This is a genomic window from Streptomyces sp. 2A115, assembly GCF_052245575.1.
Classification (GTDB): domain Bacteria; phylum Actinomycetota; class Actinomycetes; order Streptomycetales; family Streptomycetaceae; genus Streptomyces.
Genome location: NZ_JBQQCG010000007.1, coordinates 1 through 55,887, shown reverse-complemented (window position 1 = coordinate 55,887; position 55,887 = coordinate 1). Strand labels below are relative to the sequence as shown.

The 55,887-nt window shown below is 71.2% G+C and carries 51 protein-coding genes, 1 pseudogene and 1 riboswitch; of the genes and pseudogenes, 33 read left to right on the top strand and 19 right to left on the bottom strand.

Annotated elements, in window-relative coordinates:
• Window positions 1-214 precede the first annotated feature (214 nt).
• Both ACTWQR_RS08755 and ACTWQR_RS08750 read left to right on the top strand, forming a co-directional pair.
• Window positions 215-1,003: a carbon-nitrogen hydrolase family protein gene (locus tag ACTWQR_RS08755; protein WP_443226365.1), complete on the top strand. Its 789-nt coding sequence runs from the start codon at window positions 215-217 to the stop codon at window positions 1,001-1,003.
• A 48-nt stretch (window positions 1,004-1,051) separates the two neighbouring features.
• Entirely contained in the window at window positions 1,052-2,743 is a 1,692-nt protein-coding gene (locus ACTWQR_RS08750) for a flavin monoamine oxidase family protein (RefSeq protein ID WP_443226364.1), read from the top strand.
• A 49-nt stretch (window positions 2,744-2,792) separates the two neighbouring features.
• Here the strand turns inward: ACTWQR_RS08750 and ACTWQR_RS08745 are convergent, their stop codons facing one another.
• Both ACTWQR_RS08745 and ACTWQR_RS08740 read right to left on the bottom strand, forming a co-directional pair.
• The gene (locus ACTWQR_RS08745) at window positions 2,793-3,722 is read right to left on the bottom strand and encodes an LLM class F420-dependent oxidoreductase (RefSeq protein ID WP_443226363.1); all 930 of its coding nucleotides are present in this window, start codon (window positions 3,720-3,722) and stop codon (window positions 2,793-2,795) included.
• Window positions 3,723-3,884: 162 nt separating this feature from the next.
• Window positions 3,885-4,583, bottom strand: coding sequence for a DUF5995 family protein (locus tag ACTWQR_RS08740; protein ID WP_443226362.1), 699 nt, complete (start codon window positions 4,581-4,583; stop codon window positions 3,885-3,887).
• Between the two features lie 170 nt (window positions 4,584-4,753).
• On the opposite strand from ACTWQR_RS08740, the gene ACTWQR_RS08735 reads away from it, so the two are divergent.
• Entirely contained in the window at window positions 4,754-5,890 is a 1,137-nt protein-coding gene (locus tag ACTWQR_RS08735) for a glycoside hydrolase family 6 protein (protein ID WP_443226502.1), read from the top strand.
• Between the two features lie 10 nt (window positions 5,891-5,900).
• Here ACTWQR_RS08735 and ACTWQR_RS08730 read toward each other — a convergent pair whose 3' ends face one another.
• Window positions 5,901-7,112, bottom strand: coding sequence for an MFS transporter (locus ACTWQR_RS08730; protein ID WP_443226361.1), 1,212 nt, complete (start codon window positions 7,110-7,112; stop codon window positions 5,901-5,903).
• 120 nt (window positions 7,113-7,232) lie between these two features.
• On the opposite strand from ACTWQR_RS08730, the gene ACTWQR_RS08725 reads away from it, so the two are divergent.
• From ACTWQR_RS08725 to ACTWQR_RS08680, 10 genes are all read left to right on the top strand, one after another.
• Window positions 7,233-8,519, top strand: a complete 1,287-nt coding sequence (locus ACTWQR_RS08725) for an ROK family transcriptional regulator (protein WP_443226360.1) — start codon at window positions 7,233-7,235, stop codon at window positions 8,517-8,519.
• Window positions 8,520-9,037: 518 nt separating this feature from the next.
• Window positions 9,038-9,168, top strand: a riboswitch (FMN riboswitch).
• A 152-nt stretch (window positions 9,169-9,320) separates the two neighbouring features.
• Window positions 9,321-9,956: a riboflavin synthase gene (locus ACTWQR_RS08720; protein WP_443226359.1), complete on the top strand. Its 636-nt coding sequence runs from the start codon at window positions 9,321-9,323 to the stop codon at window positions 9,954-9,956.
• Window positions 9,953-10,594, top strand: coding sequence for a nicotinamide mononucleotide transporter family protein (locus tag ACTWQR_RS08715; protein WP_443226358.1), 642 nt, complete (start codon window positions 9,953-9,955; stop codon window positions 10,592-10,594). The genes ACTWQR_RS08720 and ACTWQR_RS08715 overlap by 4 nt, the downstream gene beginning before the upstream one ends.
• Window positions 10,591-11,883, top strand: coding sequence for a bifunctional 3,4-dihydroxy-2-butanone-4-phosphate synthase/GTP cyclohydrolase II (locus ACTWQR_RS08710; protein ID WP_443226357.1), 1,293 nt, complete (start codon window positions 10,591-10,593; stop codon window positions 11,881-11,883). The genes ACTWQR_RS08715 and ACTWQR_RS08710 overlap by 4 nt, the downstream gene beginning before the upstream one ends.
• 20 nt (window positions 11,884-11,903) lie before the next feature.
• Window positions 11,904-12,398: a 6,7-dimethyl-8-ribityllumazine synthase gene (gene ribH / locus ACTWQR_RS08705; protein ID WP_443226356.1), complete on the top strand. Its 495-nt coding sequence runs from the start codon at window positions 11,904-11,906 to the stop codon at window positions 12,396-12,398.
• Between the two features lie 25 nt (window positions 12,399-12,423).
• On the top strand, window positions 12,424-12,696 hold the full coding sequence (locus ACTWQR_RS08700; RefSeq protein WP_031486114.1) for a phosphoribosyl-ATP diphosphatase: 273 nt from the start codon (window positions 12,424-12,426) through the stop codon (window positions 12,694-12,696).
• A gap of 50 nt (window positions 12,697-12,746) precedes the next feature.
• A complete protein-coding gene (gene hisG, locus ACTWQR_RS08695; RefSeq protein ID WP_443226355.1) occupies window positions 12,747-13,604 on the top strand; it encodes an ATP phosphoribosyltransferase in 858 nt (285 codons plus the stop codon).
• 13 nt (window positions 13,605-13,617) lie between these two features.
• Window positions 13,618-14,130, top strand: a complete 513-nt coding sequence (locus ACTWQR_RS08690) for a PH domain-containing protein (protein ID WP_443226354.1) — start codon at window positions 13,618-13,620, stop codon at window positions 14,128-14,130.
• Between the two features lie 199 nt (window positions 14,131-14,329).
• Complete coding sequence (locus ACTWQR_RS08685; protein ID WP_443226353.1) at window positions 14,330-15,664, top strand: hemolysin family protein; 1,335 nt, start codon at window positions 14,330-14,332, stop codon at window positions 15,662-15,664.
• Window positions 15,661-16,743: a hemolysin family protein gene (locus tag ACTWQR_RS08680; protein ID WP_443226352.1), complete on the top strand. Its 1,083-nt coding sequence runs from the start codon at window positions 15,661-15,663 to the stop codon at window positions 16,741-16,743. The genes ACTWQR_RS08685 and ACTWQR_RS08680 overlap by 4 nt, the downstream gene beginning before the upstream one ends.
• A gap of 93 nt (window positions 16,744-16,836) precedes the next feature.
• Here the strand turns inward: ACTWQR_RS08680 and ACTWQR_RS08675 are convergent, their stop codons facing one another.
• Window positions 16,837-18,705: an AAA family ATPase gene (locus ACTWQR_RS08675; RefSeq protein WP_443226351.1), complete on the bottom strand. Its 1,869-nt coding sequence runs from the start codon at window positions 18,703-18,705 to the stop codon at window positions 16,837-16,839.
• Between the two features lie 434 nt (window positions 18,706-19,139).
• On the bottom strand, window positions 19,140-19,799 hold the full coding sequence (locus tag ACTWQR_RS08670) for a uridine kinase family protein (protein WP_443226501.1): 660 nt from the start codon (window positions 19,797-19,799) through the stop codon (window positions 19,140-19,142).
• A 312-nt stretch (window positions 19,800-20,111) separates the two neighbouring features.
• Here ACTWQR_RS08670 and ACTWQR_RS08665 point away from each other — a divergent pair, with 312 nt between their 5' ends.
• The 3 genes from ACTWQR_RS08665 (at window position 20,112) to ACTWQR_RS08655 (ending at window position 22,620) form a co-directional block, all read left to right on the top strand.
• Window positions 20,112-21,494 (top strand): peptidase C39 family protein, encoded by a 1,383-nt coding sequence (locus tag ACTWQR_RS08665; protein ID WP_443226350.1) that lies wholly within the window; start codon window positions 20,112-20,114, stop codon window positions 21,492-21,494.
• Between the two features lie 173 nt (window positions 21,495-21,667).
• Window positions 21,668-21,814: an SCO1431 family membrane protein gene (locus tag ACTWQR_RS08660; protein WP_443226349.1), complete on the top strand. Its 147-nt coding sequence runs from the start codon at window positions 21,668-21,670 to the stop codon at window positions 21,812-21,814.
• 86 nt (window positions 21,815-21,900) lie between these two features.
• Window positions 21,901-22,620 carry a TetR/AcrR family transcriptional regulator gene (locus ACTWQR_RS08655; protein WP_443226348.1) on the top strand — a complete coding sequence of 240 codons (720 nt, stop codon included), beginning with the start codon at window positions 21,901-21,903 and terminating at the stop codon, window positions 22,618-22,620.
• Here ACTWQR_RS08655 and ACTWQR_RS08650 read toward each other — a convergent pair.
• Window positions 22,617-23,870, bottom strand: coding sequence for a glycoside hydrolase family 18 protein (locus ACTWQR_RS08650; protein ID WP_443226347.1), 1,254 nt, complete (start codon window positions 23,868-23,870; stop codon window positions 22,617-22,619). The two genes, ACTWQR_RS08655 and ACTWQR_RS08650, sit on opposite strands and share 4 nt — an antisense overlap.
• Before the next feature lie 343 nt (window positions 23,871-24,213).
• Between ACTWQR_RS08650 and ACTWQR_RS08645 the strand changes: the two genes are divergently transcribed.
• Entirely contained in the window at window positions 24,214-25,386 is a 1,173-nt protein-coding gene (locus ACTWQR_RS08645) for an acyl-CoA dehydrogenase family protein (protein WP_443226346.1), read from the top strand.
• Here ACTWQR_RS08645 and ACTWQR_RS08640 read toward each other — a convergent pair.
• The gene (locus tag ACTWQR_RS08640; RefSeq protein WP_443226345.1) at window positions 25,349-25,612 is read right to left on the bottom strand and encodes a hypothetical protein; all 264 of its coding nucleotides are present in this window, start codon (window positions 25,610-25,612) and stop codon (window positions 25,349-25,351) included. The genes ACTWQR_RS08645 and ACTWQR_RS08640 overlap by 38 nt on opposite strands.
• 189 nt (window positions 25,613-25,801) lie before the next feature.
• Between ACTWQR_RS08640 and ACTWQR_RS08635 the strand changes: the two genes are divergently transcribed.
• Both ACTWQR_RS08635 and ACTWQR_RS08630 read left to right on the top strand, forming a co-directional pair.
• Window positions 25,802-26,929 (top strand): hypothetical protein, encoded by a 1,128-nt coding sequence (locus ACTWQR_RS08635; protein WP_443226344.1) that lies wholly within the window; start codon window positions 25,802-25,804, stop codon window positions 26,927-26,929.
• Window positions 26,930-26,960: 31 nt separating this feature from the next.
• Window positions 26,961-28,055 carry a phosphotransferase family protein gene (locus ACTWQR_RS08630; protein WP_443226343.1) on the top strand — a complete coding sequence of 365 codons (1,095 nt, stop codon included), beginning with the start codon at window positions 26,961-26,963 and terminating at the stop codon, window positions 28,053-28,055.
• Between the two features lie 44 nt (window positions 28,056-28,099).
• Here ACTWQR_RS08630 and ACTWQR_RS08625 read toward each other — a convergent pair whose 3' ends face one another.
• Window positions 28,100-28,537: a hypothetical protein gene (locus tag ACTWQR_RS08625; RefSeq protein WP_443226342.1), complete on the bottom strand. Its 438-nt coding sequence runs from the start codon at window positions 28,535-28,537 to the stop codon at window positions 28,100-28,102.
• Window positions 28,538-28,803: 266 nt separating this feature from the next.
• Between ACTWQR_RS08625 and ACTWQR_RS08620 the strand changes: the two genes are divergently transcribed.
• The 4 genes from ACTWQR_RS08620 (at window position 28,804) to fxsA (ending at window position 32,914) form a co-directional block, all read left to right on the top strand.
• Complete coding sequence (locus ACTWQR_RS08620) at window positions 28,804-29,244, top strand: Lrp/AsnC family transcriptional regulator (protein WP_443226341.1); 441 nt, start codon at window positions 28,804-28,806, stop codon at window positions 29,242-29,244.
• A gap of 46 nt (window positions 29,245-29,290) precedes the next feature.
• Entirely contained in the window at window positions 29,291-30,907 is a 1,617-nt protein-coding gene (locus ACTWQR_RS08615; RefSeq protein ID WP_443226340.1) for an amidohydrolase, read from the top strand.
• A gap of 554 nt (window positions 30,908-31,461) precedes the next feature.
• A complete protein-coding gene (locus ACTWQR_RS08610) occupies window positions 31,462-32,229 on the top strand; it encodes a polyprenol monophosphomannose synthase (protein WP_443226339.1) in 768 nt (255 codons plus the stop codon).
• Window positions 32,230-32,326: 97 nt separating this feature from the next.
• Complete coding sequence (gene fxsA / locus ACTWQR_RS08605) at window positions 32,327-32,914, top strand: FxsA family membrane protein (RefSeq protein WP_443226338.1); 588 nt, start codon at window positions 32,327-32,329, stop codon at window positions 32,912-32,914.
• Between the two features lie 273 nt (window positions 32,915-33,187).
• Here the strand turns inward: fxsA and ACTWQR_RS08600 are convergent, their stop codons facing one another.
• The 4 genes from ACTWQR_RS08600 to yczE all read right to left on the bottom strand — a co-directional run bounded on the left by ACTWQR_RS08600 (window position 33,188) and on the right by yczE (window position 36,686).
• The gene (locus tag ACTWQR_RS08600) at window positions 33,188-33,562 is read right to left on the bottom strand and encodes an RNA polymerase-binding protein RbpA (RefSeq protein ID WP_003977404.1); all 375 of its coding nucleotides are present in this window, start codon (window positions 33,560-33,562) and stop codon (window positions 33,188-33,190) included.
• Window positions 33,563-33,816: 254 nt separating this feature from the next.
• Window positions 33,817-35,172, bottom strand: a complete 1,356-nt coding sequence (locus ACTWQR_RS08595) for an MFS transporter (RefSeq protein ID WP_443226337.1) — start codon at window positions 35,170-35,172, stop codon at window positions 33,817-33,819.
• 60 nt (window positions 35,173-35,232) lie between these two features.
• Complete coding sequence (locus ACTWQR_RS08590; protein ID WP_443226336.1) at window positions 35,233-36,000, bottom strand: glycerophosphodiester phosphodiesterase; 768 nt, start codon at window positions 35,998-36,000, stop codon at window positions 35,233-35,235.
• Window positions 35,997-36,686, bottom strand: coding sequence for a membrane protein YczE (yczE, locus tag ACTWQR_RS08585; RefSeq protein ID WP_443226335.1), 690 nt, complete (start codon window positions 36,684-36,686; stop codon window positions 35,997-35,999). Before yczE ends, ACTWQR_RS08590 begins: the two co-directional genes overlap by 4 nt.
• A gap of 100 nt (window positions 36,687-36,786) precedes the next feature.
• On the opposite strand from yczE, the gene ACTWQR_RS08580 reads away from it, so the two are divergent.
• Window positions 36,787-38,286 (top strand): SCO1417 family MocR-like transcription factor, encoded by a 1,500-nt coding sequence (locus ACTWQR_RS08580; RefSeq protein ID WP_443226334.1) that lies wholly within the window; start codon window positions 36,787-36,789, stop codon window positions 38,284-38,286.
• 135 nt (window positions 38,287-38,421) lie between these two features.
• Here ACTWQR_RS08580 and ACTWQR_RS08575 read toward each other — a convergent pair whose 3' ends face one another.
• Together ACTWQR_RS08575 and ACTWQR_RS08570 are read right to left on the bottom strand one after the other, a co-directional pair.
• Window positions 38,422-40,143 carry a hypothetical protein gene (locus ACTWQR_RS08575; RefSeq protein WP_443226333.1) on the bottom strand — a complete coding sequence of 574 codons (1,722 nt, stop codon included), beginning with the start codon at window positions 40,141-40,143 and terminating at the stop codon, window positions 38,422-38,424.
• A gap of 38 nt (window positions 40,144-40,181) precedes the next feature.
• Window positions 40,182-40,376, bottom strand: a complete 195-nt coding sequence (locus tag ACTWQR_RS08570; protein WP_217456975.1) for a hypothetical protein — start codon at window positions 40,374-40,376, stop codon at window positions 40,182-40,184.
• A 303-nt stretch (window positions 40,377-40,679) separates the two neighbouring features.
• On the opposite strand from ACTWQR_RS08570, the gene ACTWQR_RS08565 reads away from it, so the two are divergent.
• The 5 genes from ACTWQR_RS08565 (at window position 40,680) to ACTWQR_RS08545 (ending at window position 46,193) form a co-directional block, all read left to right on the top strand.
• Window positions 40,680-41,072 (top strand): ankyrin repeat domain-containing protein, encoded by a 393-nt coding sequence (locus tag ACTWQR_RS08565; protein ID WP_443226332.1) that lies wholly within the window; start codon window positions 40,680-40,682, stop codon window positions 41,070-41,072.
• Between the two features lie 301 nt (window positions 41,073-41,373).
• Window positions 41,374-42,792: a HEAT repeat domain-containing protein gene (locus tag ACTWQR_RS08560; protein ID WP_443226331.1), complete on the top strand. Its 1,419-nt coding sequence runs from the start codon at window positions 41,374-41,376 to the stop codon at window positions 42,790-42,792.
• A 196-nt stretch (window positions 42,793-42,988) separates the two neighbouring features.
• Window positions 42,989-44,152, top strand: coding sequence for a glycosyltransferase family 4 protein (locus ACTWQR_RS08555; protein ID WP_443226330.1), 1,164 nt, complete (start codon window positions 42,989-42,991; stop codon window positions 44,150-44,152).
• Window positions 44,149-45,342 carry a glycosyltransferase gene (locus tag ACTWQR_RS08550; RefSeq protein WP_443226329.1) on the top strand — a complete coding sequence of 398 codons (1,194 nt, stop codon included), beginning with the start codon at window positions 44,149-44,151 and terminating at the stop codon, window positions 45,340-45,342. Before ACTWQR_RS08555 ends, ACTWQR_RS08550 begins: the two co-directional genes overlap by 4 nt.
• Window positions 45,339-46,193 carry an SGNH/GDSL hydrolase family protein gene (locus ACTWQR_RS08545; RefSeq protein ID WP_443226328.1) on the top strand — a complete coding sequence of 285 codons (855 nt, stop codon included), beginning with the start codon at window positions 45,339-45,341 and terminating at the stop codon, window positions 46,191-46,193. The genes ACTWQR_RS08550 and ACTWQR_RS08545 overlap by 4 nt, the downstream gene beginning before the upstream one ends.
• Window positions 46,194-46,232: 39 nt before the next feature.
• On the opposite strand, the gene ACTWQR_RS08540 is transcribed toward ACTWQR_RS08545, so the two are convergent.
• From ACTWQR_RS08540 to ACTWQR_RS08520, 5 genes are read right to left on the bottom strand one after another with little or no spacing between them, the layout of a single operon-like run.
• The gene (locus ACTWQR_RS08540; protein ID WP_443226327.1) at window positions 46,233-47,102 is read right to left on the bottom strand and encodes a biotin-dependent carboxyltransferase family protein; all 870 of its coding nucleotides are present in this window, start codon (window positions 47,100-47,102) and stop codon (window positions 46,233-46,235) included.
• A complete protein-coding gene (locus ACTWQR_RS08535) occupies window positions 47,102-47,716 on the bottom strand; it encodes a 5-oxoprolinase subunit B family protein (RefSeq protein ID WP_443226326.1) in 615 nt (204 codons plus the stop codon). The genes ACTWQR_RS08540 and ACTWQR_RS08535 overlap by 1 nt, the downstream gene beginning before the upstream one ends.
• Entirely contained in the window at window positions 47,713-48,471 is a 759-nt protein-coding gene (locus ACTWQR_RS08530) for a LamB/YcsF family protein (RefSeq protein WP_443226325.1), read from the bottom strand. Before ACTWQR_RS08530 ends, ACTWQR_RS08535 begins: the two co-directional genes overlap by 4 nt.
• Before the next feature lie 19 nt (window positions 48,472-48,490).
• Window positions 48,491-49,312, bottom strand: coding sequence for a putative hydro-lyase (locus ACTWQR_RS08525; protein WP_443226324.1), 822 nt, complete (start codon window positions 49,310-49,312; stop codon window positions 48,491-48,493).
• Entirely contained in the window at window positions 49,309-50,628 is a 1,320-nt protein-coding gene (locus ACTWQR_RS08520) for an MFS transporter (RefSeq protein WP_443226323.1), read from the bottom strand. The genes ACTWQR_RS08525 and ACTWQR_RS08520 overlap by 4 nt, the downstream gene beginning before the upstream one ends.
• Before the next feature lie 217 nt (window positions 50,629-50,845).
• Between ACTWQR_RS08520 and ACTWQR_RS08515 the strand changes: the two genes are divergently transcribed.
• The 4 genes and pseudogenes from ACTWQR_RS08515 to ACTWQR_RS08500 form a co-directional block, all read left to right on the top strand.
• Complete coding sequence (locus ACTWQR_RS08515) at window positions 50,846-51,547, top strand: GntR family transcriptional regulator (RefSeq protein WP_443226322.1); 702 nt, start codon at window positions 50,846-50,848, stop codon at window positions 51,545-51,547.
• Window positions 51,548-51,661: 114 nt separating this feature from the next.
• Window positions 51,662-53,188: a hypothetical protein gene (locus ACTWQR_RS08510; RefSeq protein WP_443226321.1), complete on the top strand. Its 1,527-nt coding sequence runs from the start codon at window positions 51,662-51,664 to the stop codon at window positions 53,186-53,188.
• A gap of 136 nt (window positions 53,189-53,324) precedes the next feature.
• Window positions 53,325-54,203 (top strand): hypothetical protein, encoded by an 879-nt coding sequence (locus ACTWQR_RS08505; protein ID WP_443226320.1) that lies wholly within the window; start codon window positions 53,325-53,327, stop codon window positions 54,201-54,203.
• A 120-nt stretch (window positions 54,204-54,323) separates the two neighbouring features.
• A pseudogene (locus ACTWQR_RS08500) lies at window positions 54,324-55,887 on the top strand (hypothetical protein); the annotation flags it as partial.

Below are 55,887 nucleotides of genomic sequence, written 5' to 3'. Positions count from 1 at the left end.
CCGGGCGGACACGCACCTCCCTGATGCGCCCCTGGGATGACAGGCCGTCATACCCGGGGAGCGCAACGAATCGCCGCCGAAGCCGCGACGGACGCAACGATTCGTCCACCGGCGCGCAACGGCTCCTCCTTGTCCGGCCGAGCCCGCCGCCCGTACCGTCTCTCTGGGCCCCCTGTCCGGCCCGCGGCCCCTTCCGTACCGGTGAGGAACACGCATGCGCACCGCCCTGCTCCAAAGCTCCGGCCGTCCCGGCTCCGTCGTCGAGAACCTCAAGGTTCTGGACGAGGCCGCGGGCCGTGCCGCCGCCGCGGGCGCCGGGCTGCTGGTCGCCCCGGAGATGTTCCTGACCGGGTACGCGATCGGCGCCGACGTGCACCGGCTCGCCGAGCCCGCCGACGGCGACTCCGCGGACGCGGTCGCCGAGATCGCCGCCCGGCACGGGGTGGCGATCGTCTACGGCTACCCGGAACGCGTCGGCGAGACCGTCTTCAACTCGGCCCAGCTGGTCCACTCCGACGGCACCCGCCTCGCCGACTACCGCAAGACCCACCTCTTCGGCCGTTTCGAGCAGGAGTGGTTCACCCCGGGCGACGAGCCCGTCGTCCAGGCCGAGCTGGGCGGTCTCCGCATCGGCCTCATGATCTGCTACGACGTCGAGTTCCCGGAGAACGTCCGCGCCCACGCACTCGCCGGCACCGACCTGCTCGTGGTGCCCACGGCCCAGATGCACCCGTTCCAGTTCGTCGCCGAGTCCGTCGTCCCGGTGCGCGCCTTCGAGAACCAGATGTACGTCGCCTACGTCAACCGGGTCGGCGCGGAAGGGGAGTTCGAGTTCGTCGGGCTCTCCACGCTGGCAGGCCCCGACGGAGGCGCCCGGGCCCGCGCGGGCCGCGGCGAGGAACTCGTCCTCGGTGACGTGGATCCCGCGTTCCTCGCCGCCTCACGCGAGGAGAACCCGTACCTGAAGGACCGGCGCCCCGGTCTCTACGGGTCCCTGATCTGAACACCGCCACCCCCTGAACAAGCTTTTCGCGCAAGGAGTCCGTACCCCATGACGTCCACGGTGCCCACCGCCGTCCCGCACACCGACGCGCAGCCACCGATCACCATGTTCGGCCCGGACTTCCCGTACGCGTACGACGACTTCCTCGCGCACCCCGCGGGCCTGGGCCGGATACCGGCGACCGAGCTCGGCACCGAGGTCGCGGTCATCGGCGGCGGGCTGTCCGGCATCGTGGCCGCGTACGAGCTGATGAAGATGGGCCTCAAGCCGGTCGTGTACGAGGCCGACCGGATCGGCGGCCGGCTCCGGACCGTGGGCTTCGACGGCTGCGATCCCTCCCTCACCGCCGAGATGGGCGCGATGCGCTTTCCGCCGTCCTCGACCGCGCTCCAGCACTACATCGACCTGGTGGGGCTGCGGACCGAACCGTTCCCCAACCCCCTCGCGGAGGCCACGCCGTCGACCGTCGTCGACCTCAAGGGCGAGTCGCACTACGCCGAGACCATCGAGGATCTGCCCGACGTCTACCGGCAGGTGGCGGCGGCCTGGAACGCCTGTCTCGAAGACGGCGCCGACTTCTCCGACATGAACCGGGCCATGCGCGAGCGCGACGTCCCGCGCATCCGCGAGATCTGGGCCAAGCTCGTCGAGAAGTTCGACAACCAGACCTTCTACGGCTTCCTCTGCGACTCGGAGGCCTTCAAGTCCTTCCGACACCGCGAGATCTTCGGCCAGGTCGGCTTCGGCACGGGCGGCTGGGACACGGACTTCCCGAACTCGATCCTCGAGATCCTGCGCGTCGTCTACACCGAGGCGGACGACCACCACCGCGGCATCGTCGGCGGCTCCCAGCAGCTCCCGCTGCGCCTCTGGGAGCGCGAGCCGGAGAAGATCGTGCACTGGGCGTACGGCACCTCGCTCGCGAAGCTGCACGACGGGACCCCGCGGCCCGCCGTGACCCGCCTCAACCGCACCGCGGGCAACCGGATCACGGTCAGCGACGCCTCCGGCGACATCCGTACGTACCAGGCGGCGATCTTCACCGCCCAGTCCTGGATGCTGCTGTCCAAGGTCGCCTGTGACGACGCGCTCTTCCCGATCGACCACTGGACGGCGATCGAGCGGACCCACTACATGGAGTCGAGCAAGCTCTTCGTGCCCGTCGACCGGCCGTTCTGGCTGGACAAGGACGAGCAGACCGGCCGCGACGTGATGTCGATGACGCTCACCGACCGTATGACGCGCGGGACTTACCTCCTCGACAACGGCCCGGACGAGCCCGCCGTCATCTGCCTCTCCTACACCTGGTGCGACGACAGCCTGAAGTGGCTGCCGCTGTCGGCGAACGAGCGGATGGAGGTGATGCTGAAGTCGCTCGGAGAGATCTACCCGAAGGTCGACATCAGGAAGCACGTCATCGGCAACCCGGTGACCGTGTCCTGGGAGAACGAGCCCTACTTCATGGGCGCGTTCAAGGCCAACCTGCCCGGCCACTACCGTTACCAGCGGCGCCTGTTCACGCACTTCATGCAGGACCGGCTGCCCGGGGACAAGCGGGGCGTCTTCCTCGCGGGCGACGACATCTCCTGGACGGCCGGCTGGGCCGAGGGAGCCGTGCAGACCGCGCTGAACGCCGTGTGGGGCGTCATGCACCACTTCGGTGGCGAGACCGACCCGGCCAACCCCGGGCCCGGCGACGTCTACGACGAGATCGCGCCGGTGGAGTTGCCCGAGGACTGAGGCCGGGTCGGGTCATGGGTCGGGTCGGTCGTTCAGAACGGCGCCGGGGTCAGACTCCGGCCGCTCGCGCCGCCGTGTACACCTCGGCAGCCAGGTCCTTGAGCTCCTGAGCGTCCCGCGGGACATCCTGGAACTCCAGGATGAACTCCTCGATGCCGACCTCGGCGTGCGCCGCGAGGTCCGCCACGATCTGCTCGACGTTGCCCTGGAACGGGGCGCGGTCCGAGCCGTCGTACGCCTTGGCCACGTACTGGAGGTTCGCCCGCGCCACCGTCTGGAGCTGCTCCGTGCGCCCGCCCTCGGCCCAGGCGTCCCGCACCTGCCGTGCCTGCGCGGCGAGTTGCTCGACACCCATGGCGATCGGCATCCAGCCGTCGGCGCGGTCGACCATCCGGGCCAGCGCCTTCTTGCTGTTGGCGGGCAGCAGGATGGGGATCGGCCGGGCGGGCTTGGGAGCGACCACGGCCGACGCGATCTTGGTGAGGCGGCCCTCGTACACCACCGGGTCCGGGCCCCACACGGCGCGGCACACGTCGATGACCTCGTCCAGGACCCGGCCGCGCTCCTCGAAGGGCGCGACCCCGGCGGCCGCGTACTCGTCGAGCGACCAGCCCGTGCCGAGGCCCACCACGACCCGGCCGCCGCTCGCCGCGTCCAGCGTGCCGAGGGTCCGGGCCAGCTGGAACGGGCCGTGCAGCGGGGCGACCAGCACGCTCGTGCCGAGCCGCGCCCGCCGGGTGGCCGAGACGGCCAGCGTCAGCGTCACCAGCGGCTCGGCGAGGCCGCGGTACGCCTCGGGCCAGGGGAGGCCCGGAATGCCGTACACGCCCTGGGTCGCGGGCTCCGGGAACAGGGCGCGTTCGAGCACCCACAGGCTCTCGTAGCCGATCTCCTCGGCTGCGCGCGCCACGTCCGGCACGTCCCGTCCGAGGTCGTACTGGTGCGTCTGCGGAAGACTCAGTCCCAATCGCGTGGCCATGGACACTCCTCATCCGTGTTCGATCCATGTCTGTCCCCCCGTCGTCCTACCACGCCGACCGGCCGGTGCGACGGAGCGCGGGGCCGATGGAGTTCCTCGACGGTCCACGGCGTGCCGCCGGGAAGACGGAGGATCCGGCAGACGCGTCCACGAGCCACCGGGTCAGCGGCACGCCAGCGGAGTGAGCAGGCAGCGGCCGACCAGGCCCACGCCCGTGTCGAGACGTTCGACGAACTCCTCGGCCAACTCCGGGAGTCCGCGCAGGGCCCACACGGCGCGGGCTGCGGACCATGCCGCGTCGCGGGCCCGCTCCAGACTCCACGCGCCGAGCAGATGGGTCAGCGGGTCGGCGATCTGGAGGAGGTCGGGACCCGGCATCAGATCTTCGCGGATGCGCTCCTCCAGCGTGATGAGGACGTCGCCCACGCGCTCGAACTCATCCTCCAGTTCGGCCGGTTCGCAGTCGAGCGTACGACAGGTGTCTACAACCGCCAGCGCAAGATCGTGGCCGATGTGCGCATTGATGCCCGCGAGCGCGAACTGCAACGGACGTACGCCGGGATGACGCCGGAACTGGAACAGCGGTCGCCAGGAGGCGGGCGGACGCCGTTCGTTCGCGACCGCCTCGACCGCCGCCAGGTAGCGCTCCGCGAAACGCACGTCCAGGGTGATCGCGGCGCGTGCGTCGGTGAAGTGCCCAGTGTCCAGGCGCCGGTCGACCTCCTCCGTGACGGCCAGGTAGACGCGGTTGAAGACCGCGACACCGTCCCGCTCCGGCCAGGCCGCGCCGAGCACGCGCATCCGGTGTGCCACCGCGTCGACGCCGTGCTCGGGAGCTGTGATCTGTTCGAACCGCACCATGGGGGCAGCGTCCCAGGCCTAGGCTGTCCCGAGGGCCGCCGGGCCGAGCGCTTCCCCAGAACGGGGGAACAAGCCGGCGGTGGAGGGGGGAGCACCACGTGTCAGGCCTACGTGCCCAGCGCCTGGCCGACCGCAGGGCCGAGCACAGGCGCGCCGCCCGGCGCGGCGCCATGCTGGCGGTGGCCTCCACCGTCGTCGCGGTCGGCACCGCGACGGGGATGATGTCCGCGCTCGACGACGGGCGCGGCACCGACGAGGCGCGCCCCGACGTGTCCAGTTCACCGTTCCTGGCGCCGCTGCCCGCCGTGCCCACGCCGTCCGCCTCGAAGACGTCCGCCTCGCCGTCGCCATCGCCGTCGCTCTCCCCGTCCAAGGCGAAACCGAGCCCGAAGCCCTCGAAGACCGCGAAGACCGAGACGAGGAAGCCGAGGACCGAGCCTGTGTCCGGGCAGATGTACCGCTACCCCGAGTCCCGGGTCGTCGAGTGGGTCCGCGCCAACCGCGACGACCCGCGCCGCCCGGTCATAGAGTCCCGGATAGCGGACCGTCCGCAGGCGGTGTGGTTCGCGGACTACACCCCGTCGAACATCACCTCCCGCGTCAGGGCGGTCACTTCGGCCGGTTCGGACACGGACACGGTTCCGCTCGTCGTGCCGTACGCGATACCCAACCGCGACTGCGGCGGCGCCTCGCAGGGCGGGGCGCCGGACCTCGGCGCGTACGACGGGTGGATCGACAAGTTCGCGGCGGGCCTCGGTTCCGACGAGGTCATCGTGGTCCTGGAGCCCGACGCGCTCGCCCAGTCCGACTGCCTCTCCGAGGGCGACCGGAGCGCCCGCTTCGCCTCGTTGGCCCGCGCGGGCCGCGTCCTCAAGGCGGCGAACCCGAATGCACGGGTCTACTACGACGCGGGCCACTCCGACTGGAACACGCCGGAGAAACAGGCCGGGCTGCTGCGGCAGGCCGGTGCCGCGTCCGCCGCCTCCTCGGACGGCATCTTCAGCAACGTCGCCAACTTCAACCGGACGGGCGACGAGATCGGCTACGTCCGCCGGACCCTCGACGCACTCGGTGGCCCCGCCGGCCTGGGCGCCGTGATCGACACCAGCCGCAACGGGAACGGCGCCCCGCCCCCCGGCGTGTGGTGCGACCCGGACGGCCGGAAACTTGGGCAGGCGCCGACCCTGCGTACCGGAGAGGCACGGATCGACGCCTACCTGTGGGTGAAGCTGCCGGGGGAGTCCGACGGCTGCAAGGGCGCACCGGGGACGTTCGCACCCGATTACGCCTACGACTTGGCGCGCTGACCGCTCAGGGTCAGGGGCGTAGGTCGGGGACCACCGTGCTCGGCGGGCTGACCTTCGGGCGGTCGCGGTCGGCCGTGCGCAGGACGCCCGCGAAGGCGACGAGTCCGCAGGTCAGGACCGTCACCAGACCGAACGACACCATCAGGCTCGTCGCCTGGGCCAGCCCGCCGATCGCGCTGGGGGCGATCAGCCCCGAGGTGTACGTGATGGTGGCGACGCCGGCGATGGCCAGGCTCGGGTTGGGACCGCTGCGCCCGGCCGCCGCGAAGCACAGCGGTACGACGACGGCGATGCCCAGGCCCAGCAGCGCGAAGCCCGCCATGGCCGCCGCGGGATGGTCCGCGACGACGATGAGCAGCCCGCCGAGCACGGCCAGGACACCGCCGATGCGCACGGTCCGCACCGAGCCGAAGCGGTTCACGACCGCGTCGCCCACGAGCCGGGCCACCGCCATGGTCAGCATGAACCCGGTCGTCGACGCCGCCGCGAGACCGTCCGAGGTGCCCAGCTGGTCCCGGAGGTAGACCGCCGACCAGTCCAGGCTCGCGCCCTCCGCGAACACCGCGCAGAAGCCGACCGCGCCGATCAGCAGCGCCGACCTGGGCGGCAGCGCGAACCTCGGGGGCGGCTCCTCGTCCTCGGTGGGCACCAGGTCGAGCACCCAGTGACAGGCGGCCACGCCGAGGAGTGTGAGGGCCGCTGCCGCCAGCGTGTGGTGGAGGCGCGCGTCCGAGCCCAGGTGCGCGGCGAGCGTACCGGCGGCCGAGCCGATCAGCGCGCCCGCGCTCCACATGCCGTGCAGCCCGGACATGATCGACTTGCCGAGCCGGTGCTCGAGTTCGACGCCCAGCGCGTTCATGGCGACATCGGCCATGCCCGCCGTGGCGCCGTACGTGAACATCGCCAGGCAGAGGGTGAGCAGGTTCGGCGCGAGGGCCGGGAGGGTCAGGGAGAGCGTCCAGAGGGCGATCAGGCCCCGCAGGGCCGTACGGCTGCCGAAGCGGTGGCTGATCCGGCCGGCGAGCGGCATCGCGACGGAGGCGCCGAACGCCGTGAAGGCGAGCGCGAAACCGAGCTGGCCCGTGCTCACCGAGGCGTGGTCCTGGATCCACGGGACGCGGGTCGCGAAGGACCCGGTGACGGCACCGTGCACGGCGAACACCGCCGACACGGCGTACCGGGCGCGCTTCGCTTCGCGCTGGTCGTAGACCACTTCACTCATGCTCCGGCCCCTCCGCTGCCTTCTTCCCGCTCTGCCGCCGTAAACTATCAGGGAGCCTGCCTGATAGATAGACATTATCGGGCCGCCGCCATGGCGCCACTGATCTGGAAGGATCCCGGCATGCCGCCCGCATCCCCGAGCACCGCCCGGGCCATCAACGACCGGCTCGCCCTGCGGCTGCTGCAGCAGGAAGGCCCTTTGACGGCCGGGCAGTTGAAGCAGCTCACCGGCCTCTCCCGGCCCTCGGTCGCCGACCTCGTCGAACGCCTCACCGAGGCCGGGCTGATAGGCGTGGTGGGGGAGACGGGTGCCCAGCGGCGCGGCCCGAACGCCCGCCTGTACGGGATCGTCGCCGACCGGGCCCACCTGGCGGCCCTCGACGTACGCACCGAGGGCGTCGCCGTGGTCGTCGCGGACCTGCTGGGCTCGGTGCTGGCCGAGGCGTCGGTGCCGATCGGCGACGAGACGGACACCGGGCCCGCCGTCGAGCAGGCGGTCACGCTGGTCGAACGCACGGCCAAGGAGGCGGGCGTCGAGCGGCTGCACACCGTCGGCATCGGAGCCCCGGGCCTGATCGACCCCGCCACCGGCGAACTCCGCGACTCCACCGGTCTGCCCGAATGGCACCGCCGCCTCGCCACCGTCCTCGAGGAACGGTTCCCGGCCCGCGTCCTCGTCGAGAACGAGACCAACCTCGCGGCGCTGGCCGAGCAACGGGACGGCGCCGCCCGTGACCGCGACACGTTCGTCCTGCTGTGGCTCGGCCACGGCATCGGTGCCGCCGTGGTCCTCGACGGCACCCTGCGCCGCGGCGCCTCCGGCGGAACGGGGGAGATCGGCTTTCTTCCGGTCCCGGGCACGGGCGCGCTCCCGTCGGCGACGGGCTGCGAGGGAGGCTTCCACTCCCTCGCGGGGGCCGCGGCGATCGCCCGACTCGCGGCGGAGTACGGGATCGTGGCACCGGTGGCGCCGCACGAGCCCCATGCGGCGGCCCTGGTACGCGCGGCGGTGGCCCGGGCCGTCCCGTACCCGGACCCGGATGCCGCAGTGCCCTACGCGGGTAAGGCCAACTCCCCGGCAGGGCACGCCGCCCCCCTGGCGAACTCGTCCACCACCACTCCCGACTCCGCCTCCCGTTTCCTCGACGCGCTCGCCGATCGCGTGGCCCTCGGTGCCGCGTCCGTGGTTGCCGTGCTCGATCCCGGGTGTGTGGTGCTCGCGGGCGAGATCGGGCGGGCGGGCGGTGAGGGGCTCGCCGCACGCGTCCAGGAGCGCCTCGCCCGGATGTCACCGCTGCCCACCGAGGTACGGGCCGGCGCACTCGGTGGCGGCGCGGTCCTCCGTGGCGCGCTGCTCATGGCGCGGGACGGAGCTCAGGACGAGCTGTTCGCGCCTCCGGAGCGATAGGCGGCCGGTCGGCGACCGGCGCGAGATCGGCGTCCGGTATCTGCCTCGCGCCCGGCGTGACGGCCGCGTCAGGGGGTGCGGTTCGCGTCCGGTGTGCGGTCGGTGAACGCCACCGGGTTCGCCGCCGGCCACAGCGACGCCGCAGGCAGCAGCACCCTCACTCCGCCAGGGCCACCAACCCGGCCCCGGCCTCGATGCTCGCCTCGTCGCCGGTCGTCACGCCTCCAGCCTCACAGGACGGGGCGCGACAGAACCGGGAGGGGAGACCCGGCGGCGGGGCAAGGGCCTCCGTCACCGCCGCCGGGTCGCTCTTGGGGCGGGCCGGTGAACGCAGACCCTAAAGAGGACTAGACCACAGCGTCAATAGGTATGGACCATTAGTAAGCCGCTGTGTCCGCACGCCAGTTGACCTGTCACGAGTGTCCAGTGAAGTCCATCGGCACACCCTGTGAGCCACCCCACAGCATCCACCCGCATGGGTGCGGATCAGGCGTGGCACACTGAGTCTGTACCAGAAGCAGCGCACTCCGGGGTCGGTGAAAGTCCGAACCGGCGGTTACAGTCCGCGACCCGGTCGCTTCCAGCGGCCGGTTGACCAGGTGAAATTCCTGGACCGACGGTTAAAGTCCGGATGGGAGGCAGTGCGCGGCGGGCGGGCATTCGTGCGCGCCGCCGTTTGTTTCGACGTGTCCCACGGGACACGTCCCACACGGCGTCGCCCCCGGTGTTCTCGCTCGTTCATATCTGTCGTCATCGACAGGCCCCGGAGTCCGTGCCCGAAGAGGCAGGAGGACCCGGGAAGTGTTCACCGGAATCGTCGAAGAGCTGGGTGAGGTCACCGCCGTCGAGAATCTCGACGACGCCTCCCGTTTCCGGCTTCGTGGCCCCGTGGTCACCGAAGGCGCGCGCCACGGCGACTCCATCGCCGTCAACGGCGTCTGTCTGACGGTCGTCGACCACGAAGGCGACGAGTTCACCGCCGACGTGATGGCGGAGACCCTGAACCGCTCCAGCCTCGGCGCCCTCGCCGTCGGCTCCCGCGTCAACCTGGAACGCCCCATGGCCGTGGGCGAGCGCCTCGGCGGGCACATCGTGCAGGGCCATGTGGACGGCACGGGCACGCTCATCGAGCGCAAGCCGTCCGACAACTGGGAGATCCTGAAGATCTCGCTCCCCGCGGACCTCACGCGCTACGTCGTCGAGAAGGGCTCCGTCACCGTCGACGGCATCAGCCTGACCGTCGTCGACGCCGGCCCCGACTACTTCACCGTCAGCCTCATCCCGACGACTCTCGCCCTGACCACGCTCGGACTCAAGCAGCCCGGCGACCCGGTCAACCTCGAGGTCGACGTGATCGCCAAGTACGTCGAGCGGCTGCTCGGCGCGCGGGCCGAGCAGCCGGCCGGGCTGCCCGGAGCCCAGGGGGCCGGGCAGTGAACTGGCTGAACTCCGAGGCGTTCGTCCTCTTCGACCAGCACATCATCTGGTCGGACATGGTCGGCAACCTCTTCGGCCTGGCCGCCCTCGCCCTCGGCTGGCGGCGCTCCATATGGACCTGGCCCGTGCAGTTCCTCTCCGGCCTCATCCTCTTCGGCGCCTTCTTCGGCCACCTGACCGGCAGCGCCGGCAAGCAGGTCGTCGTGATCGTCGTCGCGCTGTACGGCTGGTGGCAGTGGAACCGCAGCAGGAGCCAGTCCAAGGACGGCCACATCGCCCCACGCTTCGCCACCTGGCGCGAGCGCGCGGCGATGGTCGGCGCCGCCGCCGTCGGCACGGTCGCGGTGGCCTTGCTCTTCAAGGCGTATCCGCACCTGTCATGGGACCCCTGGCCGGACGCGTACATCTTCGTCGGGACGGTCGTCGCCATGTACGCCCAGGCGCGCGGCATGGTCGAGTTCTGGTTCGCCTGGCTGCTCGTCGACCTGGTGGGCGTGCCGCTCAACTTCGCCAACGGCTTCGCCTTCTCCGGCTTCGTCTACGTCATCTACGGCGCGCTCGTCCTGTGGGGCATGCGCGACTGGTGGCTGCGCTCACGCAGGAGCTCGCAGCCCGTTCTGGAAGGAGCTCCGGCATGACAACCACGCCGGTTTGGTACAGCACGGGCCACGACGAAGACGCTTCGGACTTCGCGCTCGATCCGGTCGAGCAGGCCATCGCCGACATCGCGGCGGGCCGCCCGGTGGTGGTCGTCGACGACGAGGACCGCGAGAACGAGGGCGACCTCATCTTCGCCGCCTCAGCGGCGACCCCCGAGCTGATGGCCTTCATGGTCCGCTACACCTCGGGCGTGGTCTGCGTCCCGATGACCGGCCCCGAGCTGGACCGGCTGAACCTGCCCCCGATGACCGCCATCAACGAGGACCGCAAGGGCACCGCGTACGCCGTGTCGGTGGACGCCAAGGAAGGGGTCGACACCGGTATCTCGGCCGCCGACCGCGCCCACACCGTACGGGTGCTCGCCGATCCGGTCACCCAGCCGACCGATCTCACCCGCCCCGGTCACATCTTCCCGCTGCGTGCCGTCGAGGGCGGCGTCCTCGCCCGGCCCGGCCACACCGAGGCCGCCGTCGACCTGGCCCGGCTCGCCGGGCTCGCGCCCGCCGGGGCGATCGCGGAGATCGTCAACGACGACGGCACGATGGCCCGGCTGCCCCAGCTCGTGGTCTTCGCCCGCACGCACGGCCTGTCGATCATCTCCATCGAGGACCTGATCGCCTACCGCCAGAGCTCCGAGCCCACGGTGCGCCGTGAGGCCGAGACCCAGCTCCCCACCCGCTTCGGCGAGTTCACGGCCTACGGCTACCGCTCCACCGTCGACGGCGTCGAGCACGTCGCCCTCGTCCACGGCGAGATCGGCGAGGGCGAAGACGTCCTCGTCCGCGTCCACTCCGAATGCCTCACCGGCGACGTCTTCCACTCCCTGCGCTGCGACTGCGGCCCCCAGCTCGAAGCCTCCCTGCAGCGCATCCAGGCCGAGGGCCGCGGCATCGTGGTCTACCTGCGCGGCCACGAGGGCCGCGGCATCGGCCTGCTGTCCAAGCTGCGCGCGTACGAACTCCAGGAGCGCGGCCGCGACACGCTCGACGCCAACCTGGAGCTCGGCCTGCCCGCCGACGCCCGGGACTACGCCGCCGGCGCGCAGATCCTCGAGGACCTCGGCGTCCGCAGCCTGCGCCTGATGACCAACAACCCCGACAAGACCGACGCGCTCGTCCGCCACGGCCTCAAGGTCACCGACCGCGAGCCGATGCCCGTACAGGCGGGCGAGCACAACCTCCGTTACCTGCGCACCAAGCGGGACCGGATGGGGCACGACCTGCCCTGGCTGGACACGGCCACCGTGTCCGCCTGCGGCAACCAGTAAGCAAGTCACTTAGGAGAAACGTGAGCGGCAAGGGTGCACCTGAACTGTCCGTACGCAACTGCGGCGACCTGCGCGTCGCGGTCGTCGCGGCACAGTGGCACGAAAAGGTGATGGACGGTCTCGTCGACGGCGCCCTGCGCGCCCTGCGCGAGCTGGGGATCGACGAGCCGACCCTCCTGCGGGTCCCGGGCAGCTTCGAGCTCCCGGTCGTCGCGAAGGTCCTCGCGGGCCGCGGCTACGACGCGATCGTCGCGCTCGGCGTCGTCATCCGCGGCGGCACCCCCCACTTCGAGTACGTGTGCCAGGGCGTCACCCAGGGCCTCACCCAGGTCTCCATCGACACGGGTGTGCCCATCGGGTTCGGCGTGCTGACCTGCGACACCGAGGAACAGGCCCTCGACCGGGCGGGCATCGCGGGCTCCAACGAGGACAAGGGACATGAGGCGGTGACAGCGGCTGTGGCGACCGCGGCCACCCTCCGCTCAGTATCCGAGCCGTGGCGTCAGGTCGGCTGACGCAACGCGTAAAGTGGGCGCCACCATGTCCAAGAAGACTTTTGAGGAGCTCTTCACCGAGCTCCAGCACAAGGCCGCCAACGGCGACCCCGCCACTTCCCGCACCGCAGAGCTGGTCGGCAAGGGGGTCCATGCCATCGGCAAGAAGGTCGTCGAAGAGGCCGCCGAAGTCTGGATGGCCGCCGAGTACGAGGGCAAGGAAGCCGCCGCCGAGGAGATCTCGCAGCTGCTCTACCACGTCCAGGTGATGATGGTTGCCCGCGGCATCTCCCTGGACGACGTGTACGCCCACCTCTGAGCCGTAACCCACAACCCCGCACGTACGAACGAACGAAGGAAGCCGACCTCATGCTGCGCATCGCCGTCCCCAACAAGGGTTCCCTGTCCGGCCCTGCGGCGGAGATGCTGCATGAGGCCGGCTATCAGCAGCGCCGGGAGTCCAAGGAGCTGCGGATCGTCGACCCGGAGAACGACGTCGAGTTCTTCTATCTCCGCCCCCGCGACATCGCGATCTACGTCTCGTCCGGCCGCCTCGACATCGGCGTCACCGGCCGCGACCTTCTCATCGACTCCGGGGCCAACGCGGAGGAGATCCTCCCGCTCGGCTTCGCCCGCTCCACCTTCCGCTTCGCCACCAAGCCGGGCACGGCCACGCGCGTCGACGACCTCGGCGGCATGACCGTCGCCACCTCGTACGAGGGCATCGTCGCCAAGTACCTCGCGGACAAAGGCGTCGACGCCTCCGTCGTCCACCTCGACGGCGCCGTCGAGACGGCCATAGAGCTGGGCGTCGCCGAGGTCATCGCGGACGTCGTCGAGACCGGCACCTCACTGCGCAACGCGGGCCTCGAGGTGTTCGGCGACCCGATCATGAAGTCCGAGGCCATCGTCATCCGCCGCACCGGCGCGGAGGCCGACGAGGACGCCGAGCCGAAGGTTCAGCAGTTCCTGCGCCGCCTCCAGGGCGTCCTGGTCGCGCGGACGTACGTGATGATGGACTACGACTGCCGCGTCGAGCAGTTGGAGAAGGCCGTCGCGCTCACCCCGGGCCTGGAGTCGCCGACCGTATCGCCGCTGCACAACGAGGGCTGGGTCGCCGTGCGTGCCATGGTCCCGGCCAAGGAAGCCCAGCGGATCATGGACGACCTGTACGACCTGGGCGCGCGGGCCATCCTGACCACGGCCATCCACGCCTGCCGCCTCTGAGGACCCGCTCGCCATGTCGGACGCACCAGAGACGTCACACCAGACGTCACAAGAGATTCCCACGCTGCCCGTCACTTTCCGGCCGGGCCGGACGCGTGCCGTCCTGTTGACCGCCGGTGTCGCGATCCTCGTGGTCATCACCACGGTCGCGATGCTCCTCGAAAAGCTCAGCCCGGGGGAGCGCCTCAGCTTCGTCTTCACCGGGGCACTGCTCTTCGGGGTGCTCGTACTGCTCTCGCGGCCAAAAGTCGTCGCCGACGAGTCCGGTGTCACCGTGGTCAACATCGCCAGCCGACACCGACTGGCCTGGGCGCAGATCGTGCAGGTCAACCTGCGTCCGGGCGACCCGTGGGTGTTCATCGACCTCAGCGACGGCACCAGCCTTCCCGCGCTCGGCATCCAGCCGGGCATCGCCAAGCAGCGCGCGATCAGTGACGCCCGTACGCTGCGGGCACTCGCCGAGGCCCGCTCCATCGGCGACCCCGGGGAGCACCCTGACGAGCACCACGACGAACATCACCGCTGACTCGCAACCTTCCACCCTGCCGCACGGGCCCATGTCTTGATTAATCTGTTGGCGGAGGCGTTTTCGTTGCGCCTCCGCCTCTGACATTCCACCCGGGATTCAGAGGCCCCCTGCTATTCGAGGAGTGACTCCCTCCAGCGATGGACGGATCCCCCTGTAGTACATGCGCCGCCCCCTCCCGACATATCGAGGCGGCGGCATGACCATCCCTCTGCTGCTCCTCGGGGCGGCGTTTCTGTTGATTCTCGCCAACGGCTTCTTCGTGGCGGCCGAGTTCGGCCTGGTCACGGTGGAGCGCCCCGATGCCGAGAAGGCCGCCGCCGAGGGCGACCGACGGGCCCGTACGGTCGTCAACTCACTCAAGGAGCTGTCCTTCCAGCTCTCCGGCACCCAGCTCGGCATCACCATCACCTCGCTCGTCGTCGGCATGCTCGCCGAGCCGGCGCTCGCCGAGCTGCTGCACGGCCCCATCACCTCGATCGGCATCCCCGAAGGCGCCGTATCCGGTGTCTCCGTGGTCGTCGGCATGCTGCTGGCCTCGGCCGTGCAGATGGTGATCGGCGAACTCGTGCCCAAGAACTGGGCGGTGTCCAAGCCGCTCCAGGTGGCACGCTTCGTCGCAGGCCCGCAGCACGTTTTCTCCACCCTGTTCCGGCCGGTGATCGCCGCGCTCAACGCCGTCGCCAACCGGCTCGTCCGTGCCCTGGGCGTCGAGCCCACCGCGGAGCTGGCCTCCGCCCGCACCCCCGGCGAACTCGTCTCCCTGGCTCGGCACTCGGCCCAGGCCGGCGCTCTGGAACAGGACACCGCCGACCTCTTCGTCCGCACCCTCTCGCTCGCCGACCTCACCGCGCAGCACGTCATGACCCCCCGCGTGAAGGTCAGCGCCCTCCAGTCCTCCGCGACCGCCGAGGACGTCGTCAACCTCACCCGCGCCACCGGCCTCTCCCGCTTCCCCGTCTACCGGGAGCGGATCGACGAGATCGTCGGCATGGCGCACCTCAAGGACGCCCTCGCGGTGCCCTCGCAGGACCGGCTGCGCACCCCTGTCACCCGGATCGCCCAGGCCCCGCTGCTCGTCCCGGAGACGCTGCCCGTGAAGCCCCTCCTGGAGCAGCTGCGCAACGAGCAGCCCATCGCCGTCGTCGTCGACGAGTACGGCGGCACGGCCGGCGTCGTCACTCTGGAGGACATCGTCGAGGAGCTCGTCGGCGAGGTCCGCGACGAGCACGACGGACACGACGTGCCCGAACTCGCCGCCGCGCCGCCCGAGGACGGCAGGCCCGCCTGGGACGCCGACGGCAGCTGCCGCGTCGACATCCTCCGGCGCATAGGCCTGGACGTTCCCGAGGGTCCGTACGAGACGGTCGCAGGCCTCGTCGCCGATCTGCTCGGCCGCATCCCCGCACCCGGCGACAAGGCCGAGCTGCCGGGCTGGCGCCTCTCGGTGCGCCAGGTCGGGCACTACCGGGCCGAGCGGGTCCGTCTCGTCAGGACCGCCGATGCCGCCGCCGCGGTGGAGGCCGTCCGATGAGCGTGCTCCAACTCCTGTTCGCCGCTCTGCTCGTACTCGCCAACGGGTTCTTCGTCGGCGCCGAGTTCGCGCTCGTGTCCGTGCGGCGCAGCCAGATCGAACCGCTCGGCACCGCGCGGGCCCGACAGGTCATGTACGGCCTGGAGAACCTGCCGCAGATGATGGCCGCCGCGCAGTTCGGCATCACCGTCTGCTCACTCACGCTCGGCGCCGTCGCCGAGCCCACCGTGGCGCACCTCCTGGAACCGGTCTTCCATGCCGTGCACCTTCCCGAGGGCATGATCCACCCGCTCGGGTACGTCATCGCCCTCGCCGCGGTCGTCTTCCTGCACCTCGTCGTCGGCGAGATGCTGCCGAAGAACCTGGCGATGGCCGCGCCCGAGAAGACCGCGCTGTGGCTCAGCCCCGGCCTGGTCGCCTTCGCCCGGCTGTGCAAGCCGGTCACCGCGGGCCTCGGCGCCTGCGCCCGCCTCATCCTCAAGCTCTTCCGTGTGGAGCCCAAGGACGAGGTCGAGGCGGTCTTCACCAGTGAGCAGCTCAACCGGCTCGTCGAGGACGCCGGCCAGGCGGGCCTCCTCGACCCGGAGGAGCAGGAGCGCCTGGAGGACGCCCTGGAGCTGGGCTCCCGCCCGGTCACGGACGTGCTCCTGGACGGCGAGTCCCTGGTGACCGTCAACCCCTCGGTCACCCCGGGCCAGGTTGTCGCGCTCACCGCCCGCACCGGGTACTCCCGTTTTCCGGTGGCCGCGGAGAACGGCGCCTTCATGGGCTACCTGCACGTGAAGGACGTACTCGACGTGGAGGAGTCCGAGCGGGCCGTGCCGCAGCAGGTCTGGCGCCCCATGACGACCCTCCGGTCCGAGCTCCCGCTCGACGACGCCCTGACCGTGATGCGCCGCGCCGCGACGCACCTCGCCCAGGTCGTCGACGCGTCAGGGCGGGTGCTCGGCCTGGTCGCACTGGAGGACGTACTGGAACTGCTGGTCGGTGAGGTACGCGACCCCGCGCACCGCGGAGCTCCGGCGGTACAGGTCAGCGAGCCGCGCTCGGAGAGTCCGGAGCAGGCGCTGGCGAGCTGAGGGCTTGCAGCGAGCCCTGAGGCCGATGCCTCGACGCCGGGCCCCGGGAACCGTCTGGTTTCCGGGGCCCGGCGTCGTCACAGGTCAGCGCCGTCACATCGGTGACGGATCCTGGGGCCCCCGCCCGGACAGCACCTCTCCGTACGCCTGCATCAGATCCGGCAGCCGGAGCGTGGACAGGTCGTCGCGGGTCAGGCTGGCCGCGTAGCCGGACAGCCGCAGATCGCGGTAGGCGCAGCTCTTCTCGTACAGGGTGCGCAGGAAGCGGCCGTTGCCCAGCTCGTCGATCCAGCCCTGGTCGACGACGTGTCCGCTGATGGAGCGCAGCTCGTCGAGGGCCTCCTCGTCCCACGCGTCGCCGTTCTCGGCGGCCAGTACCTCGCCGATCGAGGTGAGTTCGAGGGGACGGTACGAGGGGAAGTCGACTCGGGTCGTGAAGCGGGACGACAGCCCGGGGTTTGCCGCGAGGAGGCGGTCCATGCCCTCCGGGTAGCCGGCGAGGATCACCACGAGGTGGTCGCGGTTGTCCTCTGCACGCTTCAGCAGGACCTGCAGCGCCTCATCGCCGTACGCGTCGCCCTTGCCGTAGCCCGAGTTCGAGAGCGAGTAGGCCTCGTCGACGAAGAGGACGCCGCCGATCGCGGAGTCGATCAGCTCGTTGGCCTTCACGGCGGTCTGGCCGAGGTACTCGCCCACCAGGTCCGCGCGCTGGGCCTCGACGAGATGGTCGCCGCCGAGCAGGCCGAGCGCGTAGAAGACCCGGCCGAGGATGCGGGCCACGGTGGTCTTGCCGGTGCCGGAGGGCCCGGAGAACACGAAGTGGCGCTTCGGCGGCTGGACCGGGAGGCCCTGCCCGGCGCGCAGCCGCGCCATGTTCAACTGCGCGGACAGCGCCTTCACCTGGCGCTTCACGGGTTCGAGGCCGACCATGCGCTCCAGCGCGGCGAGCGCCTCGTCGAGCAGGGCGGGGTCGGTGGGCCCGGTCGGCAGATGCGGCGGCCGCACCGGCACGATGGCCTTCTCGCGGACCCGGTCGGACTCCGAGGCGAGCGAGCCCTGCGGCGGCAGCTCGGGCTCCGACAGCTTGAGGTCCCGGCCCTCGGTGCCGAACAGCGGGTCGATGCCGTCCGGGCCGTCCATCACGTCCTGTCCGACGCCGGTGAGCGTGATCGCCGCGAGGTCGGCCGTGTCGTCGTACCCGTCGCCCTCGGAGATCGCGGCGAGCCGCGCCGAGGTGTCCATGAAGGCCGGGTCGACCCGGTGCACCGCCCGGTACAGGGGCAGTGCCGCCGCCGACCGGCCCGTGCCCTCGTGCGCCCGCGCCAGCCAGTACCGTAGCTCCTTGCGCTGCGGCTGCTCGCTGCGACAGCGCATCAGGGCCGACGACAGGAGCGGCTCGGCCTGCCCGAACATCTCCAGCCGCACCCGCGCCATGCCGCCGAAGAGGCCCGCCTCGATGCCCAGCATCGGATCGTCGATCAGCGGATCCGTGTGCCGGACCAACTGTTCCCAGTCCTTGACCAGGTAGGCCCGGCAGGCGTGCAGGAACCGCACCTGCGGATCGGTGTCCACCGGCGGCAGACTCGCCAACGCCCGGTCCAGCTCCGGGACATGACGTCCGTCGAGCCAGTGCGAGGCGTGCGCGAGCAGCAGATCGCGCGGCGACTCGAGCACCGGCTGTACCCACCAGCCCAGCCAGTACCAGGAGTTGAGCGTGCGCCGATGGCGGGTGCGCTGTTCGCCGAAACGTTCGCGGTGCCGGAACATTCGCAGCAGCGCGGTCGTCGTCTCGATGCGCAGCGCGTGCAGCCCGAGCCAGCCGTCGGCCATCCCCGGGTCCATCCGGACCGCGGCGCGGAACTCCTCCTCCGCCTGCGGATAGGCCCCCATCGTGTACGCGTCCACACCTCGCAGCCAGGCGAGGTCGGCCGGGGCCTCGGGGCCCTGCGTGCCGAAGTCCATCACGTCCCCCACAAACCGTGCCCCCGTTGATCGCCGGGCGGGCCGGTGCCCGTCGGCAGTCTTCGTCGAACCGCTGTGCCGCGGACGGGAGTTGCGTTCGGTGCGGAGAGCAGCCGTCCGAAGGTCGCACCGAGAGGCATCGTACCTGCGGGGGAGCACCGGGCCGAAGGGTGCGTCACGCCGGGTTCTTCGAGGTGGGAGCAGATGGGGCGCACTCCGCTTGGTTACCGAGGGTGAGCGAATCGCGCCTCGGAGCGTCCGGAAAAAGGTTGAGGACAGAACGAAGCCCCCGATCACGGGGGAACAACCGGGGGCTTCGCGTCTGTGGGGCGGCCTCGAAAGGCCGCACATTGAGAACGTAAGACCTGTACGGCCCCCCGGTCAAGCCGAGTTGAGGGACTCGGAGAACTTCTCGGGCGTGGGCCTTCACGAGTTCAGCACACAGACGCTGGGCCGTCACGGTGTGTGATGGATCGGCTCGCTGTCTGGGTCGCAGTAGGTCCCGGAAACATCTCATATCCCTCTGGACACTGGCGTACCAGAAGGTCTGCGAAGGGTCGTGAAGGGTCTTCGGTGAAGTGTCGGCGCTCAGCGCGAACCCACCCTTCCCAGAACTCGCTCTGGGCCGATCCGTCCCGTTGCTGCCCACGTGCCCATGCGTCTTCGTGGGGCAACTCCATCCACAGCAGTCGCGCCAGCCACGGCCGCAGCGCGCGGCGGCCGGCGCCGACTCCTTCGACGAGGATCACGGGCGCGGGCGGCAGGACGCGGGCCGGCCCGAAATCGCGCGCGTGCCAGTCGTACGGCCGGTAGCGCGCGCTCTCCCCGCGGCCCAGCGGCTCGACGACCTCTCGGAGCAGCCGCCCGGTCCACGCGAAGAGCTCCTCGTGCGAGGCGATGTCGTCCAGGTGCAGCACGGGCGCGCCGCCCAGTGCCTCGGCCAGCAGCCCCGCGAACGTGCTCTTACCGGAGCCCGCGTGCCCGTCGACACCGATGAGTCGGACGCCACCGCAGGACGGCGGCAGCCGGTGCAGCTGGGAGACGAGGGTGTGGAGGTGAATGGGAGGTCCCTGGGTGCCGTGCGACGCGTACATATTCCGGAGGAACACTCTACCGAGGCTGAAATCGGGGTGAATGGGGAGACGGCGTCGCCACTGGGGAAGGGACCGGAGGGCATACGCCCCAGAGCCCCGCGTCCTCGATCCTCCGTCCCCGATCCTCCGGCCCTGGTCCTCCCCGCCGCCGCACCCCTGCTCATGCCGGCGGTTCCGACCAACATCCGTGGGCGCCGCGAAGCCCGAAGTGCTGGCAGAAGCCGTGGGCGGCATTCATAGTTGGCGCACACGCGCGCATCGGACTCACTCGTTGGACTCGCCCGTTCCGGACACCTGGGGGTCACCCAACCCATGACCAGAGCTGAAGAGCCGTCCCGCAGAATCCTTCTGACCGCGGTGGTGGCCGCGGCGGCGGGTGCCGCGAGTCCGGCGGCCGCATCCGCGGCCGACTCGACCGCCCGCCCCGCGAAAGTCTTGACGACAGCCCCGTCGAAAGCTCCTTCAGGCCTCGTGGACAACCGTTTCTGGACCTCGTACAGCGACTGGTGCAGTGGCACCGCGGAGGGTACCCGGGCCGTCTCGGGGGACCGCCCGGGCATGGTGATCGCGACCCCTGTCGGCCGTACCGACTACCCGGACCCGCACACCGGTAAGACCGCCGCCTGGGAGTACGCACGCTGGACCTCGCCGGTCCACCGCCTCGCTGTCCCCTCGGCGGAGGTCATCGCCTCGTGGAATGCGCGGACTCCGGCGGGCACCTGGCTCCAGGTCGAGCTGGGGGGCACCTACTCCGACGGTACGGACTCGCCCTGGTACGTGATGGGCCGCTGGGCCGCCGGTGACCAGGACATCAAGCGGACCTCCGTGGACGACCAGAGCGACGGCAGGAGCAGCGTCTGGACGGACACCTTCTCCATCGACGACGCCGCCTCGGGCCTGCGCCTGGTGTCGTACCGGCTGCGGATGACCCTGTACCGCAAGCCCGGGACCAAGAGCACGCCGACCGTGTGGCGGCTCGGGGCGATGGGCTCGGACGTCCCGGACCGCTTCACCGTCCCGGCCTCGACGCCCGGTCTCGCGCGGGAGCTGGCGGTGCCGCGCTACTCGCAGGAGATCCACGCGGGCCAGTACCCCGAGTACGACAACGGGGGCGAGGCCTGGTGCAGCCCCACCTCCTCCCAGATGATCATCGAGTACTGGGGGCGGAAGCCCACGGCCGAGGACCTGGCGTGGGTGAAGCCTGAGTACGTGGATCCGCAGGTGTGCCATGCCGCCCGCTTCACCTACGACTACCAGTACGCCGGCTGCGGCAACTGGCCCTTCAACGCTGCCTACGCGGCGACGTACGAGGACCTCCAGGGCGTGGTGACGCGGCTCCGTTCGCTCACCGACCTGGAGACGCTGATCGCGGCCGGTATTCCGGCCATAACGTCCCAGTCGTTTCTCGAGTCCGAGCTGACGGGGGCGGGTTACGGCACCGCGGGACATCTGATGACCGTCATCGGGTTCACCGCCGACGGTGACGTGATCGCCAACGATCCGTTCTCGCCGAGCAACGACGCGGTGCGGCGCGTCTACCAGCGGCGCGAGTGGGAGAACATCTGGCTCCGCACCAAGAGGTACAACGCCTCCGGGAACGTCGTCTCCGGTACCGGCGGGGTCTGCTATCTCTACTTCCCGGCGCATCCCACAGCGGGCCAGCTGGAGGCGCTGGCGGAGGTGGGCATTCGCTGAGCGGCGGCTGAGTACGGCGGGAAGAGCGGCCACTGCGGACCTCCGGAGTGGCCGCCCTTGCGTGCCCTCGCGCCGTGACGAAGCTCTCCCCCGCAAAATCCTGATCCGGTGGCAAGGTGGACAGATCGGTGGGGGGAGTCCACTGCAAGCAAGACGAGCGTGAGCGAGCTGCCATGACCACGACCTCTGCCGCCGCCGGACGCGTCCGGGCCCGCACCGGCGGCCCCAAGGGCGACGGTCCGAAGATCGTCGAGCACATCGCGGGCTGGACGTTCGTGGTGGTGCTGGCGATGCTCGTGACGCGGCTCGGCCTGGTCTGAGGCTCTCGAAGAGAGTCGAACAGGCTGGTGGCGCAGGTCTGCAATACTGCGGATGTCCCGCTCGCAGTTGGAGACCAGGTCCGGAATTGAATAATAGTCAACAGAGCGGCGTCGACCGCCCCGGAGCGCGCGGCACCGACCGCTCCTTGGCACGCCGTGCCGAACTCATCGCCATCGGGCGGAAGTTATTCGCCGACACGTCGTACGACGCCCTGTCGATGGATGACATCGCGAAGCAGGCGCACGTCGCCAAGGGATTGATCTACTACTACTTCAGATCCAAGCGCGGCTACTACCTGGCGATCGTCCAGGACTCGGTGGCCGATCTGATCTCCCGGGCGGCCGGCGGTCTCGAACTGCCCCCCGAGGAACGAGTGCACCGCACCATCGACGGCTATCTGTGCTACGCCGAGCACAACCAGGCCGCGTACCGCACGATCATCAGCGGCGGTGTCGGTTTCGACGCCGAGGTGCACGCGATCCGGGAGAACGTGCGGGAAGCCATCGTCGAGACCATCGCCGAAGGGGCGTACGGGAGACGGAAGATCGCCCCGCTGCCCCGCACGGCGCTGCTCGGCTGGCTGTGCGGCGTCGAGGGCGCCACCCTCGACTGGATCGACCACTACGGCCTCTCGCGCGACCTCATGCGCGAACTGCTGGTGAAGATGCTCGGCGGCACGCTGCGCGCCATCGAGGAGCTCGACGCCGCCTACCCGGCCCCGCGGCCCGCCCGCCGCGACGCCGTGAGCGAGGGGCGGGAGTCCGGCGACAGACTCCCGCCTCAAGTGCCGTACGAACGCGGCTAGTTGATCGCCTTGATCAGCTCGCCGTTCGAGGTGTCACCGCTCAGCTCCCAGAAGAACGTGCCGCCCAGGCCCTGCGCGTTCTTGTAGGTCATCTTCCCGGCGATGGTCGACGGGGTGTCGTAACTCCACCAGTTGGTCCCGCACTTGGCGTACGCCGTGCCGCCGACCGTGCCGGTCGCCGGGCACTTCGTCTTGAGCACCTTGTAGTCGTCGATGCCCTGCTCGTACGTCCCCGCCGCCGGGCCGGTGGCGGTGCCGCCGGGCGCCGCCTGGGTGACCCCGGTCCAGCCGCGTCCGTAGAAGCCGATGCCGAGCAGCAGCTTCGAGGCCGGGATGCCCAGACCCTTCAGCTTGGTGATCGTCGCGGAGGTGTGGTAACTCGCCTTCGGGATCCCGGAGTAGGAGTTCAGCGGCGAGTGCGGAGCCGTCGGACCGGTCGCGTCCCAGGCGCCGAAGAAGTCGTACGTCATCGGGTTGTACCAGTTGACGTACTGGGCGGCGCCCGCGTAGTCCGCAGCGTCGAGCTTGCCGCCGCTCGTCGCGTCGGCCGGGATCGCAGAGGTGACCAGCGCGGAGCCGCCGAACTTCGCGCGCACCGCCGACATCAGGTTCTTGTACGCCGCCCTCCCGCTCGTGTCACAGGTGGCACCGCACGCGTTCGGGTACTCCCAGTCGATGTCGATCCCGTCGAAGACGTCCGCCCACTTCGAGTTCTCGACCAGGTCGTAGCAGGACTGGGCGAACGCCGCCGGGTTCCTGGCGGCCTCGGTGAAGCCCGCCGACCAGGTCCAGCCGCCGAAGGACCACAGGACCTTGAGGTTCGGGTGGAGCTTCTTGAGCTCGCGCAGCTGGCTGAAGGTGCCGCGCAGGGGCTGGTCCCAGGTGTCGGCGACCCCGTCCACGGACTCGGCCGCGGTGTAGGTCCGCTCGGTCGCCGCGTAGGCGTCGCCCATCGCGCACTTGCCGCCGGTGACATTGCCGAAGGCGTAGTTGATGTGCGTCAGCTTGGCCGCGGAGCCGGACGTCTGGATGTTCTTGACGAGGTACTTGCGGTCGTAGGTGCCCCATTCGGTGAAGTAGCCGACGACCTTGGAGCCGGCTGCCGTGGGCGCGGCGGCCTGCTCGGCCGTGCCGACCGCGGTGGCGGAGCCCGCGCCGGCGAGCAGCCCCGCGCCGAGAACGGCACAACACGCGGCGGAGAGGAGCGCCCGGAAACGGAAGCGGGCGCGGGGGCGGTGCGGTCTGAGCATCGTGTCTCCTCGTGGGGGAGGGGAGCGTGGGGGAAGTGGTGCCGGACCTGCTGCGTCCTTTTGGCATGAACGCGTTAGATGCTGGGGGAACAGTAGGAGGACTAGACCAGTGCGTCAATGGTTCGGACCAATTTGAATCTCCGTGGCCGCGCCTGCGAATGTGGCGTAATTAACGGTCGTTAACACGTGACGCACTGCCCCGGATCGGGCATACTCACAGCGCCACAGCCGCTGGTCAGTAGCTTCCGTGACCCGGAGCCGCACCATCGACTGGGTCACGCAAGACCCGGCGGAGCCACCTCACCCCGTGTGTCCGTCGGCCGACAGGGAGGAGAGCGTCGCCATGCCTGACCGCGCCCCGCAGCCGGTGGACCGGCAACTGCCCACGGACGAGGCCCGGGACCTGATCTCGCTCGTCCGCGACATCGCGCAGCGCGAGATCGCCTCGAAGGCGGCCGCCGAGGAGGACGCTGGACGCTTCCCGCGCGACGTCTTCACGCTGCTCTCGGAGTCGGGACTGCTCGGCCTTCCGTACGACTCCGAGTACGGCGGCGGAGACCAGCCGTACGAGGTCTACCTCCAGGTCCTCGAAGAGCTCGCCGCGGCCCGTCTCACCGTCGGCCTCGGCGTGAGCGTGCACTCGCTGTCCTGTCACGCCCTCGCCAACTACGGCACCAAGGAGCAGCAGGTCGAGCACCTGCCGGAGATGCTCGGCGGCGGCCTCCTGGGCGCCTACTGCCTCTCCGAGCCGTCATCCGGATCCGATGCCGCCAGCCTGCGTACGAAAGCGGTCCGGGATGGCGACGACTGGGTGATCACGGGCACCAAAGCCTGGATCACGCACGGCGGAGTCGCCGACTTCTACACCGTGCTCGCGCGCACCGGCGGGGAGGGGGCGCGCGGCATCACGGCGTTCCTGGTGCCCGGCGACGCCGAGGGGCTGAGCGCCGCGATGCCGGAGAAGAAGATGGGTATGAAGGGCTCGCCCACGGCTCAGGTCCACTTCGACGGGGTGCGGGTCCCCGACGACCGGCGTATCGGCGACGAGGGCCAGGGCTTCGCGATCGCCCTCTCCGCGCTCGACTCCGGGCGGCTCGGCATCGCGGCCTGCGCGATCGGCGTGGCGCAGGCGGCGCTCGACGAGGCGGTCGCGTACGCCACCGGGCGCCGGCAGTTCGGCCGGCCGATCGCCGATTTCCAGGGCCTGCGCTTCATGCTCGCGGACATGGCGACGCAGATCGAGGCGGGCCGGGCGCTCTACCTCGCCGCCGCCCGGCTGCGCGACGCCGGGCGGCCCTTCGCCAAGCAGGCGGCCATGGCGAAGCTGCTGTGTACCGACGCGGCGATGAAGGTCACCACCGACGCCGTCCAGGTGCTCGGGGGGTACGGCTACACGGCCGACTTCCCCGTCGAGCGCTTCATGCGCGAGGCCAAGGTGCTGCAGATCGTCGAGGGCACCAATCAGATCCAGCGGATGGTCATCGCCCGTCACCTCGCGGGTCCCGAATCGCGCTGAACTGCCCGTACCCGTACATGGCCGAGGGTGCCGCGAGCCGGGCCCACTCCGGGTCGTGGCGCCCCGGCAGGGTGCGGCCCCGGTCGGCCCAACTGCGGATCAGGGCGCGGTAGATGGGGGGATCCAGGGGCTGCTGAGGCTGCTGGGGGCCATGCGGAACCGATTCTCCCGGCAACGGGACGAGGATGCGGCGGCGACGGCCCGTCTCGGCGTATGTGGGGGTCATACCGAGACCAACGCGGCCAAGGGAGGACAGGTCACCGGCGCACGGATTCGCCCGTCAGTTCGCGCGGGGCCCGTACGAGGGCACCCGGAACCCTGGCCCCGGCGGTACTCCTGACGTACCGTCAACTTCGCCGCCGGGGGCCGCACCCCTCCGGGCGACGTCACCCTCTGCCGCGCCCAGGGAGAGCCGATGGCCGACGACGACCGCCCCGTAGCGCTCGACGAGTACCCCGTCCACCAGGTCCCCCTCTCGATGAAGCACGTGGCGACGGGGGACCGGAACGCGTACGACCGGTGCATCTTCCACGTCTTCGACCACCAGGGGCGCGCACTGCTCATCCTGGGGCTCGGCGTGTATCCGAACCTCGGAGTGATCGACGCCTACGCGACCCTCCGGATCGGGGACACCCTGCACGCCGTCCGCGCCTCGGACGCGCTGGACGACGACACCCGGATGAAGATGGCCGTCGGCCCGTTCCGGATCCTTGTCGAGCGCCCGCTGAAGGACTTCGTCCTGAGCTGCGCGGCCGACCCCGACGACCCGGACGGGCTGTCGTACGAGATCAACTGGTCGGCGGACTTTCCGGCGCTGTGGGAGCCGCATCACCTCCAACGCCGGGGCCCCCGCCTCACCTTGGAGGGCAGACGCTTCGCCCAGGCGGGCCGGTGCGACGGCTGGATCCGGGTCGCGGGGGAGGAGATACGGCTCTCGGCCGGCGACTGGACCGGCACCCGGGACCGCAGCTGGGGCACACGCCCCATCCCCGGCGAGGAAGGCGGCCGCCTCGCCGAGGAACACCGGACCGAGGGCTTCCACTGGATCTGGTCTCCCGTCCGTTTCGAGGACCGCTTCCTGATGGTCATCACCCAGGAGGACGCCGACGGATACCGGACCCTCAACGACGCGACGCTCGTGCGCCAGGGAGAGCGCGACCGCCAACTCGGCTGGCCCCAGGCGGAGATCAAATACCGCAGCGGCACCCGGCACCCGGAACGCGCGGTCGTTCATCTGGGCGATCTCCGCAAGCCGATGGAACTCGGCGTCGAGGTTCTCGCCTCCTCCCCGCTCGCCGTCGGCGCCGGCTATCCGCCGGCCGACGACTGGCAGCACGGCACCTGGCGCGGCCGCGGCTGGACCGACCGCCGAACGTACGACCTGTCCGATCCGGCCGCGCATCGGCTCGCCGCGTACGGGGTCACCGATCACGCCGCCCGCTTCACCCTCGACGGGCAGATCGGGCACGGGATCTTCGAGCACGGCTCGTTCGGGCGGCACGACCCGAGCGGGTTCACCGGCTTCGACTCGGGCGCGCCTTGAGGGAGTTGAAGAGAGAGGGAGGGATCGGGACATGGCAACGGCACCCCGTCCGCGTACCACCACCCGCGACCCGGAGGAACTCGCCCAGCGGCTGACCGCATGGCTCGGCACGCGACTGCCCGGCGCCAAGGCGGTCGACGTCCGAGTTCCCGAGTCCAACGGACTGTCCAGCGAGACCCTGCTCTTCGACATCGAGCACCCCGAACCACCGGCCCACGCCTGCGCGTTGAGGCTCGCGGCGGACCCGGCGGCGTACACCGTCTTCCCGGTCTACGACCTGCCGCGCCAGTACCGCACCATGCGCCTGGTCGGCGACCGCTCGGACCTCCCGGTGCCGCGTGTGCTGTGGCTGGAGGAGGATCCAGGGCCGCTCGGGGCGCCCTTCTTCGTCATGGAGCGCGTCGAGGGCCGCGTACCGCCCGACGTCATGCCCTACACGTACGAGGGGAACTGGCTGCACGGGGCGAGCGACGCCGAGCGCGAGCGGCTGGAAGCCGCCTCGGTCGGACTCCTCGCGAGGCTGCATGACCAAGTCCCGGTGCACGATGCCGGCTTCCTGTCCGCGCCGGGCGACGGCAGCCCGCTGCGGAATCACGTGGAGGCCCAACGCGCCTACTACGAATGGGTGATTGACGGGCTGTCACGCTCACCCCTCATCGAAGACGCCTTCCACCGGCTCGACGCGCTCTGGCCGAGCGACGAGGGCGAGGCGGTGCTCAGCTGGGGCGACGCGCGCATCGGGAACGTCATCTACGACGGCTTCGAACCCGCCGCTGTCCTCGACTGGGAGATGGCGGCCCTGGCCCCGCGCGAGGTCGACCTCGGCTGGATGATCTACCTGCACCGCTTCTTCCAGGACCTCACCGTGAGCTTCGGGCAGCGCGGACTGCCCGACTTCCTGCGCCGCGACCGCGTGGAGCGACGCTACGCCCGACTCACCGGCCACACACCGCGGGACATGGATTTCCACATCCTGTACGCGGCCCTGCGGCACGCCGTCGTCATGCTGCGCGTGGCCTACCGTCAGGTGCACTTCGGTGAAGCCGCCGTCCCGGCGGACCCGGACACACTGATCCTGCACCACGACAGCCTGCGAGCCATGGTGCAGGGCAGCTACGGGGACTGAGGACCGCTCAGCGGGGACCGGGCTGAGTACGGGCTATGTACCGCTCAGGCGGCCTGGCGGCGCATCACCGGCACCCGCATGGGGCGCGAGCCGGGGCCACCGACGTGCGAGAAGGGCTGGGTCCGCCAGTCGAGCCCCTGAGGGAGCGTCAACAGCAGGGCGGTCTCCTGCTCCTGGGCCTCCATCGTCTCGTCGGCGGGCCGGGAGTCGGCCGCCGCGCGGCCCGTACCGGCGCAGACCGTGAGCCCGAACGGGTTCCACGGTGAGGCGCACAGCGCGTGCTCCGGCAGGACCTCCTCGTCGGCCAGCAGCGCGATGGGCTGCGCGCAGTCCGGGCAGATCACCCGGTACATCTCGAAGGTGTCGTACGCGTCGAACTCCTCGCCGTCCACGGCGTCCGGTTCGACGCCCTCCGGCTCGGGCTCGACAACAGGCTGCTGCCGCTTGGGTGCGGTGCGACCAGGGCGCTTCAGACTCTGCATGGGCTACTCCCCCTCAGGTGGGCCGACAAGGCGCTGCGACCTCGACCACAGCAAGCACTTCCCGTCCCGTCTCGGCGGTAATCACGACAACATCACGGAACCGATCGGCATCATGTGGCGTTCGTCACATGCCAGCCGCAGGTGCCCGACCCGGCGGATTTGTCCGCCACGCGCCCCGCCGGCTGCCCCCGGGCAGGTCACAAGCCGGGTATGACCTGCGCCGCTGAGGTATCCGAGGGGATCAAGGGACCTGTAGGTTCTCCGCCATGGAGGAGCTGGACCGCCACATCGTGCAGCTGCTCGTCGAAGACGGGCGGATGAGCTACACCGACCTGGGCAAGGCCACGGGCCTGTCCACGTCTGCCGTGCACCAGCGGGTGCGCCGACTGGAGCAGCGGGGCGTCATCCGCGGCTATGCCGCGGTCGTCGACCCGGAGGCCGTCGGGCTGCCGCTGACGGCCTTCATCTCGGTGAAACCGTTCGATCCCAGCGCCCCGGACGACATCGCGGAGCGCCTGGCGGGGGTCCCGGAGCTCGAGGCGTGCCACAGCGTCGCGGGCGACGAGAACTACATCCTCAAGGTCCGCGTCGCGACGCCGCACGAGCTGGAGGAGCTCCTCGCGCGCGTGCGCACACTGGCGGGCGTATCGACGCGTACGACGGTGGTTCTCTCCACGCCGTACGAGGCTCGGCCGCCGAAGATCTGAGGCCCCGTGCGCGGGGCGTGCGCGCCGAGGGGCGAGACTGTTCTCCATGAGTGAGAGCACCGCCACCGTCCGAACCGTTCTGCTGCGCGGCGGGGAGGTCCACAGTCCCGCCGACCCGTTCGCCACCGCGATGGTCGTGGAACGCGGGCAGGTCGCCTGGGTCGGTTCCGAAGGCGCGGCCGACGCGTTCGCGGACGGCGTCGACGAGGTGGTGGACCTCCAGGGGGCGCTCGTCACCCCGGCGTTCACCGACGCACACGTGCACACCACGTCCACCGGCCTCGCTCTCACCGGCCTCGACCTCTCCGGCGCCCGCACGCTCGACGAGGCGATGGCTCTCGTCCGGGACTTCGCGGCCGGCCGCCCCGCCGACCGGGTGCTGCTCGGCCATGGCTGGGACGCGTCCCGCTGGCCCGAACAGCGGGCGCCGCGGCGGGACGAACTCGACGAGGTCGTCGGCGGCCGCCCGCTCTACCTCAGCCGGATCGACGTCCACTCGGCCGTCGTCACCACGGCCCTGCTGGACCTGGCGCCGGGCGTGCGCCGGGCGGCCGGCTTCCAGGACCGCGCTCCGCTCACCCGCGACGCCCACCACGCTGTACGCGCCGCCGCGTTTGCGGCCGTCACCCCTGAGCAGCGCACCGAGGCCCAGCGCGCCGCCCTGCGGCACGCGGTCTCGCTCGGCATCGGCTCCGTCCACGAGTGCGGGGGCCCGGAGATCTCCTCCGAGGACGACTTCACCGGGCTGCTGAGGCTCGCTGCCGAGGAGGCCGGGCCCCGGGTCGTCGGCTACTGGGCCGAGCAGGATGTCGAGAAGGCCCGTGCCCTGGGAGCGGTCGGCGCGGCGGGCGACCTCTTCGTGGACGGCGCCCTCGGTTCGCACACGGCCTGCCTGCACGAGCCGTACGCCGACGCCGACCACGCCGGCACGGCCTACCTCGACACAGCGGCCATCGCCGCCCACGTGGTGGCCTGCACCGAGGCGGGCCTTCAGGCGGGCTTCCACGCCATCGGGGATGCCGCCGTGACCGCCGTGGTCGAAGGCATGCGCGCCGCCGCCGAGAAGGTCGGCCTGGCCCGCGTGCGTGCCGCCCGGCACCGCGTGGAGCACGCTGAGATGCTCACCCCCGAGACGATCACCGGGTTCGCCGATCTCGGCCTCACCGCCTCCGTGCAGCCCGCCTTCGACGCGCTGTGGGGCGGCGAGGACGGCATGTACGTCCAGCGCCTGGGGGCCGAGCGGGCCCGTTCGCTCAACCCCTACGCGGCCCTGCTGCGCACCGGTGTGCCGCTCGCCTTCGGCTCCGACAGCCCGGTCACCCCGCTCGATCCGTGGGGCTCCGTCCGTGCCGCGGCCTTCCACCGGACTCCCGAACACCGGGTCTCCGTGCGCGCCGCGTTCACGGCGCATACGCGAGGTGGCTGGCGGGCGGTCGGACGGGACGACGCGGGGGTCCTGGTGCCGGGTGCGCCCGCGGACTACGCGGTGTGGCGCACCGACGAGCTCGTCGTGCAGGCCCCGGACGACCGGGTCGCCCGCTGGTCGACCGACCCGCGTTCCGGCACCCCCGGACTGCCCGACCTGACGCCCGGAGCGCAGCTTCCCGTCTGCCTGCGCACCGTGGTGGGCGGCCGGACGGTATTCGTACGGCCGGAGGAGTGATGTCCCGGGGTGGCGAGGTGTCGATCAGTGCCCGCCGCCTGTCGTGCGACCTGCGTATCCTCCCCGCTGACCAGGCATTTGATGGGAAATCCCCAGGTCAAACGGCTGTTGACAGCGAGCGGCAGGTGGCCGGTAGGTTCGGCCGGGTCCACCACCGGACGTCCGACCGGTGAACTTCCGCGAAGTCGCCGCAGCGCAGTTGGGTCAGGGGTGATGTGCCGCACCGGCGCACCACCACTGGGAGCCAGGCCCAGCGCCCGCGCCACGGGGCGAGGGAACGTTCCGGCCGGATGGTGTGACCCGGGTGGGGCCCGGACGCTCAGTAGACAACGGCTTTCGGTCGACCCGCAGCCAGCGGGTCCCAGGTCGGCCCGAAGGGCGCCGGGCCCCGATCCGCAGCATTTCCCCCTCTTGGGGCCGTTACTTCCCGCCTCCCAGGGTCCCGTTCTTGGGCGCCAACCTGTCGCTCGAGGCTCTGAAGTGGGCGCCTCACCAGCGTGAAGAGCGGCGCTCGCTATGGTGGAGCCCCTAAACGGAAGTCTTAAGGGGAAGCTGTGAACGACGGCGGTGGGCGGCGGTTCGGTCCGCTCGGCACGACCTTGGTGATCATCCCGACCTACAACGAGGCGGAGAACATCAAGGCGATCGTCGGCCGGGTGCGGGCTGCCGTGCCCGCGGCGCACATCCTGATCGCCGACGACAACAGCCCCGACGGCACCGGCAAGCTCGCCGACGAACTGACCATCGAGAGCGACCAGATCCACGTGCTGCACCGCAAGGGCAAGGAAGGCCTCGGGGCCGCCTACCTCGCGGGCTTCCGCTGGGGTCTGGAGCACGGCTACGGCGTCCTGGTCGAGATGGACGCCGACGGCTCGCACCAGCCCGAGGAACTGCCCCGGTTGCTCACCGCGCTCAAGGGCGCCGACCTGGTCCTCGGCTCCCGGTGGATGCCGGGCGGGCGGGTGGTGAACTGGCCCAAGTCCCGTGAGTTCCTCTCGCGCGGCGGCAGCCTGTACTCGCGCGTCCTGCTCGACGTGCCGATCCGCGACGTCACCGGCGGTTACCGCGCTTTCCGCCGAGAGACCCTCGAAGGGCTCGGCCTCGGCGACGTCTCCTCGCAGGGCTACTGCTTCCAGGTCGACCTGGCGCGGCGGGCCGTAAAAGCCGGTTTCCACGTGGTCGAGGTGCCCATCACCTTCGTCGAGCGCGAGCTGGGCGACTCGAAGATGAGCCGGGACATCCTGGTGGAGGCTCTGTGGCGCGTGACCACGTGGGGTGTGGGGGAGCGGGCCGGGCGGATCCTGGGACGCAAGCAGTCCTGAGGCCGGTGATGGGCCCTTCTGGGCCGGGTTCGGCTCCACAGCTCCCGCTGACCACCTGCTTATCCCGTACTGAGCCGCACCCAGGCACACTGGACGCATGACGACTGGCGCTTCGACTCCGACGTACCCCGCCCGGCCGCGGCGCTCGCGGCTGCTCAGGTTCCTGCCGCTCGGTATCGCCGCATGGCTGGTGCTGGAGATCTGGTTGCTGACCGTGGTGGCGGGCGCGGCAAGCGGCTTCACGGTCTTCCTGCTGCTGGTCGCCGGATTCGTCCTCGGCTCGGTGGTCATCAAGCGTGCCGGACGCCGGGCTTTCCGCGTCCTGAGCGAGACGCTGCAACAGCAGCAGAGCGGCGGGGTGCTGCCACAGGGCGAGCGGGGTGCCGAGGGCAACGGCCTGATGATGCTGGGCGGTCTCCTGCTGATGCTGCCGGGCCTGATCTCCGACGCGCTCGGCCTGCTACTGCTCATCCCCCCGCTGCAGAAGGCCCTCAGCCGCTACGGGGAGCGCACCTTCGAGCGCAAGATGCGCGAGGCCACACCGGGCACTCTCGGTGACGCCTTCCAGCAGGCCCGTATCCACCGCCCCGATGGCAAGGTCGTCCCGGGTGAGGTCATTCGCGAGGACGTACCGCGGGGGACCGGGGAGGACACGGGTTCGCCGCGTCCGCCGCTTAACAGCTGAGGCCTGGGCGGGCGGCTGTTCGCTTGGCCGAGGGGGTCGGCCCGCGTTTCCGGCGCGGGTCGACCCCCTCGACGCGTCCGGCGCGCGACCGGTGGGTGAGGACACCGCCAACCGGCGCCGCACAAAAACCGCACGACGCACAGAACCGCACGACGCACAGAACCGAACCGCACGCAAAAGCCGACCGTACGCACAAAACCGCAGGCACCGTACAAAAGGTACGGTGCCTGCGGTCGCGTGCGTGCGCTGTATGCCGCCCAACCCCCGGAGGGGCTACGCGGACTTGCGGCTGTCCCGCGGATGGACCGCGATGTTCATGGCTCCGGAGCGAAGTACGGCCAGACGCTCTTCGAGAACCTCTTCGAGCTCCTCACGCGTACGCCGCTCCATCAGCATGTCCCAATGCGTCCGCGCGGGCTTGGCCTTCTTCTCTTCAGGGCCGTCGCCGTCCACCAGGAGTGCCTGGGCCCCGCAGACCTTGCACTCCCACTCCGGCGGGATCTCCGCCTCCACCGAGAAGGGCATCTCAAAACGATGGCCCTTCTCGCATGCGTACTCCACGGCCTGGCGCGGGGCCAGGTCGATGCCGCGGTCCGTCTCGTAGCTGGTCACCACGAGGCGCGTGCCGCGAAGAGCTCGCTCACTCATGAATCGTGCCTCCCGGGCTTGTCGCCCACAGGACAGGTGTCGCTGTCGTCGTCATCCGGTCAACGTCCGGTCGGCGGTAAAGATTCCCGTTCCGGGTCATGCGTCGCCGTCGTAGCCGCCCTTGTTGTACCCACCCACGCCCGGTTTGTCACATCTGAGAGCAGATGTCACACACCGTTTCGGCACCTTTGACGCGCAGTAACGGTACGCCTGGCAGGCCAAACGCGTACACTACCGGCCTTTGGCCTCCGGCGCTAAATCGTGTCCGGAACGGGGTTGCCCGCATCGCGTACCGCCTGCCGCACCGGAACCCTCGCGAGCAGCACAAATCCCAGCACGAAGAAGGCCACGAGCGAGATGATCGCGTCCCGATAACTTCCTGTCAGCTGGTAGGTGAGCCCGAACAGAAGCGGGCCCAGCCAGCTCATGCCGCGGTCGCTCATCTCGTACGCCGAGAAGTACTCGGCCTCCTTGCCGGGCGGCACCAGATGCGAGAACAGGGAGCGGGACAGAGCCTGGCTGCCGCCGAGGACGAGCCCGATGCCGGCGGCGAGGACGAAGAACCAGACGGGGGCGTTCGCGGGCAGGAAGTATCCGGCGCCCAGCGTGAGGGTCCAGGCGATCAGGGAACCGAGGATGGTCCGCTTGGCGCCGTACGTCCGGGCCAGTCGGCCCATCCCCAGGGCGCCGGCCACCGCGAGCAACTGGACCAGCAGCACGGCGACGATCAGGGTCGACTGACCGAGGCCCAGTTCCTCGGAGCCGTACACGGAGGCCTGTGAGATGACCGTCTGGATGCCGTCGTTGTAGACGAGATAGGCCAGTAGGAAGGCGAGCGTCAGCGGTTGGCGGCGCATGTCCCGCACGGTGGCGGCCAGTTGCCGCCAGCCATGCACGGACGTGGACGTCCCCGAAGGGGACGTCGTACGGCGGTCGCGCAGCCGCTTGAGCGGTATGAGGGTGAAGGCACCCCACCAGACGCCCGCCGAGGCCAGACAGATGCGGACGGCCGTGGCCTCCGAGACGCCGAAGCTGTCGTGCGCCGTGTACAGCACCAGGTTCGCCACCAGGACCAGCGCACCGGCCGCGTAACCGAAGGCCCAGCCCTTCGACGAGACGGCGTCGCGCTCCTCGGGCGGGGCGATCTGCGGCAGGTAGGAGTTGTAGAGCACCATCGAGACGGCCACTGAGGCGTTGGCCACAATCAGCAGGAAGCCGCCCAGCAGATAGCGGTCGCCGTCCAGGAAGAACATGCCCGTGGTGGCTGCGGCCCCCGTGTAGGCGGCGGCCGCGAGCAGCGGCTTCTTGCGGCCGGATCGGTCGGCCGCAGCGCCCACCAGCGGCATCACGAGGACCGAGAGGATCACGGACGCGGACACGGAGTACGCGAAGAAGGAGCCCGCGCGGATCGGGATCCCCAGCGGATGCACGAACCCGTCCGCGTCCGCCGCCGACTTGGCCACCGATGTCAGATAGGGGCCGAGGAACACGGTGAGCACGCTCGTCGAGTAGACGGAGCAGGCCCAGTCGTAGAAGTACCAGCCGCGTTGTTCGTACCGCCGCTCGGCGGCCTCCTCGGCCGCCCGTTCCCGCACGGTGTCGGTGCCCACCCGTGCCCTCGCTTCCCCGTCGCATCCCCGTACGCGGACGCCATGCGGGCCGCGGGGCCGTCAGACCCAGGTACCGCGGTCCTTGAGGACCCCGCGCAGCGTCTCGATGTGATCGGTCATGATGCCATCGACTCCCAGGTCCAGGAGTCGGTGCATCGCGGCGGGGTCGTTGACCGTCCACACGTGGACGTGCAGCCCGCGCGCGTGGGCGGCGTGCACGAAGCGGTGGTCGACCACGGGGATGCCCGACTGGGCCTCCGGAACCTGCGCGCAGACCGCCGAACGACGCAGCGCGGCGGGAATGCCCCATGAGCGCAGCCGCAGTCCCAGCACACCCCGAGTGCCGTACGAGGTCGCCAGGTTCGGACCGGCCAGGCGCTGGGCGCGGGCGACGCGCGCCTCGGAGAAGGATCCGACGCAGACGCGGTCCCAGGAGCCCGTGCGGCGGATCAGGTCGAGCAGGGGGTGCAGGGCGGGCTCCGCCTTGATGTCGACGTTCCAGCGGACGTCGGGGAACGTCTCCAGCAACTCCTCGAAGAGGGGCACCGGTTCCGCGCCCGCCACGCGCGCGTGCCGTACGTCGTCCCAGGGAAGGTCCGCTATTCGTCCTGCCCCGTCGGTCACTCTGTCCAGGGTCGCGTCGTGGAAGGCGACGAGTTTTCCGTCCGCCGTAGCGTGTACATCGGTCTCGATGTACCGATAGCCCGCCTCGACCGCACGCCGGAACTGGGCCACGGTGTTCTCCAGGCCGTCCGCCGCCCCGCCCCGGTGGGCGAAGGCGATCGGGCCGGGATGGTCGAGATAGGGGTGGCGTATACGGCTGGTCACCTGCGCAGTATCGCTCGCTCGGATGGCCCGGTGGCAACGACCGTGCTGCCGCTCGATGATGCGGAGGGTACGGCGAACACGCGCAGGAAGAGCTGGGCCAGCGGTCCGATCGCCACCGCGTACAGGACCGTGCCCACGCCGACCGTGCCGCCGAGTACGAAGCCGGTCGCCACCACCGCCACTTCGATGGCCGTGCGCACCAGGCGGATCGAGCGGCCGGTGCGCCGGTGCAGACCTGTCATGAGGCCGTCGCGCGGACCCGGGCCGAAGCGGGCAGCGATGTAGAGGCCGGTCGCCACGCCGTTGAGGACGATGGCCACCACGAGCAGGGGAATGCGGACGGCGAGGGTGTGCGTGTCGGGAATCAGGGCGAGGGTGCCGTCCATCGCGATTCCGACCACGAAGACGTTGGAGACCGTGCCGAGGCCGGGGCGCTGGCGCAGCGGGATCCACAGGAGCAGGACAGCCGCGCCCACGATGATCGACACGACGCCGATCGTCAGGCCGGTCAGCTCGGCGATGCCCTGGTCCAGGACGCTCCAGGGCGCCAGGCCCAGGCCCGCCCCCACGAGGAGGGCCAGACTCCCGCCGTACAGCGCCAGGCCTAGGTAGAGCTGAAGCAGTCGGCGGGTGAGGCGCCCCGATGATGGCGACGCCGGCGACGGCGGCGATGGCGGCGTGGACAAGATGTGCCCCCCTGTGGTGGTAGTGGCCTGACCCGTGACACTCTGTGGCTTGAGAAGAAACCTCTTCCATGGCCAATTCGGTGAAGGTGGACTGGAAATCATGGCGCAGTGGACTTCGGCGGTGGGGGCCGCTCAGCTCGCCCGGCTGCTCACCTCCCAGCAGGAGCGCCCGGCGGGCCCCGGCACACGCCGCCCGCCCGCCTATCGCGCCCTCGCCGACGGCATCCGGCTGCTTGTCCTGGAAGGACGCGTCGCCGTCGCCGCCCGGCTGCCCGCCGAGCGCGAGCTGGCCCTCTCACTCTCCGTCAGCCGCACCACCGTGGCGGCCGCGTACGAAGCGTTGCGCGCCGAGGGATTCCTGGAGTCCCGCAGGGGAGCGGGCAGTTGGACCGCCGTTCCGGCCGGGAACCCGCTGCCCGCGCGCGGCCTCGAACCGCTGCCGCCCGAGGCCCTCGGCTCCATGATCGACCTCGGCTGCGCGGCCCTGCCGGCACCTGAACCCTGGCTCACCCGCGCCGTCCAGGGCGCGCTGGAGGAGCTCCCGCCGTACGCCCACACGCACGGCGACTACCCGGCGGGGCTGCCCGCGCTGCGCGAGATGCTCGCCGAGCGGTACACCGCGCGCGGCATCCCGACCATGCCCGAGCAGATCATGGTGACCACGGGAGCCATGGGCGCCATCGACGCCATCTGCCACCTCTTCGCCGGGCGCGGCGAGCGCATCGCCGTCGAGTCCCCCTCGTACGCCAACATCCTTCAGCTGATGCGCGAGGCCGGGGCCCGTCTGGTGCCGGTCGCCATGGCCGACGGCCTCGCGGGCTGGGACATGGACCGCTGGCGGCAGGTCCTGCGCGACGCGGCGCCCCGGCTCGCGTACGTCGTCGCGGACTTCCACAACCCGACCGGCGCGCTGGCCGACGAGGACCAGCGGCGGCGGCTCGTCGACGCGGCACGGTCCGCCGGCACGGTGCTGGTCGTGGACGAGACCATGAGCGAGCTGCATCTGGACGACGGGCTGGAACTACCGCGCCCTGTCTGCGGCTTCGATCCGGCAGGGTCGACGGTCATCACGGTCGGCTCGGCCAGCAAGGCGTTCTGGGCGGGCATGCGGATCGGCTGGGTACGGGCTGCGCCCGACATCATCCGAAGCCTGGTCTCCGCGCGCGCGTACGCCGACCTCGGCACCCCCGTCGTGGAGCAGCTCGCCGTGAACTGGCTGCTCAGCACCGGTGGTTGGGAGCAGGCCGTGGACGTGCGGCGGAGCCAGGCCCGCGAGAACCGGGACGCGCTGGTGACGGCCGTACGCCGTGAACTGCCCGGCTGGGAGTTCGACGTGCCGCGCGGCGGGCTCACCCTGTGGGTGCGTACGGGAGGCCTGTCCGGATCGCGCGTCGCCGAGGCCGGCGAGCGGGTGGGCGTCCGCGTGCCGTCCGGGCCCCGATTCGGTGTCGACGGGGCCTTCGAAGGCTATGTGCGGCTGCCGTTCACCGTCGGCGGCGCGGTGGCCGACGAGGCCGCGGCACGCCTGGCCGCGGCAGCTCGGCTGGTGGAGACGGGAGTGAGCGGAGGGGCGGAGGCGCCGCGCACGTTCGTCGCCTGATACGCCCGGAGCGTGCTCGTCGCGCGACGCTCGCACTCGTTCGCCGCGCGGCGCGCCGGATCGTTCGCCGCGCGGCGCGCCGGGGCTCGTTGGTGACGTGACGCCGGGGGCTGGTTCGTGGTGTCACGCCCGCGCTCAGCTCTCCGCGCTGACGCCCACTGGGCCCTCCGCGGGGACGCTCACGGAACCCCCTGCGGGGACGCTCACCGACCCCCCTGCGGGGACGCTCACCGAACCCCCCGCGGGGACGCTCACCGAACCCCCCGCGCTGACGCTCACGGAACCATCCGGGGTGACGCCTACCTGGTCGTCGTCCGCGGTGATCACGGCAGGCTCCGCGTCCGCCGGAGTCGTACGTTCGGGCAGGAGGCACAGAACCGCCAGGCGGTGGGCCTCGCTCGTCGCCTCGTCGTACGGGTCCGGGGTCGCCGGGACCTGGAGGCGGTGCACCGGGCCCGCGCCCAGGCGGGCGTAGCCGCGGCCGGGCGGCATGTCGGAAGTCGGCGTCGTGTGCGGGGGTGACCCGAGCACGGCTTCGAGCTGGTTCGCCGACGCCGGGCCGAGGACGACACGCGCGCGCGTGTGCTGCCGTACCGCATCGGCGAGGGACTCCATGCCGTCGAACTGCTCCGCTACCACCACCGTCACATTGGCCGCGCGGCCGTGACGCAGCGGCACCTGGAGGAGGGCCTGGGGATCGTTGCGGCCGTAGGCCGCGGCCAGGTGGCCGAGCACGGTCGGGCGGTCGAGGAGCAGCCATAGGGGACGCTTCGTGTCGTCCGGCGGGGCGTGGCCCGCCTGCCGGGCCCGGTTCGCGGCGATGAGACGGCGCTCCGTCTCGTGCGCCGCCCACTCCAGGCTCGCCAGCGCGCCGGCCAGACCGCATTCGACGGCCAGGACGCCGTCGCGGCCCGTGAGACACGCGTACTCGCCCGTGCCGCCGCCCTCGACGATCAGCACGTCGCCGTGCTGGAGCGCCTGCAGCGCCATGGAGCGCAGGAGGGTGGTCGTGCCGCTGCCGGGCCCGCCGACCGCGAGCAGATGCGGCTCGGTCGAGCGCACGCCGGTGCGCCAGACGACCGGCGGGACATCGCGCCGCTTCTCACCGAAGGTGAGCGGGAGCGTGCGCTGGACGCCGGCCGGGTCGGTGAAGCCGAGGACGGTCTCGCCCGGAGCCGTGACGAAGCGCTGGGCGGCGATGTCGGTGGGAAGCGGCGACAGGACCGTGACGCTGAGGTGGTTGCCCTCCTCGTCCCACTCGAAGCGGTACTCGCGTCCGCGGCCCGACTTGGCATGCACCAGCTGCTCGATACGGGCACGGGAGTCCGCCTCCCCGTCCGTGAAATACGCGGGGTAGCGGATCGACAGCTGCGAGACGCGGCCGGTGCCGTCGAACTCGTACGAGGCGAACGCCTTCGTCCAGTCCCCGCCGTGGGCATAGAGGGGTGCCGGGTCCTCGGGGACCGAGAAGTACGGGACGAGCGCCTCGTAGAGCGACTCCAGGCGCTTGGTCTGCGCTTCGTCGGGGCCGTCCGGTCGGGGCGGCGTACAGTTCCGCCCCTGCCACGCGGCCGCCGCCATCAGGGCGATGACGGCGAGCAGCGGTCCGTACGGGATGAGGGCCACGACCAGGACGACCGAGGCGACCAGGAACAGCAGTGGCCCGCGCCGGTCCTTGGGGGTGTCCACCCACTTGCGCCGCCCGGCGGCTGCCAGCCGGCGCAGTCCACGAGTGACCGTGATCAGCGGGTGGAGGACGTCGGTGGCACCGTCGGCGGCCGTCCTGGCCAGGTCCCGGCCGCGGGCGATCTGCGCGCTGCCGGTGCTCAGAATGCGGGGGAGAGGGCGCCGGGCCACTGCTGTCTCCTGACGGTGCGTGCGGACGGGGGTGGGCGTCAGAACTTGATCCCGCTGAGCATGCCGGCCAGGCTCGCGCCGCCCGCCGTGATGCTCGGTGCGATGGCCGTGCCCGCGAGGTAGAACCCGAAGAGAGCGCAGACCAGGGCGTGCGAGGCCTTGAGGCCGTCCTTGCGGAAGAAGAGGAAGACGATGATGCCGAGCAGGACTACGCCCGAGATGGAAAGGATCATGAGGATTCTCCTGGTCGATGGGGACAGTCACCATGAGTACTTCCAGGGTCACAGCATGTATCCATACGATAAAAGGTGCAACTGGGTGAATTTCTTCTTATTTCATACGACTGGCCCTGCCGCGTTCGATCGCTCGGGCGGTCGCGCGGTGGTTTGCCGGGTTCATGGTGATCTTTGCCTCGAGTGGGGCCGGTCATGTGCCCGTGAAGCCAGTACGCTGGCGAATCACTCGTACGGCCGCACCGCTCGCCGTCGTACGTTCCCGCAGTCCCGTAGGTGTCGCAGTGAGAGGCGGACCGGCCGATGAGTGAAGCCCCCGACCCCGAGGTCGTGGAGCTGGCGACCAAGATCTTCGATCTGGCTCGGCAGGGGCAGACCGAGGCGCTCGTCGCGTACGTCGACGCGGGCGTTCCGGCCAACCTCACCAACGACCGGGGCGACTCCCTCGTGATGCTCGCCGCCTACCACGGTCACGCCGACGCCGTACGCGCCCTCCTGGAGCGTGGCGCAGAGGCCGACCGGATCAACGACAGGGGCCAGACTCCGCTCGCCGGAGCCGTCTTCAAGGGTGAGGACGCGGTCATCCGGGCCCTCCTGGACGCCGGTGCCGACCCCTCCGCGGGCACGCCCTCCGCCGTCGACACGGCCCGCATGTTCGGCAAGGCCGAGCTGATCGAGTTGTTTGACGCGCACTGAACAGGCCGTCCTGACCAGGCAAAATGAATATTTTGGGGGAGGCGGTACGGGGCCGCCGGAAATGCGGTCGCGGCAGCGAGAACCGCTGGGTCATCATGACGTCGTGATTCACGGACGCGATGGCTGGGCAGGTGTTGCCGCACCGCGCGGACCGTGATGCGGCCCGCACGGGCCACCGACGAGAGGCAGAGGAAAATGGTCTACAGCAAGCAGGAAACGGCGGGCGCCCCGACGTGTTGTCACGTGGCCAGGTAAAGCAGGAACCCCGGTTGCGTCGACGCTTGATGTGAGGCTGTTTCCCATGTTCGATCCGGTCATAGCGCCCAGCGGTACGCTGCTCGGCCTGCTCCAGAGGGGCCGCGGCGACGGCACGCTCCACGCGCTCACCGCACCGCGTGCCGAGGCGCTCGCGGCGCTCAACCATTGTGTGCTGCGCGACCCCCGCCACGACTGGCAGGTGGAGAACCGCTCCCTGTACTACGCCCGTCTCTACCTCGATCTGAACGGTGAGCTCGACGAGATCGAGCAGCATCTCTTCGACGTCGAGGACGTGCTCGACACGGACGAGTCACGCACGGGCCTCGCGCTCGCCGTCCTCGGCCACCTCGCCTCGTACGAGAGGGAGGACGCTCTCGAACTGCTGCGGCGCTATGCCGCCGTCGGCGCCAACTGGGCCTGGGCCCTCGACGAACTGGCGCTGCGCGACGACGACGCCGGCCTGCGCGCCCTCGCCGCGCCGGTGCTCGCCCGTTTCCCGGCCGACCCCGAGGGCGAGGCCGAGCTGGCCGTCGTCGTGCGGGACGCCTTCGAACCGCGGCCCTGGCGGTTGTGGGCCGACGATCCACGCGAATCCATCGGCACGCGTGTGCGTGCCGCTCAGGAAGCCGGCTCCTTCGACCGCTGGCAGCGGCAGATGCGACCATCCGGGCCCCGGCCGGGGTGGAGCGTGCGGGCCGTCTTCGAATGGGCCCAGCAGGGCATCGAACGCGGAGCCGCGCTCCACGTCCCGGCCGCGCGCTGCCTCTCGGCCGTCGCCGGACCCGAGGACCGCCCGGAGATCGTCGAGGCCGCCCGTGCCGGAGACGACGGCGCGCGCTGCACGGCCCTGCGATATCTGGCCGACAACCACGATCCGGACGTACTGGATCTGGTCGAGGCCGCTCAGGCCTCGGGCTCACGGCTTGTCGTGGACGCCGCCGTGGACGCCTTCGAGCGGATGCGCAGCGTCGCCGCCATCGAGCGGGCGCGAAGTTGGGTCCATCGGCCCGACGCCCTCGGAGAGGCCGCCGGGCGGGTGCTCGCCTGCCGGGGCGGCGCGCAGGACAGTGACCTCGTCCTGGGCGCCCTGCGGGAAGCCGTACGGGGCGAAGGCCCCGACGCACCGACCCTGTGGACCCTCGTCGACGGCGCCGGACGGCTCGGCATCGCCGCCGGAGCTCCCGTCCTCCGGCACGTATACCGAGAGACCGCCTCCTCCCAGCTGCGCGGGCGCGCGGCACGTGCGCTGGCCGCCACCGATCCCTCCTTCCCCGCCGGATTCGCCGTCGAGTGCCTCTGGGACTGCGAGGAGTCCACCCGGGAGGTGGCCGCGCGGTACGCCGAGACCGGTGACGCCCGGGTGGTCGACCAGCTCCGGCGGCTCGCCGCCGATCCCGCCGAGGAGGCCGACGTGCAGACGGCGGTACGCAGTCGCATCGGGCCGGACGCGTCCGCCGTGTGAATCCGGCCGGATTTGGTCGGTGAGACCGCCGTACGAGCGTTGGTCGCCGGCCCGTATCCCGTTGGTACGGACCCGGACGCCGGGGCGTGACCGCCTTGTGACAAGGGGGCGCGCGGAGCGCAACGCTCATGGGACGTTCCTCGGCCGGAAAGATCCACGTTGACGCGGCCACGTCCAGCCCGACGACAACACGGGTATGCGTGTCGTCATCGTCACCGAATCCTTTCCCCCCGATGTGAACGGCGTGGCCCACTGCGCGCTCCAGACCGCCCGGCATCTCGTCGAGCGCGGTCACGCTCCCATCGTCGTCGCCCCGGCCACCTCCCCCAAGTTCTCGACTTCGCTCGAACAGGGAGGGACCCCCATCGGGAACGGGCCCGACGCCCTCGCGCCGTGCCCCGTCGTCCGAGTCCCCTCCCTACCGCTCCCCGGCTACCCCCAGGTCCGCGTCGCCCTCCCCAGCCGACGCGTCGCCGCCGCGATCACCGAACACCGCGCCGACATCGTTCATCTCGCCAGCCCCTTCGTCCTCGGCGTCCGCGGCATGTCCGCCGCCGCCCGGCTCGGTATCCCCGCCGTGGCCGTCTACCAGACCGACCTCGCCGGATACGCCCGCACGTACATGGGCGCGGGCGAGGCCACCGCCTGGCGCCGCATCCGCTCCGTCCACGCCGCCGCCGACCGCACACTCGCCCCGTCCAGCGCCGCCCTGCACGATCTGGAGGCACACGGTGTGCCCCGGGTGCGGCTGTGGCCGCGCGGCGTCGACACGGTCCGGTTCCGGCCGGAACACCGGGACGACGCACTCCGCCGTGAACTCGCTCCGAACGGCGAGCTGATCGTCGGCTACGTGGGCCGGCTCGCCCCCGAGAAGCAGGTGGAACTCCTCGCCGGAGCCTGCGCCCTGGACGGCGTACGGGTCGTCGTCGTGGGCGACGGGCCGAGTCAGCCCAGCTTGACCCAGGCGCTCCCCGGAGCCGTCTTCCTGGGGCGTCGCACCGGCGACGAACTCGCCCGGATCTTCGCCTCGCTGGACGTCTTCGCGCACACCGGCCCCTTCGAGACCTTCTGCCAGACCGTCCAGGAGGCGATGGCGAGCGGCGTCCCCGTCGTCGCCCCCGCCGCGGGCGGACCGCTCGACCTGGTGGCCCACGGCCGCACCGGCCTGCTCGTCCCGCCGCGCGACGAGGGCGCCGTACGCGACGCGGTCTGGTCCCTCGCCGCCGACCCCGCGCTCCGGGCCGCGTACGGGGCAGAGGGGCGTCGTACCGTCGAGGGCCGCACCTGGGCGGCTGTCGGCGACCAGCTCATCGGGCACTACGCCGACGTGCTCTCCGGACGCGCGGTGGTGGCGGCATGAGCGGCGCCCTGCGGATAGTCCGGCTCGCCAACTTCGTCGCACCCACCTCGGGCGGGCTGCGGACCGCGCTGCGGGAACTGGGCGCCGGATACCGGGCGGCCGGGCACGAGCCCGTGCTGATCGTGCCCGGAGAGCGCGCCTCGGACCGTGAGACCGAACAGGGGAGGGTGATCACGCTGCCGGGTCCACTGCTGCCCGGCACCGGCGGCTACCGCGTCCTCACCGACAAGAGGCGGGTGGCCGGCCTCCTGGAGGAGCTCGCGCCCGACCGGCTGGAGGTGTCCGACCGTACGACGCTGCGCTGGACCGGCGTCTGGGCGCGGCGTGCCCGCGTGCCCGCCGTGATGGTCTCCCACGAGACCGCCGACGGCGTGCTGCGCACCTGGGGGCTGTCGGAAGGGATGGCCCGGCGGGCCTCCGACGCCCTCAACATCCGTACCGCGCACCACTATTCGCGTGTCGTGTGCACTACAGAGTTCGCCGAGCGGGAGTTCATCCGTATCGGAGCGCGCAATGTCGTACGCGCTCCGCTGGGCGTCGACCTGGAGGCGCGGCACCCCTCGCTGCGGGACCCCGGGCTGCGTGCCCGGCACGCGCGCGTGGACGAGGTGCTGCTGGTGATGTGCTCCCGGCTGTCCGTCGAGAAGCGGCCCGGTACGGCGCTGGAGGCCCTGGAGGTGCTGCTGCGCCGTGGACAGCGCGCGGTGCTCGTCGTGGCCGGCGACGGACCGCTGCGCGTCCGGCTCGAACAGCGGGCGCGCGAGCGGCGGTTGCCGGTCACCTTCCTCGGCCATGTCGCCGACCGCGCGCTCCTTGGCGGGCTGCAGGCCTCCGCCGACGTCTGCCTGGCGCCCGGGCCCGCTGAGACCTTCGGACTCGCCGCCCTGGAGGCGATGGCGTGCGGCACGCCCGTCGTCGCCAGCGCCTCCTCCGCCCTCCCGGAGGTCGTCGGCTCCGCCGGAGCCACCGCCGCGGACGACGGGGCGTCCTTCGCGGACGCGGTGCGGCTGCTCCTGAATCGCCCCGAGAGCGTGCGGCGGGAGGCCGCACGCGCGCGTGCGGCGTGTTTCGGGTGGTCGGCCGCCGTCGAGGGGTTCCTCGCGGCGCACGACGCGGTCACCCGCGTTGTGGGGCCCGAGTCGTCCGCGGGCACACTGCCGGTGAAGCGGGCTCGGGAGGGCGTTGTATGAGACCCCTCCGGTTCGTGGCGCTGGGGGACTCCCTCACGGAAGGGGTGGGCGATCCCGTGGGCGACGGGTGGCGCGGCTGGGCCGCGCTGCTCGCCGACGGGATCGCCCCGGCCGACGCGCCCGTGGAGTTCGTCAACTTCGCGGTCAGCGGCTCCCAGACGCGTGACGTCCTGGAACGCCAGACCCCGGCCGCACTGGCCGTGCGGCCGGACGTCGCCTCGGTCGTCATCGGCGTCAACGACACCCTGAGGTGCACCTTCGACATCCACGCCGTGGCCGAACGTCTCGACAAGGTGTACGCGGCGTTCACCGGGCAGGGGGCGATGCTCCTCACCGCCTGCCTGCCCGACCCCGGCGCGATGCTGGGGCTGCCCGGAGCACTGGCCCGGCCGCTCGCACGGCGCCAGCGGGCGGTGAACGCGGTCGTGCACGCGCTCTCCGAGCGGTACGGCGCGGTGCATCTGCATGCCGCGGAAGGGGCCTGGGTGACCGACCGGGCCATGTGGAGCGCGGATCGGCTGCACCCGGGCGAGCGGGGGCACCGGCAGTTCGCCGCCCACTTCCACGGGCTGCTCGCGCGTGAGGGCATCGCCACGGGGGCCACACCTTCCCTCGAGCCCGAGTTCCCCGTGCCCACCCGGTCGGCGAGCCTGTGGTGGCTGGCCACCGCCGGAACGGGCTGGATGGCCCGCCGCTGCACCGACCTCCTGCCCCAACTCCTCAGCCTGGCCGCCTCCGAGGTCCGCCACGGGGCACGGGGCACGGGCGGTCGTCTCGACCTCAGCGCGTCCCATGCGGTGGCGTCGGCGCTGGCCGCGCTGTCGGCTACGGAGCAGCCGGATGTGGCGTAGCGGTCAGCGACGGGATGCGCGTGCTCGTGTGCCCAGCCGTCAACGGCTGCGTACGACCACGAACCGCACCGGGGTGCCCGGTGCGGCCTGGGCCGTGGCGGGGAGGTCGTCGGGGTGGACGACCGCGATCACCGGGTAGCCACCGGTGGTCGGGTGGTCGGCCAGGAAGACCACGGGTCTGCCGTCCGGGGGTACTTGGACCGCTCCGAGGACCATGCCCTCGCTGGGGAGTTCGCCTCCGACCGCCCGCTCCAGGGCGGGCCCCTCCGTCCGCAGGCCGATGCGGTTGCTCGCTGAGGACACCCGGTAGGTGCGCGTGGTGAGGGTGTGTACGGCTGCCGCCGTGAACCAGTCGTCGCGAGGGCCGAGCGTCACACGCAGGACGAGTTCGAGCGGAGGACGCGGCTGCGGAATGAGGTCCACGCGCGCGTGGGGGCCGTTCGGCCGCCCCAGGGGGAGCACCATTCCGTCGGTGAGGGGCGGTGGGCCGAGGCCCGACAACAGGTCCGTCGACCGGCTGCCGAGCACCGGCTCGACGGCGACCCCGCCCGAGACGCCCACGTAACTGCGTACTCCGGAGGCCGCCGTGCCCACCGACAGCAGGGCCCCGCCGGGCACGCGCACCGGTGCTCCCCAGGCGACCGGGCGCCCGTCCACGGAGACCGGGCACGGGGCTCCGCCGACCGCCACGGTGACCGCCGAACGCGGCCGCACGGCACACCCGTTGAGCGTGGTCTCCAGGAGGGCCGCCTCGGGCGGGTTGCCGACGAGCCGGTTCACCAGGGCCGCGGCGGGCGCGTCCAGCGCGCCCGAGTGCGGCACGCCCAGGTGCGCGTGACCGGGGCGCCCCTGGTCCTGCACGGTGGTCAGCGCCCCGGCCCGCACGACGGCCAGCGCACGGTCCGTCATCAGCACCCCACCGGAACGAAGCGGACCAGCGTGCCCGGCGACAGCAGCGCTGCCGGCACGCGCGCGTGGTCCCACAACACCGCGTCCGTCGTGCCGATCAAGCGCCAGCCACCCGGCGACGAACGCGGGTACACGCCCGTGTACGGGCCGGCCAGCCCCACTGAACCGGCCGGGACGGTCGTACGGGGCGTCGCGTGCCGGGGCACGCCGTACTGGGCCGGGAGTCCGGTCAGGTAGCCGAAGCCCGGGGCGAACCCGCAGAAGGCGACCCTGAATTCGGCCGCCGCGTGGATCCGCGCCACCTCGTCGGGGGACACGTCCCAGTGGCCGGCGACGTCCGCCAGATCGGGGCCGTCGTAACGGATGGGGATCTCCACGACCTGCTCCGGACGCGGGGGAGCGGTCGGCAGTTGTGAGGTGGTCAGCTGCGCGGCCAGGCGGGCCGGGTCGTCGAGGCCGTCCAGAAGGACCGTACGGGCCGCGGGCACGATCTCGCGTACCGAGAGGGAGCCCTCCGTGCGGCGGCGCAGCAGGTCCGCGTGCAGGGCCTGCGCCTCCTCGTCCGTGGACACCTCGACGAGCAGAGCCCGGTCGCCGACCGGGAGCGCCCTCATGCGAAGGCCTCCACACGGACGCCCGACATCTCCAGCCGCGTACGGACCTGGCGGGCCAGGTCCACCGCGCCGGGGGTGTCGCCGTGCACGCACAAGGAGCGGGCACGTACCGCGATCTCGCGCCCGGAGTGGGAGGTGACCACTCCGAAGCGGGCGAGGCCCACGGAGCGCTCCACGACGGCATCGGGGTCGGAGACCACCGCGCCGTCCTGACCGCGCGGCACGAGCGTGCCCTCCTCGGTGTACGCGCGGTCCGCGAACGCCTCGGTGACGACCGGGAGTCCGGCCTTCTCGGCCACTTCCAGGAAGCGTGAGCCGGGCAGTCCGAGAACCGAGAGCGTGGGGTCCGCGAGCAGCACGCCGTCGACCACCGCCCCCGCCTGCTCCTCGTCGTGCACGACACGGTTGTAGAGCGCGCCGTGCGGTTTGACGTACGCCACGCGCGCGCCCGCCGCGCGCGTGAAGACCTCCAAGGCGCCGATCTGGTAGGCCACTTCGGCCGCCAGTTCGTCGGGCGGCACGTCCATCGCGCGCCGCCCGAAGCCCGCCAGGTCCCGGTAGGCGACCTGGGCGCCGATCCGTACGCCGCGCGCGGCCGCCAGCTCGCACACCCGCCGCATGGTGGGCGCGTCCCCGGCGTGAAAGCCGCAGGCCACGTTGGCGCTGGTGACGACGGACAGCAGCTGTTCGTCGTCGGTCAGGTGCCAGTGGCCGAAGCCCTCGCCGAGGTCGGCGTTGAGATCGATCGAGATCATGGAGTGTTCGTTCCTCCGGTCAGGCGACGCGGTACTGCTCGTCGCGGGCGTCGGTGATGAACATCTGGCCCGGCGCGTGGGTGATCGCGAACGGCGGCCGCGAGGCCATCACCGCTGCCTGTGGCGTCACACCGCAGGCCCAGAACACCGGGATGTCGTCCGGCTCGGCGTCCACCGGATCACCGAAGTCGGGGCGGGCGAGGTCCCCGATGCCGAGGCCGCCCGGCTCGCCGCAGTGCACCGGGCTGCCGTGCACCGCGGGCAGCAGGCTGGTCTCCCGGATCGCCGCGGGCAGGTGCTCGGCCGGCACCGGACGCATCGACACCACCATCGGGCCGTGCAGCCGCCCCGCGGGACGGCACTGGCGGCTGGTCACGTACATGGAGACGTTGCGCCCCTGCTCGATGTGGCGCATCGGCACGCCCGCCTCGGTCAGCGCCCACTCGAAGGTGAAGCTGCAGCCGATGAGGAACGAGACGAGGTCGTCGCGCCAGTGGCTCACCACGTCCGTGGGCTCCTCCACCAACTCACCGTGCTCCCATACCCGGTAGCGCGGCAGATCGGTGCGCAGATCGGCGTCGGCGGCCAGGACGGTCGTCCAGGAACCGGCGTCGGTGACGTCGAGCACCGGGCAGGGCTTCGGGTTGCGCTGGCAGAACAGCAGCATGTCGTACGCCCAGTCGGCCGGCACCGAGATCAGGTTCGCCTGGGTGTGGCCCGCCGCGGAGCCCGCGGTGGGACCCGACACGCCCGAACGGAAGCGGGAGCGTGCCTCTGCCGGGCTCCACGCGTGCGCGTGCTCGTCGAGGAGGTTCGGGGGGCGGTGCTGCGTACGGATCACAGAAGTTCCTTCCCACGGGTCTCCGGCAGGCCGATCAGGGCCAGTGCCGCGAGACCGTATCCGATCGCGCCGAAGACCAGCGCGCCCCCGACGCCCCAGCTGTCGGCCAGGAAGCCGACCAGCGTCGGGAAGACCGCGCCCACGGCACGGCCGGTGTTGTACGTGAAGCCCTGCCCCGTGCCGCGCACCGCCGTCGGGTACAGCTCGCTGAGGAACGAGCCGAAGCCGCTGAAGATCGCCGACATGCAGAAGCCGAGCGGGAAACCGAGTACGAGGACAAGGGTGTTGGCGCCGCTCGGGATGTTCGCGTAGGCCAGGATGCAGACCGCTGAGAGGATCGCGAAGAGCAGGATGTTGCGTTTGCGGCCCAGCTTGTCGGTGAGATAGCCGCCGGTCAGGTAGCCGATGAAGGCTCCTGTGATCAGGAACGTCAGGTAGCCGCCGGTGCCGACGACGGACAGCCCGCGGTCGGTCTTCAGGTACGTGGGAACCCAGGTGGCCAGCGTGTAGTAGCCGCCCTGGACACCCGTGGAGAGCAGGACCGCGAAGATCGTCGTCCGCAGCAGTCCGGGCGCCTCGGCCGTGCCCGGCTTGAAGATCGTCGCGAACGAGCCCTTCTGCGGGCTCTTCTTGCGGAGTTCGGCCGCCTCCGGGGCATCGTGCACACTGCGGCGCACCCAGACCACGAGCAGGGCCGGCAGCGCCCCGGTCCAGAACATCACACGCCAGGCGATGTCCTCGTCCACGAACTGGAAGACCAGCGTGTAGACGATCACCGCGAGTCCCCAGCCGACGGCCCAGGAACTCTGGATCGCGCCCAGCGTGCGGCCCCGGTGCTTGGCGCTCGAGTACTCGGCGACCAGGATCGCTCCGACCGCCCATTCGCCGCCGAAACCGAGGCCCTGAAGAGCCCGGAACACCAGCAGGGTCTCGTAGTTGGGCGCGAAGCCGCAGGCCACGGTGAAGACCGCGTACGTGATGACGGTGATCATCAGCGCCTTGACGCGCCCGATCCGGTCCGCGATCACGCCTGCCGCGGCGCCGCCGATCGCGGAGACGACCAGCGTGACCGTCGTGAAGAGCCCGGTCTGGCCGCTGTTGAGGCCGAAGTACGCCGCCAGGGCCACCATGCTCAGCGGCAGCGTGAAGTAGTCGTACGAGTCCAGGGCATAGCCGCCGAACGCGCCGGCGAAGGCACGCCGGCCGCGCGGGCCCAGGGCCCGTAGCCAGGCGAACGCGCCCTCGTCGGAGGTGGGTTCACCCATTCCGGGGCGCGATTCGGTGGGCAGGGCCTGTGGTGGAGGGGTCGTGCTCATGGGCACCTCGCAGTTGAGGGACGGGAGAGTGCTTGATGACTGAGCCGTGCCGTGCGGGAGCGGGTGGAGAGAGGAGCGTGAAGAGACGAGCGATGGCGTGCGGAAGCCGTCGGTACCGGGGTGAGGGGCCGGTGCTTGATTAGCAAGGTAGAGGATCGTTGAACGATCCCTCAATACCCATGTTGTTTCGTTCTTGTATCTGCGATTGAATTCGGGAGTGGCTGAACTGAACGGACTTGCGGACGACCGCGCGTTGCTGGGCCGCACCAGCACCGCCGAGCGCGTCTCGGACATCCTCAGGAGTCGGATCGCGGAGGGGTACTTCCCACCCGGTACGCGGCTGTCCGAGGACAGCATCGGCGGCGCGCTCGGCGTCTCGCGCAACACGCTGCGCGAGGCATTCCGGCTGCTCACGCACGAACGGCTGCTGGTCCACGAGCTCAACCGGGGTGTCTTCGTACGCGTCCTGACAGTCGAGGACGTCGAGGACATCTACCGCATCCGCAGTCTCGTCGAGGGCGCCGTCGTGCGCGGCCTCGGCGAGCCGCCGTACGCCGTGGACGGTCTCGCCAAGGCCGTCACGGACGGGCAGCGGGCGACCCACGACAGTGACTGGAAAGCGCTGGGCACCGCCAACATCCACTTCCACCGGGAACTGGTGGCGCTTGCCGGGAGCGCCCGCACCGACGAGCTGATGCGCAGCGTGTTCGCCGAACTCCGCCTCGCCTTCCACCTGGTGGACGAACCCCGGCGGCTGCACGAGCCGTATCTGGCCCGCAACCGCCAGATACTGCAAGCCCTGCAGGGAGGCGACCGGGACGGGGCCGAGAAGCTGCTCGCGGTGTATCTCGACGACTCGCGCAAGAGGGTCGTGGAGGTCTATGGACGGCGGATGGCGGAGGACGGCCTGGACGGCTAGGACGGGCGGCCGGAGAGCTCCGCGTCGCCGTGGCAGCGGGTCCGCACCGCTGTGACCTGGTTCGCTTCCGCATCGTTTCGGTCGTTGTCAGACCCAGGACCTAGTCTGTGCACCGTGACTTCGCCTGCATCGACGGACAGTGTTCCGCCCCAGTTCAGCGCGGGGCCGCGGCCCGCGCCGGGCCCGGCCGCCGACGAGGGACTGGCGCGGCGGCTCCGCGCGCTCGCCTGCACCGCGCCGCTGCACGACCTCGACGTACGCAAGGCGAACCTCGCGGGTGAGTACTCGGTGTACGGGATGGCGGAGGTGGCCCTCGCCGCCATCGACCTCGTCACGCTGAACATGGACTTCGACACGGGCGCCGACCACGACCAGATAGTGGCCAGGCTCATCCCGCGCATCGCCGCCCAGGCTCCACGGCGCCCGGTCGCCGAGCACGAGCGCGTCGCCCGCTGGGTCCTGGAGAATCTGATCAACGTCGGCAGCGTCGACCGCGGCTTCCGTGCCGTATACGGCACGTTCGCGCCCGACGGCTCCTATGTGCGCCGCGACTACGACTTCAAGCTGATCGAGGAGGTGCCCGGCTACGGGGGGAGCGTGTACCTCCGTACGACGGACGAGGCGGTCAACGTCCTCGTGGGCGCCCTCGACACCGACGTCACCAGCGCGCAGATCGCCGCCGAGGTCAAGCTCGAGGTGCTGATCAGCCGCGGCCGTCTCGCCGACGCGCAGCTCGCCGCCGAGCAGGCCCGGTACCGGACCGTGCAGTACTCGGAGACGCTCAGACGGGCGCTGGACGCGACCCGGCGCAATGTGCGGGCCGTCGACTGGCTGCAGGCCGTGCCCGACATGATCGCCGAGGCGCTCGACCATGTCGCTGATCGGTATCGGCACGAGAACGCGATCCTCACCAATATCCGCAAGGCCCGCGACGAGTCCGAGGACCCCGAGCAGAAGCGCCGCGCCGCCGAGCTCGTCGACATCGTCAAGGACTGCATCCGCCGGCATACGCAGTTGCAGTCGCGACTGCTGGAGGCCGGCCCGCTGTTCCGTGCCGAGCAGGACCGGCAGGCCTTCGCGACGCCCATGACGACGTCCGGGATCGACCTCTACGGCCATCTCGTCGCGCCCGTGCTGCCGCTTCCCCTGGAGCAGGCGCTGCGTGTGACGGACGCGTTCTTCGCACGCGGGACGGGGTTTCGGACGCCGGTGTCCGTACGGGTCGGGGACCTCGTGGACATACTGCTCACGCCGCCGCTGGAGCGGGAGCATCTCGGGGCCGAGATGCCCGAGCCGGATCTGATCGCCACGCCTGACGACAGCCGGTTCAGCGAGGAGCAGCTGGCCCGCGCCATGGAGTTGCTCGATCTGCCGTCCGATGCGCCTCGGCGGCTGTCGGGGCTGCTCGCCGACGCGCGTCGTGAGGATCCCGAACTGCCTTACCTGGTTGCCCTGTTGGCAGTGCACGCGGCCAGTCCGCCGGTCGGGACGGCTTACCGGCAGGGCGAGGAGAAGCTGCTGTTCGCCGTGGATGACGGGACCGAGCTGGATGATCCGGAGTTCGGTGGAGCTGATCTCATTGTCGGCATGGCTCTGCTGGACGCGGTGGGGATGGCGGCCGACCGGACGGAGGCGGCGTGAACGCTCCGCTGGGAGAGCTGGGGGACTGCGGGTTGTTTGTGACCTGCGGGTCGGCCATGGCTGGTCGCGCAGTTCCCCGCGCCCCTTACGGGGCGCCTGTCCTCACCCTCGTATTTCAGATCAAGGAGCCTCAGTCGTGACCGAGCATGTCGAGTGGAGTGAGCCGGACGCCGCCGCCGCGCCGGTGTCCGCCGCCGTCACTCCCGCCGACGCCGCCGATGCCGCGCGCCTCGTGGCCTTCGGGCTGCAGCCCAAACTGCAGCCCGCGCGGGATCAGGAGTACGCCGAGTTGCTGCGTCGGTATCGCGAGGATCCGTCCTTCGCGCGGCTCGCCGACGCCGTGGCCGCCGGGCTCGGGCTTGTCGTGCTGGAGGTGTCTCCACGTGCGGGGATGGCGGTGACCGCTGCCGAGGACTCGGTGTTCGCCGTGCGCATGGGGGACTACGCGCGGCGGGCGTCCGCCGACTCGGGGGACCGGTTCCTGCACGGGCTCGCGCATCTCGCCGTCGCCGCCATGGCTTTCCCGCGGCCCGAGGACCTCGCGGACGACGGGTACATCGGGCGGGTCTCGGTCAACGGCGTCGACGCGTTCGTACGGCAGGCCTGTCGGCGGCTGGAGGAACGGGCCGAGGTACAGGGCGAGAACACCGACCCGGCGACGGACGCACCGGATCTTGAGGCCGCCTGGCGGATCTGGGCGCGGCGCAGCTCCACCGGGGCCACCAAGGACGCGCGAAGACTTGCCGGTTCGACCACGGGCATCGTCGGCAAGGCCGTCGCGTTCCTCACCGACTCCGGGTTCCTGCAGCGGACCGGGGACGACTCCGGGGGGACGTACCGGACGACGGCCCGTTATCAGCTCCAGGTCCGTGACATGGCGGGCAGTGCGGCGATGGCCGAGCTGCTGGAGCTGGGCATCGTGCCGGTCACCGACGGCACAGCGAGTCTGCTGCCCGCCGAGGACACCGACGACCTGGAGCTGGCGGCCGACGCCGGGCTGCCGTTCCACTCCTGACCGAACGACTGCCCCCGACCACTGTCTACTCACCCACTTGTCTGCTCACCCCCTGTCACCCACTGTTTCTCCACCCACCCACCACTTCAACTTCCTTTACGACTACGAGAGTCCGCCGCCATGTACGAGCTGTCCCGGGTCCGCCTCTACTCCATCGGGCCGGCCGGTGCGCGCTACGCCGACACCGTGCTGGACCTGCGGGGTGTCGGCGAGCCCGTGCCCGACCCCGCGCCCACGCAGGCGGAGTTCTTCGAGGAGGAGCCCGTCGGGCCGCCGCGTCGCCCCGCGCCCGCAGGCGTGCTCTTCCTGGAGAACGGCGGCGGCAAGTCCGTACTCCTCAAGCTGATCTTCTCGGTGATGCTGCCGGGCCACCGGAACACCCTGGGCGGCGCCAGCTCCGGGGTGCTGCGCAAGTTCCTGCTCGCGGACGACTGCGGGCATGTGGCGCTGGAGTGGCAGCACACGCTGACCGGCGAGTGTGTGGTGGTCGGCAAGGTGTGCGAGTGGCGGGGGCGCCAAGTCTCGAATGACCCGCGGAAGTTCGCCGAAGCCTGGTACTCGTTCCGGCCCGGGCCCGGGCTGAGCCTGGACAACCTGCCGGTCGCCGAGGCCACCGCCATGCGGCCGTCGGCGGAGGGGGCTTCCGGAGCGCAGGGGCGGCGGCGCACCATGAAGGGCTTCCGGGACGCGATCACCGAGGCGGGCAAGGCGTATCCGCACCTCGAAGTGCACTGGGAGGAGATCCACGACCGTTGGAACGAGCACCTCGGCGACCTGGGCCTCGACCCCGAACTCTTCCGCTACCAGCGGGAGATGAACGCCGACGAGGGCGAGGCGGCCGGCCTCTTCGCGGTCAAGAAGGACTCCGACTTCACCGACCTGCTGCTGCGCGCGGTCACCGATACCCGGGACACCGACGGGCTCGCCGACCTGGTGAGCGGGTTCGGCAACAAGCTGGGGCGGCGGGCCGAGCTGATCGCCGAGCGGGAGTTCACGGCCGGGTCCGTGGACCTGCTCGGCCGGATCGTGGACGCGGCCGGAGGGAGGGCACGCGCGCGTGACATCCACGCGGCCGCGGAGCGGCGTACGCGCACGCTCGCCCGGCGGCTCTCCGCGCGCGCCGGGCAGGAGAGGAGCCGCACTGGTGACCTCGCTCAGCAGGTCACCACCGCCGCGCACCGGGTCACCGAGGCCGAGAGCTCCAGGGAGCGCAGTGCGCTGATCGCGGCCGAACTCGCCTACCGGCACGCCTCGCTGGCGCTCGCCGGGGCCGAGAAGGGCGCGGCCGCGCAGAAGCGCGAGCTGGCCGACGCGCGCACCCTGCACTCCGCGTGGCAGGCCGCCGAGCTCGTGCTGCGGCACCGCGCCGCCGCCGACCGCTCCGCGCGCGTGGCCGACGCGATCCGTGAGGCCGAGCGGGACGCCGCGCCCGCGCTCGCCGCCCGCGCCAGGGCCGCCGTCGATCTCGTACGCGCCCTGCACGCCGCCGCCGAAGGTGCCGAGACGGTCGCCAACGAGGAGGAGGAGCGGTCCGCCGCGCTCCAGGAGGTCGGCGAGGCGGCCCACCGGGACGCGACGTCCGCCGCCACCGAGGCGCAGCGCGCCCGCAGTGAGGTCGGCCATCTGCGTCAGCGCCTCGGCGAGGTCGAGCAGGAGACCGCCGAGGCGGTGCGCGCCGGGTGGC

Bases quoted from the DNA above. Each gene is read 5' to 3' on its own strand.
- ACTWQR_RS08685 (WP_443226353.1), top strand. From the start codon at position 14,330: ATGACCATCCCTCTGCTGCTCCTCGGGGCGGCGTTTCTGTTGATTCTC.
- ACTWQR_RS08550 (WP_443226329.1), top strand. From the start codon at position 44,149: ATGAGCGGCGCCCTGCGGATAGTCCGGCTCGCCAACTTCGTCGCACCC.
- ACTWQR_RS08650 (WP_443226347.1), bottom strand. From the start codon at position 23,870: ATGCTCAGACCGCACCGCCCCCGCGCCCGCTTCCGTTTCCGGGCGCTC.
- ACTWQR_RS08710 (WP_443226357.1), top strand. From the start codon at position 10,591: ATGACAACCACGCCGGTTTGGTACAGCACGGGCCACGACGAAGACGCT.
- ACTWQR_RS08545 (WP_443226328.1), top strand. From the start codon at position 45,339: ATGAGACCCCTCCGGTTCGTGGCGCTGGGGGACTCCCTCACGGAAGGG.
- ACTWQR_RS08620 (WP_443226341.1), top strand. From the start codon at position 28,804: ATGGAGGAGCTGGACCGCCACATCGTGCAGCTGCTCGTCGAAGACGGG.
- ACTWQR_RS08690 (WP_443226354.1), top strand. From the start codon at position 13,618: ATGTCGGACGCACCAGAGACGTCACACCAGACGTCACAAGAGATTCCC.
- ACTWQR_RS08730 (WP_443226361.1), bottom strand. From the start codon at position 7,112: ATGAGTGAAGTGGTCTACGACCAGCGCGAAGCGAAGCGCGCCCGGTAC.
- ACTWQR_RS08600 (WP_003977404.1), bottom strand. From the start codon at position 33,562: ATGAGTGAGCGAGCTCTTCGCGGCACGCGCCTCGTGGTGACCAGCTAC.
- ACTWQR_RS08700 (WP_031486114.1), top strand. From the start codon at position 12,424: ATGTCCAAGAAGACTTTTGAGGAGCTCTTCACCGAGCTCCAGCACAAG.
- ACTWQR_RS08560 (WP_443226331.1), top strand. From the start codon at position 41,374: ATGTTCGATCCGGTCATAGCGCCCAGCGGTACGCTGCTCGGCCTGCTC.
- ACTWQR_RS08680 (WP_443226352.1), top strand. From the start codon at position 15,661: ATGAGCGTGCTCCAACTCCTGTTCGCCGCTCTGCTCGTACTCGCCAAC.
- ACTWQR_RS08635 (WP_443226344.1), top strand. From the start codon at position 25,802: ATGGCCGACGACGACCGCCCCGTAGCGCTCGACGAGTACCCCGTCCAC.
- ACTWQR_RS08725 (WP_443226360.1), top strand. From the start codon at position 7,233: ATGCCGCCCGCATCCCCGAGCACCGCCCGGGCCATCAACGACCGGCTC.
- ACTWQR_RS08675 (WP_443226351.1), bottom strand. From the start codon at position 18,705: ATGGACTTCGGCACGCAGGGCCCCGAGGCCCCGGCCGACCTCGCCTGG.
- ACTWQR_RS08530 (WP_443226325.1), bottom strand. From the start codon at position 48,471: ATGATCTCGATCGATCTCAACGCCGACCTCGGCGAGGGCTTCGGCCAC.
- ACTWQR_RS08735 (WP_443226502.1), top strand. From the start codon at position 4,754: ATGCTGGCGGTGGCCTCCACCGTCGTCGCGGTCGGCACCGCGACGGGG.
- fxsA (WP_443226338.1), top strand. From the start codon at position 32,327: ATGACGACTGGCGCTTCGACTCCGACGTACCCCGCCCGGCCGCGGCGC.
- ACTWQR_RS08640 (WP_443226345.1), bottom strand. From the start codon at position 25,612: ATGACCCCCACATACGCCGAGACGGGCCGTCGCCGCCGCATCCTCGTC.
- ACTWQR_RS08625 (WP_443226342.1), bottom strand. From the start codon at position 28,537: ATGCAGAGTCTGAAGCGCCCTGGTCGCACCGCACCCAAGCGGCAGCAG.
- ACTWQR_RS08630 (WP_443226343.1), top strand. From the start codon at position 26,961: ATGGCAACGGCACCCCGTCCGCGTACCACCACCCGCGACCCGGAGGAA.
- ACTWQR_RS08740 (WP_443226362.1), bottom strand. From the start codon at position 4,583: ATGGTGCGGTTCGAACAGATCACAGCTCCCGAGCACGGCGTCGACGCG.
- ACTWQR_RS08750 (WP_443226364.1), top strand. From the start codon at position 1,052: ATGACGTCCACGGTGCCCACCGCCGTCCCGCACACCGACGCGCAGCCA.
- ACTWQR_RS08755 (WP_443226365.1), top strand. From the start codon at position 215: ATGCGCACCGCCCTGCTCCAAAGCTCCGGCCGTCCCGGCTCCGTCGTC.
- ACTWQR_RS08565 (WP_443226332.1), top strand. From the start codon at position 40,680: ATGAGTGAAGCCCCCGACCCCGAGGTCGTGGAGCTGGCGACCAAGATC.
- hisG (WP_443226355.1), top strand. From the start codon at position 12,747: ATGCTGCGCATCGCCGTCCCCAACAAGGGTTCCCTGTCCGGCCCTGCG.
- ACTWQR_RS08615 (WP_443226340.1), top strand. From the start codon at position 29,291: ATGAGTGAGAGCACCGCCACCGTCCGAACCGTTCTGCTGCGCGGCGGG.
- ACTWQR_RS08540 (WP_443226327.1), bottom strand. From the start codon at position 47,102: ATGACGGACCGTGCGCTGGCCGTCGTGCGGGCCGGGGCGCTGACCACC.
- ACTWQR_RS08665 (WP_443226350.1), top strand. From the start codon at position 20,112: ATGACCAGAGCTGAAGAGCCGTCCCGCAGAATCCTTCTGACCGCGGTG.
- ACTWQR_RS08645 (WP_443226346.1), top strand. From the start codon at position 24,214: ATGCCTGACCGCGCCCCGCAGCCGGTGGACCGGCAACTGCCCACGGAC.
- ACTWQR_RS08520 (WP_443226323.1), bottom strand. From the start codon at position 50,628: ATGAGCACGACCCCTCCACCACAGGCCCTGCCCACCGAATCGCGCCCC.
- ACTWQR_RS08570 (WP_217456975.1), bottom strand. From the start codon at position 40,376: ATGATCCTTTCCATCTCGGGCGTAGTCCTGCTCGGCATCATCGTCTTC.
- ACTWQR_RS08745 (WP_443226363.1), bottom strand. From the start codon at position 3,722: ATGGCCACGCGATTGGGACTGAGTCTTCCGCAGACGCACCAGTACGAC.
- ACTWQR_RS08670 (WP_443226501.1), bottom strand. From the start codon at position 19,799: ATGTACGCGTCGCACGGCACCCAGGGACCTCCCATTCACCTCCACACC.
- ACTWQR_RS08535 (WP_443226326.1), bottom strand. From the start codon at position 47,716: ATGAGGGCGCTCCCGGTCGGCGACCGGGCTCTGCTCGTCGAGGTGTCC.
- ACTWQR_RS08660 (WP_443226349.1), top strand. From the start codon at position 21,668: ATGACCACGACCTCTGCCGCCGCCGGACGCGTCCGGGCCCGCACCGGC.
- ACTWQR_RS08555 (WP_443226330.1), top strand. From the start codon at position 42,989: ATGCGTGTCGTCATCGTCACCGAATCCTTTCCCCCCGATGTGAACGGC.
- ACTWQR_RS08580 (WP_443226334.1), top strand. From the start codon at position 36,787: ATGGCGCAGTGGACTTCGGCGGTGGGGGCCGCTCAGCTCGCCCGGCTG.